We start from the raw sequence: 49,191 nt of genomic DNA on the forward strand, positions 1-49,191 counted from the left end.
CCATCCACGCCAAGCAGCAGATCATCGTCAACGACCAGTTCCCCGAGTACGACATCGAGGGCGAGTTCCGGACGCAGACCGGGCCGGGCATCTGGCCGGCTTTCTGGACCACCGGCACCTGGCCGGAATGGCCGCCGGAGACCGACATCCTGGAATACGTCGGCGTCAACGAGCAGGGCAAGGCCGTCAACTTCTTCAACACGTACTACAAGACAGCCGCCGGAGCGACCTACCAGCGTTCCGAGGTCCCCGTCGACAACCCCGACGGGTTTCACAAATATCGGGTCTGGATGTACAAGAGCGGCGACGACGTCAAGCTCGACTACTACTTCGACGGAAATTACGTGGACACCCACACCGGCTATGGCTGGGCCGGTGTCGCGCAGACGCTCATCATCAACCTGCAGATGGGCTCCTACGCCTCCAACATCGAGGAGGGCGACGCCGGCTGGGCCGACCAGCGGCCCGGTCCCGACGGCGACACCTTCTTCCGCGCCCGCAACGTGTGGTTCGGGCGGACGCGCGCCTGGTGACAGCCGGGCCGCCGCAGGTTTCGGCCGCTGTCAGCGGGAATGTGGGCCGCGAGAGGAGGCTCGCATGAACACGCAGCAAGATGTGATCGAGGTCCTGGTCACCGACCACCGCGAGGTCGAGCGGATGTTCTCCGAGCTCGACCACATGAGAGGTGCGATCGGCGAGGAGCCCAAGACGCTGACCGAGCAGGTGGTCATCGAACTGGTACGGCACTCGGTCGCCGAGGAGCAATACCTGTACCCGGCCGTCCGCGAGCACGTCCCAGGCGGCGCCAAGCTGGCCGATCAGGAGATCTCCGAGCACGCCGACGCCGAGGAGACCATGAAGCGGCTCGAAGGGCTGGAGCCGGGCGACGCCGAGTTCTGGCCCACCACGGACCTGCTGATGAGCCAGATCCGCGCCCACGTCCGCGAAGAGGAGAACGATCTGTTCCCGCGGTTGCGCGAGGCCTGCGCGCCCGAGGAGCTGAGGGAACTCGGGGCCAAGGTGCAGCGGGCCAAGAAGACGGCCCCCACCCGGCCGCACCCGTCGGCGCCCGACACCCCGCCGGCCAACAAGCTGCTGGCGGCGGGGACGGGGCTGGTGGATCGCATCCGCGACGCCCTCACCGGCCGAGGCCGCTCCTGAAGTGAATCCGTCCCCAGGCCCGTCGGCCTGGGGACGGTATCTCGCCAGCGGGAGAGCGGCCCCTGAGCCGGGTCAGCGGTCCTCGGGGAGGAGCGTGCCGAGCGGCCCGAGGTCGAGGTTCAGGTCCGACGGCGACAGGTCGAAGCGCTCGCACAGCTCCGTCATGGCCTCCTCCAGTCGCATCAACGTCACGCCCAGCACCTCGACCTGCTCGTCCGACAGGTCGCCCTGCTCCATCCGCCGCACGCACTGCCGCTCCACCAGCTGGCGCACGAGCTCGACCAGGGTGAGGACGAGGCGCGACAGGTCACGTTCGACCGCTTCCCGGTCGGCTTCGATGCGCAGGCGGCTGGATCGCGCCTCCCGCACCCGGGTGGCCGGCTCATCTCCAGAGCTCGCCATCGACGCCCCCGAAAGTGTCGGATTCGCGCACCGACATGATCAGCGCGCGGACGGAGATGCGTACCAGGTCGATGTCCGCGATGGACAGGACGAGATCCCCGCTCACCACCACGCCGCCGGCCAGCAGCCGGTCCAGCAGGTCGACCAGCGCCACCCGCTCCGCAGGCAGGCGCTCCTCCGCGGCCAGGACGGCGCCGCGCGGTGGCGCGTCGTGGGTCATCGCGGGCCTCCCTCCTCCAGAACCGTGAACGAGTAGGGCGCCCAGGGGCCGGTGAGCTCCAGCTCGATCCCCTGCCCGCGCAGGTCGTCCAGGGTCCGCGCGAACTCCTCGGCGCGCTCCTCGTCGACCAGGTAGGCGCCGTTGAGGACCATCCACTCGTCCCTGCCGGAAAGCTGCGGGTCCTGCGCCCGATGCCGCCGGCTCGCGACCGCGACGCACCTGAGGACGTCATGGATGCGCTCGGCCCGCGCCCCCGCGTCCCGCCACGACTCCTCGCGGGTGCGCAGGCTCGCCTGGCGCCGCTTGAGGTAGGCGGTGCCGGGACTGGCCGGCTCCTGGTCGCTCGTCTCGGGCGCCACCGGGGCGGTCTCGGTCTTCACCACGTACGCCTTCACCCCCCACTCCTGCCGGCCCGCGACGCGGGTGAGCGTGTCGGCGAAGTCGTCGTGCCGTTCCTCCAGCAGGCGGCGGACCTGCTCCTCGCCGCTGTAGACCGTGACGAGGCGTACCGGCGCGACCGGCCCCAGCCGCGCCACCGCCTCCACCACGCGGTGGTGGGCGTGGGCGGTCGCGCCCAGCCAGTCGAGGTCCTCCATGGATCGCCGCAGCGGCTCCTCGCCGAACTGGTCCAGCGGGACGGTGCTCACGTACGCGACCAGGCCGGACTCGGCGATGGCCCGCACGTCCCGGCCGGCCACCCCCTTCAGGCCCTCCGGGCAGGGGTCGGCCACGTCGCTCGCCACGGCGTAGAGGTACGTACCGGCGTCATCCACCGCGCTGTCCCCTTCTGACCGGCCGTTCCTCGACCTCCTCGACCTCGATCTCGCCCTCGATCGGCTCGATGGCGCGGCGCCGCGGCCGGCCCTCCTCCAGGGCCGCGATCCGGTCGCGCAGCCGGCGGTTCTCCTCGACGAGGGCGTTGTCCTTGCCGGTGAGCCAGGGATCGTGCTCCCACCAGTCGATGCCCATCTCCCTGGCGGTGTCGACCGAGGCGATGATCAGCCGCAGCTTGATCGTGAGCAGCTCGATGTCCAGCAGGTTCACGCGGATGTCCCCGGCGATCACCACGCCCCGGTCGAGGACCCGTTCGAGGATGTCGCCCAGGTTGGCCGGTTCGCGACCCGAGGACACCGAGGACGGGTAGGACTGGCGTCCCACGACCCCCGGCCGGTACTGCTCGGTCATCGCGACTCCTCCACGTAGTCGCCGCTGCCACGCCGGTAACGCCGCAGCCTCCGGTAGGAGAGCAGATCGCCCTCCGTGTCCAGCTCGGCCTCGTAGAGTGCGAGGATGTCGCCGGAGGAAGGGACGCGGCGGTCCTCGACGACCTCGACGTTGACCAGCCACCCGTCGTCCTCGGGTTTCACCCGGGTCACGCCCTCCGTCTCCCTGCCGGTCAGGTCCGCGATGTGCTGCAACCCGAACCCGCCCGCGGTCACGGCGGACAGGCCACGAGGGCGGCGCTTCGGCCGTTCGGCGGTGTCGCGGGCGGGGTCTCTCGAACGCGCCGTCGGCGGAACCCCCTCCTCGCGAGACCTTCGCCTCTCAGGCACAGGATCACCTCCCCTCGTCCCGCCGCACCGGCTCGACCGGACCGGGGCCGCCCATCATCCCCTGCAGGACCTCCCGCGTCTCCAGGGCCTCCTCCTCCTCGGAGATCAGGCCGGCGGCCCGGGACTCCTCGATCTCCTCCAGCCGGTGCCTGACCACCGTCGGATCGCGCAGCTCGCGCTCGACCTCTTCCTGGATCAGCTCACCGAGCCGGATCACGCCGTGCAGCGGCGCCAGCGGCCAGCCGAAGACGAGGCTGAGCAGGCCCATCAGCCGCCGCCCTCCCCGGCGCTCACCACGAAGTCGTACGGGGCCAGCGGGCCGTGCAGTTGCAGCTCGATCCGTCCCGCCCACAGCCGGGAGTACTCCTCCACGGCCCCCTCCAGCGTGCCCCGGCGGTCGCTCTCGACCAGGAGCGCCAGGTGGACGGCGTCCCGCTCGTGGGACGGCTCGCGTACGACGGTGAAGACGCTGAGCGGGGCGAGCCGGTCGAGGATGGACTCGGTGTCGGCCTCCCGTTTGGCGCTGACCGCCTGGTTGACGACCTCACCCAGCCGGATGCGCGCCTCCCTGGTCGCGGCCTCGGGCTTGCCCCGGATCTCGTCGCGCAGCTGGGCCGCCTCGACGTTCTCGTTCAGCACCTCCATGAGCACCGCTCGCTCGTCGTAGCGTCCCTTGACGACGAACTCGGCCCGTCCCTCCAGCTCGTCGAGGGCGGCGAGGAACTCGTCGTGATGCGGGGCCAGCAGCTCGTCCACCACCGCTTCCTGGTTCGTCAGCACCGCGCCGAACCGGAGGGGAAGCACGGGGACCTCGGCCGCGGTCGCGTCCAGCAGCTGCTGGTGCGCCACGAGGTCGTCGGGCGTGCCCAGCGGGCCGGCGACCGCCACCTCGCTCACCAGGGCGCCGACCTTGCCGTGCCGTACGAGGCGCACGGGGGCGGCGCCCACGCCGCGCGCGTCGTCGGAGACCTGGACGTCCTCAGGCACGATCCCGTAGACGTAAGTGCTGAGGTCCCGATCCAGGGGTGTGCGCTCCTCCTCGGCCGAGGAGGGAACGGTGTCGACAGACTCGGCCATGGTCAGCCTTCCTCCCTCCGGCTACGCCGGGCGGGCCGGCGTTCGGAGTCCTCGGTGAGGTCGCCGACCAGCTCGTGCAGCTTGTCCCCTGCGGCCTCCAGCACCCCTTGCGTGATGTCCTTGGTCCTGTCGCCGATCTGGCCGCCCTTCATCTCCTGCATGACCTCCGGCAGCCCCTGGCTCTGTTCGGCGAGATCCAGCCGGTTCACGGCCTCGGCGAAGCGCAGGTACGTGTCGACGCTGGCGATCACGATGCGCGCGTCGACGGTCAGAATCTCGATGCCGATCAGTGAGACCCGGACGTAGGCGTCGATCACCAGTCCCTTGTCGAGGATCGTGTCGATCACGTCCGCCAGACCCGTCGGGGTCGGACGTTCCGCCATTCCGCCCGCCGCGGGTTGTACAGTCATTTCCTCGCTCCTCGATCGTCACCCCGCCTGACGGCGGCGTCACCCGCGTCGGGTGGCCACCCTGCGGCGAACCGGCCGCCGGGGCTCTTCCTCCTCTTCCGCGGGACGCCGTCGCACCGGACGCCGGGCGCCCTGGCTCCTGCCGGTCTCGGCGCGGCGACGGGTTCTCTCTTTCTCTTCCTCTTCTTCCGGCTCCTCTTCGTACTCGGCCGCAGGCTCCTCCTCGTATTCTTCTTCGGGCCCCTCTTCCTCCTCGTATTCGCCTTCCGGCTCCTCTTCCCGCTCTTCTTCTTCGGGTTCCCGCTCTTCTTCTTCGGGCTTCTCGGCCTTCTCGAATTCCTCTTCCGGCCGCTCCTCTTCTTCGCCCTGCTCCTCCTCGACGGCGTCCTGGTGCGACTTGACCACCTTGCCGTCGTGGATCACACCACGCCAGCCGTCTTCCTCCACCTCTTCCGGATGCAGCATCGTCTGCGTCATCACGTGCCGCCGGAAGTGCTTGAACTCCAGACGCGCCCGCCTGCCCTGCGCCCGCCAGATGTTGCCGACGCGCTCGAACAGGCCCTGCGGGTGATACTCGAGGACGAGCAGGACGCGGGTGAGGTCGGGAGTGATGGCGTGGAAGGTCACCGCGCCGTCGACGAAGCCCTTGGCCCCCTTCGACCGCCAGATGATCCGCTGGTCGGGCACCTGCTCGACGATGTGCGACTCCCAGTTCCGATGGGACCAGAAGATCTGCGCTTTCCAGTTGACCTTCTGATCGGACTCCTGGTCGACGTTCTCCACCTTTTTCATGTAGCCCGGGAAAGTCTCGAACTGGGTCCACATGTTATAGACGATCCGGATCGGAGCACCCACATCAATCGATTCGACGATGTTGGTGATCCGCGCCTTCCCGGCCTTTTTCCCCTTCTTCCCCAGCCCTTTAACCGTCTCCTTGACGGCTTCTCCCGCCCCGGCCAGCATCGATTTCCCGAGGATTTTCCCGGGACTCAGGCCCGCCGATCCCGTGATGGCGCTCAACAGTCCGGTTCCGCCGCCCTCCGCGACATCGTTGAGCCTGCCCGTCATGCCTTCGAGCCGATCGGTGAGAGACGACAGCGCCCGCTCCACCAGAGCCTGGACCAGCTTCTGCGCGCCCTCCATGAGGAGATCCTTCGGCAGCACTTCCTGGGCCACCTTCTGGACCGGCCCGGCCTTGCTCTCCTGCGCCATCGATCTCACCTCCGCCCTCTGCGCACAGGCGGGACGGACGGCACCCGCCCGGCTCTCGGCCGCCGCACGCGGGGCTTCTCCTCCTCCGGAGGCTCCTCGTCGTACGCTTCCTCGCCGTACTCTTCCTCGCCGTACTCTTCCTCGTCTTCCGGCTCCTCCTCCGCGGCACGCGGGCGCCCCGCCTGCCGCATCGACTCGGCTCGCCCGTGCAGCTTCTCGGTCAGGGAGTCGATCTGCCTGCTCGTCGCGGCGACGGCGGCCGCCTTGCCGACCTCAAGCAGTTCTCCGCGCAGCCTGCCGGTGAGTTGCTCGATCTCCGGGGACGAGCCGAGAATCTTCAGCCCTTGCCCCAGGAGGCCCCCGCCACCATCGCTCTTTCGCATCGCACCGGCCACCCCGGCCGCCGCCAGGGCGGTCGCCCAGCGCAGCTTGCGACGCCGGCCCAAGTAATAACCTGCGGCGAGAGCCAGCGCCACTCGGCACCTGTCCTTCATGACCAGCCCTCCTCACTCGGCTGACCTGATCGGTCCCTCCCTGCCCGTGAAGCGGACACAGAAACACATAAACCCCAAAAATGGACAGAGCTTCGTTCGGCTGGCGACGATTACTCTACGTGAAAATAGAAATACGCAGACGCATCACGCATGGGGGTTCGTGCGATCACGATCAGGGTGGAGGGGGCTTCGGCGCCTGGAGTGACGCGGTTGACGCCCTGCCGGAACACCGCGGGGGCCCGCAGTTCCCGGCAGGGCGTCCGGTCAACCGAGAGCCCTCTCCAGTTGTGCCTTGCTCATCTTGGAGCGGCCCTTGATGTTGCGGCGCCTGGCCTCCTCGTAGAGCTGATCCCGCGTACGGCCGCCCGCTCCGGAGTGCGAGCGCAGCCCTCCGCGCCGGCTCGAGGAGATGTCCTGAGTCGAGGTACGGCTGGCGGTCCGCGACTCACCGGCCCTGGCGCGTTCCTTGTTCACGGTCCGGGCGGCGATCTCCTTGGCCCGCTTGGTGCTTTCGCCCCGCTTCTTGGCGCTGTTCTTGATGTGCTCGTACTGTCGTTCCCGTTTCCGGCTTGATCCGCGAGGCATGTTTCCCCCTTTGCCCGATGTTCGCGGTTGGCGTGTTCGCCATCTACCCAGCTCAAAGCCACGAAACGAACCGGCCGCGCCTCCCGGGCGGGAGGCGCGGCCGCGTGGACTACAGGCCGGGCCGCGTGGGCGGCGGATAGCCGGGGCGCGGCGACGGCGTGCCGGCCCCCGGCAGCGGCGCATCGGGCCGGGGGACCGTGTCCCCGGCGTGCTGGGGCGGCACGCTGCCGCGCCAGGCGCCGGTCTCGCTGCCGCGGGTCTCGATGTAGTCCTTGAAGCGGCGCAGGTCGCCCTGTACGCGCATGCGGACGATCTGGAGCCAGTCGCCGGCGGTCTCGACGAAGCCCTCGGGGTCGTACTCCATCTGGAGAGTGACGCGGGTGGTGGTGTCGTCGAGGCGGTGGAAGGTGACGACGCCGGCGTGGTGGGGCTTGTCGAGCGTGTGCCAGGCGACGCGCTCGTCGGGGTGCTGCTCGGTGATCTCGGTCTCGAACTCGCGCTTCACCCCGGCGATCTCGGCCAGCCAGGTGGCGCGGGTGTCGGTGTGCTGCTTGACCGACTCCACCCCTTCCATGAATTCGGGGAACGTCTCGAACTGCGTCCACTGGTTGTAGGCGACGCGGATCGGGACCTTGACGTCTAGGGAGTACTCGATCGTGCTCATGGCCTCGCCCCCTGCCCGCCCTGGATCGCGGCTAACGTCGGCCGTTCGACGGTCACCGTTCGGCCATGCGGGCCTATGACGTCCAACGGAGAGGTCCCGAACCGTGCAAGCCGTGGTCATCAACCGCACCCTGAAGCCCTCGCCGAGGCCGTCCCGCCGGAGGCCGGTGTCCTGTCCTGGTGGAGGCGCTGCCGGAGTTCGTCCGGGACCCCGCCACGGCACCGTGAACGTTTACCGCGTACACCTCGGGTAGCCGAGTTTTCGACAAAATCAACGTATCGGGATCGGTGAGAACATGATCATCATCGGCATCATCCTGCTGCTCCTAGGATGGCTGCTCGGCATCTCGCTGCTCTACACGATCGGCGCCATCCTGCTCGTCATCGGCGTGATCCTGCTCGTCCTGGGCTCCATCGGGCGTCCGGTCGGCGGCCGGCGATATTGGTTCTGACCGCGGAACGCGCGCCGGCCGGGCGGCTCAGCCCTTGCCACGGGTGAACAGTTCCTGCGCCTTGGTCTTGAGCCCCTTCTTGACCACGCCGATCGCGTCGGGGTCGCCCTTGATGATGGCCTCGGCGACGTCCTTGAACTGCTCGAAGTCGGTGTGCGGCGGGATCGGCGGGATGTCGGGGTCGCAGTGGACATCGAGGACGACGGGCCGGTCGGCGGCCAGGGCGCGGTCCCAGGCCGGGCCGATCGCCTCGGGCTTCTCGACCTCGATGCCCTCCAGGTCCAGCGAGCGGGCGAAGCCGGCATAGGACACATCCGGCAGGGTCTGGGACTCCTCGAACTTGGGCGCGCCGCCCATGGCCCGCAGTTCCCAGGTGACCTGGTTCAGATCGTTGTTGTGCAGGACCGCCACGATCAGGCGCGGATCGGCCCACTGCGCGCAGTACCGCTTGATCGTGATGAGCTCGGCCAGCCCGTTCATCTGCATGGCGCCGTCGCCGACGAAGGCGATGACGGGCCGGTCGGGGTGGCCGAACTTCGCGCCGATCGCGTACGGCACACCCGGCCCCATCGTCGCCAGCGTCCCCGACAGCGAGCCGCGCACGCCTGCGCGGATCTTCAGGTCGCGCGCGTACCAGTTCGCGGCCGAACCGGAGTCGGCGGTCACGATGGCGTTCTGCGGCAGCCGCGAGTTCAGCTCCCAGAACAGCAGCATCGGATTGATCGGGTCGGCCTCCACCCTGGCCTGGCGTTCGACCGTGCTCCACCAGCGCGCGACGTTCCCCTCCACGGTGTCGCGCCAGGACCGGTCCTGTTTACGGTTCAGGCGCGGGATCAGCGCCCGCAGCGTCTCGGCGGCGTCGCCGACGAGGTTGACCTCGGTCGGGTAGCGCATGCCGATCATGCGGCCGTCGAGGTCGATCTGCACGCCCCGCGCCTCGCCGAAGGACGGCAGGAACTGCGTGTACGGGAAGTTGGACCCGACGATCAGCAGCGTGTCGCAGTCGCGCATGAGCTCATAAGAGGGCCGGGTGCCGAGCAGGCCGATGGACCCGGTGACGTACGGCAGATCGTCCGGCAGCACGTCCTTGCCGAGCAGCGCCTTGGCCACCCCGGCCCCGGTCAGCTCGGCGACCTCGACGACCTCCGGGGCGGCCGCGCGGGCCCCCTGGCCGACCAGGATCGCCACCTTCGACCCGGCGTTGAGGACCTCGGCCGCCCGGCCGATCTCCTCCTCCGGCGCGCGGGTCACCGGCGGCGTGTAGCCGGGCGCCGACGACGGCACGTTCTTGAACGCGTGGCCGGGCGGCTCGTAGGGCTCCTCCTGCAGGTCGGAGGGGATGATCACGGCAGTCGGAGCGCGCTCGGCGACGGCGATGCGCAGGGCGCGGTCGATGAGGTTGGGCAGCTGCGCCGGCACGGTCGCCATCTGCACGTACGCGCTCGCGACGTCCTTGAACAGGCTCAGCAGGTCCACCTCCTGCTGGTAGTTGCCACCCATCGCGCTGCGGGCCGTCTGGCCGACGATCGCCACGACCGGGACGTGGTCGAGTTTGGCGTCGTACAGGCCGTTCAGCAGGTGGATCGCGCCGGGCCCGCTGGTCGCCAGGCACACCCCGGGTTTGCCGGTGAACTTGGCGTACCCGACGGCCTGGAACGCGGACATCTCCTCGTGCCGGGACTGGACGAACCGCGGGCGGTCCTCGGCGCGTCCCAGCGCCGCGATGATCCCGTTGATGCCGTCGCCCGGATAGCCGAACAGGTGCTCCACACCCCACTGACGCAGGCGCAGGAGCAGATAATCGGCGACGGTAGGAGCCATGACCAGGCCCTCCCTGCGATAGCGGCTTTCCCCAGGCCCTGCCCGGGCCACAAGATTGAAACCGGGGTGCTGGGTAGTCGGTCCGGCATGTCCGCAACGCTTCAACGTGATCTCGCGGCGCGGGTGGACGGCGAAGTACGGTTCGACGCAGGATCGCGCGCGGCGTACGCCCACGACGCCTCCAACTACCGGCAGGTGCCGATCGGCGTGGTGATCCCGCGCACCATTGACGCGGCGGTGGAGGCGGTGGCCGTGTGCCGCCGGCACGACGTCGCGGTGTTCTCGCGCGGCGGCGGGACGAGCCTGGCCGGGCAGTGCTGCAACACGGGCGTGGTGCTCGACTGGTCCAAGTACTGCCGCCGGCTGGTGCGGGTCGACCCGGAGCGCCGGCGAGCGGTGGTCGAGCCCGGGGCCTGCCTGGACGATCTCAACGCCGAGCTCTCCGGGTATCACCTGATGGTCGGGCCGAAGCCGGCCACGCATGACACTTGCACGATCGGCGGGATGATCGGCAACAACTCCTGCGGCGCGTCCGCCCAGGCGTACGGCAAGATGGCCGACTCGGTGGCGCGCATGGAGGTGCTGACCTACGACGGCACCCGGATGTGGGTCGGACCGACCGACCAGGAGGACTGCGAACGCATCCTCGCCGAGACCGAGGGAGGCCGGCGGGCCGAGATCTACCGGGCGCTGCGCGATCTCATCGACGACAACCTGGCGCTCATCCGCACCCGATACCCGCACATCCCCCGGCGCGTCTCCGGCTACAACCTCGACTCCCTGCTGCCGGAGAACGGCTTCGACCTCGCCCGCGCGCTGGTCGGCAGCGAGTCGACGCTGGTCACCGTGCTGCAGGCGGAGATCGAGCTGGTGCCCGTGCCCAAGTACCAGTCGCTGGTGGTCCTCGGCTTCGAGGACATCGCCGCCGCCGGCGACGCCGTCCCCGCCGTGGCCGAACACGGCCCCCTGGCTCTCGAAGGGCTCGACCACACCCTCATCGACCTGGCCCGCGCCGAGCACGTCGCCAAGCAGAGAGTGCTGCGGGAGCTGCCCAAAGGGTCGGGGTGGCTGATGGTGCGCTTCGGCGGCGACACCCGCGAGCAGGCCGACGAACGCGCCGACCGCCTGCTGGAGGACATCCACCGCTCAGAGCACGACCCCCGCGTCGCCTATCTCGACGACCCGCAGGAGGAGGAGCGGCTGTGGAAGGTCCGCGAGGCCGGGCTCGGCGCGACCGCCTACCCGCCCGGCGGCCCCGACACCCACGAGGGCTGGGAGGACGCCGCAGTCCCGCCGCAGCGACTCGGCGACTATCTGCGTGACTTCCGCGCCCTGCTGGAGGAGTTCGGCTACGGATCGGCGTCGCTGTACGGCCACTTCGGCCAGGGCTGCGTGCACACCCGGATCGGCTTCGACCTGGAGGACCCCGACGGCACGGCCACGTACCGGCGCTTCGTCGAGCGCGCCGCGCGGCTGGTCGCCTCCTACAGCGGGTCACTGTCGGGCGAGCACGGGGACGGCCAGTCCCGTGCCGAGCTGCTGCCGATCATGTTCGGCGAGGAGATCGTCAGGCTGTTCGGCCGCTTCAAGGAGATCTTCGACCCGGGCGACCGGATGAACCCCGGCAAGGTCGCCTCGCCGCTCGAAGCACGCGAACCGTCCGGCACGCCCGGCGTGTACCGGCTGGACGAGAACCTCGACCACCTCGGCTACCACCCCGACGAGCCACGCAAGCACTTCGACTATCCGAACGACCACGGGCGGTTCACGCACGCGGCGGCGCGCTGCGTCGGCATCGGCAGGTGCCGCGCCTCCTCCGGCGGCGTGATGTGCCCGAGCTACCGGGTCACCCACGAGGAGAAGCACACGACGCGGGGCCGGGCCCGCCTGCTGATGGAGATGATGCGCGGCATGCCGGGCGGCGGCGAGGACGCCGTCATCACCGACGGCTGGCGGTCCGAGGACGTCCGAGAGGCCCTCGACCTGTGCCTGGCCTGCAAGGGATGCCGCGGCGACTGCCCGGTGAACGTGGACATGGCGACCTACAAGGCCGAGTTCCTGTCCCACCACTACCATCGCCGCCTGCGCCCGATGTCGCACTACTCCATGGGCTGGCTGCCGCTGTGGGCACGCCTGGCGTCGCTCGCGCCGGGCACGGTCAACGCCGTCGCCCACGCCCCACTCCTCGACCGGCTCGTCAAACGCGCCGGCGGCATCGATCAGCACCGCGAACTGCCCCACTTCGCCCGAAAGCGCCTGACCGACGAGTTCAACGGGTCTCACGTCGACGGACCGCCGGTCCTGTTGTGGCCGGACACCTTCACCAACAACTTCCACCCCGAGATCGGCCGGGCCGCCATCCGCGTCCTGGAGTCGGCCGGGTTCCAGGTCCAGCTGCCACCGATCCCGCTGTGCTGCGGGCTCACCTGGATCTCCACCGGACAGCTCGACATCGCCGAACGCGTGCTGCGCCGCACCCTCCGCGCCCTCGCTCCCCGGCTGCGCGCCGGGATCCCGGTGATCGGGCTGGAGCCGAGCTGCACCGCGGTGTTCCGCGCCGACGCCCCGGAGCTGCTCTCCGGGAACCCGGACGCCGAACGGCTGGCCGGGCAGACCCAGTCGCTGGCCGAGTTCCTGCTCGACCGGGCGCCGCAGGCGATCACCGCGCCACTGCCCGGGACCGGCCGTAAGGCCATCGCCCAGCCGCACTGCCACCAGCACGCCATCTGGGGGTTCGACGCCGACCAGGAGGTGCTGCGACGCGCCGGTGTCCAGGCCGAGGTGCTGGACGTGGGCTGCTGCGGCCTGGCGGGGAACTTCGGCTTCGAACGCGGCCACTACGAGGTCTCCACCGGCGCCGCCGAGCTGGGGCTGTGGCCGGCGGTCCGGGAGGCCGACCCGGGCACGACCGTGCTGGCCGACGGCTTCTCCTGCCGTACCCAGATCGCCTCCGGCACCGGGGTCCAGGCCCGGCACCTGGCCGAACTGCTCGCGGAGCTGCTGCAGCCGACTTCGCCGCGGGCCCCTGGCCGGACCGGCGCGCGGGCCCCTCACGTGGCATGAACGACGAACGCTATCCGGCGCAGGTGCTGCGCGAATACGCGCTCCTCGCCGACGGTGAGCGCGGTGCCGTCGTGGGCCCGCGCGGGGAGTTGTGCTGGATGTGCGCGCCGCACTGGGACAGCGACGCGATCTTCGCCTCGCTGATCGGCGGGGCCGGCGTCTACGCCGTCACGCCGCGGGAGCGCTTCGTGTGGGGCGGCGCCTACGAGCCGGGCTCGCTGATCTGGCGCAGCCGGTGGGTGACGACCACCGGCATCATCGAGTGCCGCGAGGCGCTCGCGTTCCCCGGCGAGCGCGGGCGCGCCGTGCTGCTGCGCCGGATCATCGCCCGGCACGGGGACGCGCGGGTGCAGGTCGTCTGCGACCCGCGACCCGGGTTCGGCGTCTGCCGGCCGCGCTTCCGTGGTGCGTGGGAGGCGGACGGGCAAGATCTGTGGTTCCGCTGGACCGGCGCCGAAGAGGCGAGGCCCGGGCACGGTCTGGAGCTGGAGCTCACCGTACCCGCCGGGGAGCACCACGACCTGGTCCTGGAGATCGCCGACCGCCCGCCGCGCGGCGGGCCGCCCGACGCCGGCCGCGCCTGGCACGCCACCGAGCAGGCGTGGGGCCGCGCGATGCCGCGCCTGCACACCATCGCCGACCGGGACGCCCACCACGCCTACGCCGTCATGCGCGGCCTGACCGGCGCGGACGGCGGAATGGTGGCCGCGGCCACCACCAGCCTGCCCGAACGCAGCGAGGCCGACCGCAACTACGACTACCGGTACGTCTGGATCCGCGACCAGTGCTACGCGGGCCTGGCGTCGGCCGCCGCCGGGGCCTATCCGCTCCTGGACGACGCGGTGCGCTTCGTGGGCGCGCGGCTGCTGGAGGACGGGCCGCATCTCAAACCCGCCTACACCGGAACGGGCGGACCGGTGCCCGAGCAGCGCCGCCTGGACCTGCCCGGCTACCCGGGCGGCTACGACCTGGCCGGCAACCGGGTGACCCACCAGTTCCAGCTGGACTCCTTCGGCGACGCCCTGCTGCTGTTCGCCGCCGCGGACCGGCACGACCGGCTCGACGCCGACGGCCGCCGCGCGCTGCGTACCGCGGTGGCGGCCGTCGAGGAACGCCGGCGGGACCCGGACGCGGGCATCTGGGAGCTGGACGACCGCGCCTGGACGCACAGCCGCCTGAACTGCGCGGCCGGGCTGCGCGCCGTCGGGGAGAACGCGCCGGCCGACACGATCGTCGCCGACACCGCCGCCCATGCCACGCACCCCTCCGGGCGCTGGCAGCGGGCGCCCGACGACCCCCGCATCGACGGCGCGCTGCTCCTGCCCGCGATCCGCGGCGCCGTCCCCGCCGGCGACCCGCGCAGCAAGCGCACGCTGAACGCGTACCTGGCCGCCCTCACCGAAGACGGGTACGCCTACCGGTTCCGGCACGACGACCGGCCGCTCGGGGAGACCGAAGGCGCGTTCCTGCTCTGCGGATTCCTCGTCGCGCTCGCCACCCACCAGCAGGGCGACGTGCCGACCGCGCTGCGCTGGTTCGAGCGCAACCGCGCCGCGTGCGGCCCGGCGGGCCTGCTGGCCGAGGAGTACGACGTGACGCAGCGGCAGATGCGCGGCAACCTCCCGCAGGCCTTCGTCCACGCGCTGCTCCTCGAATGCGCCGCCCGCCTGAACGAGTGAGACGGCCTTTACCTCATCGGGGGTTACCGGATCGGCCGGCGGGCAGCGGACCGGCGAGAGGGGCCGCTGATGAGCGAGGTGTGGTGGATCGTAGGACGCGGGTTGCTCGGCGGCCTGCTCGTGATGGTCTTCGCGGTGATCGGCGAGATGCTGACGCCCAAGCGCTTCGCCGGCATCTTCGCCGCCGCCCCCGCCGTGGCCCTGGCCGGGATGACCATCACCGTGCTGCACGAGGGCGAACAGCAGCTCGACGAGTCCGCGCTCGGCATGATCGCCGGATCGGTCGCGCTGGTGGCCTACTGCGCAGCGGCCGTGCCGCTCGTACGCCGTCTGGGCGCCTTCGCGGGCTCGCTGACGGCACTCGTGGTGTGGGCGGCCGTCGCCGGCGCGGGCTGGGCGCTGATCACATGAACGCGATCCGGCTGCAGCCGGCCAAGCTGCGGGACGCGCCGGTAGGCGGGATGGTGGTGCGCTTCGCCTTCGGGGCGATCGTCTCCGTGGCCGCCGGCCTGGTCGGGCTGCGCTGGGGACCTGTGGCGGGGGGAGTGTTCCTGGCTTTTCCCGCCATTCTGGCGGCCACGCTGACCCTCATCGAGGAGGAGGAGCATCGGCGCGACCCGGCCGCCCAGGACGCCCGCGGCGCGGTGCTGGGCGCGACGGGCATGATCGCCTTCGCCGCCTGCGTGTGGGCGCTGGCGACCTGGCTGCCCGCTCCGCTCGTCCTGGCGGTGGCCACCGTGGCCTGGGCGGTCGTCGCGGGTCTGCTGTACCTGGCGTTCGGCGCCCGCCGCGGCCGATGAGCCGTCAGCCGGACGTGGGAGCGGCCTGGCCGTACGCCGGCCAGGCCGCCCCATGTTCTGCGGGTGTTCAGCGGGTGTTCAGCAGGGCGTCCAGGTGACTTTCAGCTGGCCCTCCAGCGACCCCCACTGGCCCGACTGGCTGCACCCGAACCAGCGCTGTCCGACGAGCGTGTCCCCGGCGTAGTAACTGAGGACCGTGAGGTTGTCGCCCCCCGGTGGAGGCGGCGGAATGGCATGAGCCGGCGTCGAGCCGACGGCGAGCATGGCGGCGATCATCGTCGCCGCGACAATCCCCTGCTTAACTCTCACGAAGGTCCCTCCAGGAGCACGTGAACTTCAAGCAACGCGACCGAACTTTATTCTCTCCGGATCACGTGCCCTGTCAATATCATTGCGCCGGCGTCCCGTACACGCTGACCTCGGTGAGGTGGAACGACAGGTTGGCGGTGTTGTGCGTGCCGATCACCCGTACGTACCGGGCCTTCGCCTCGGTGGTCATCGTGTCCCCGGCGTCGGTCGCGGCCCGGGGGCCGCGGCGTCCTCCGAGGGTGTACCAGGTGACGCCGTCGAGGCTGCCCTCCAGCCGGTACTCGTAGTAGCGCCCGCCCCCGACGTAGTTGCGCACGTTGACGCGCGAGACGTCGTCGACCGTCCCGAGATCGACCTGCCACCAGGTCGTGTCCCAGGTCATCTGGCCGGCGAAGTACGGCGAGTTGGCCCGGCTGCCGTCGTTCGCGTGCTCGGGGCCCCGGTTCGGCTCCCAGCTCAGCGCCGTGACCGGCTTGCGGAGGCTCTGCAGGGTGTCCTGCGCGCCGTCGCGGGCGGTCGACGGGGCCGGCGCGGGATCGGTCAGCACGGCGATGGCCTGCTGACCGGTGTCCCGGTTGGCCGCGCTGGTGAACAGCCCGGCGTCGAGCGTGGCGCCGGCGCCCGGGACGCGAGCCGCCCCGATCACCGCCCAGTTCCTGCCGTCGCCGCTGCACGACCCGGTGAGCCGGTCGCCGGACCTGCCGACGCGCACGTGTACGGGCGGCGCGAACCCGCCCACCTCCGCGTACGAGTCGAGCTGCCCGTTGCCGTCGGAATCCCAGCTGAACACGCAGCCGTGGCCGGGAGTGACGGCGACGTTCGCGTAGCCGGTGGAGCCGGGGGTGGCCAGGTCGTCGCTCACCACCAGCCCGGACCGGGTCCAGTCCGACGCGCCGTCCTGGCGCAGCACCGTGCTGACGAGCTGCTGCCCGTCGGCCAGGGCGTCCGCGCGGTAGGCGGTGGCCAGCTCGTTGGTCTCCCGCCACAGGTCCGCGCCGCCCGCCGCGATCGCGATCCCGTCGCCGGTGGCGGCGAACTCGGCCTGCGTGTTGCTCATCGTCCGGTACGACGGGGGCGCGGCTCCGGCGACCAGCAGGCGGGTCGAGGCCGTGTCCCGCTGTTCGGCGTCGTCGGAGCGCCAGGAGGCGGTGGCGTCCAGCGCCGGGGTACCGCCCGGGGCCTTGCCGGCGGGAACGGTCACCGTCCAGGTCACGGTGAGCTTGTCGCGCGGTGCGACGTGGTCCGCGCGGGTCGGCGAGGTCGCCCGCACCTGGTATCCGCGCGGGGCGCTGAGCTGGAGCGTCACCCGGTCGGTGGGCCGCAGCGCGTTGTCGTTGGTGAACACGGCGGTGACCTGCACGGCCCCGCCCGGCTTGACGCCCTTGCGGTCGGCCCCGACGGTCACCGCGCCGTCGGGCAGCGCGGCCACCCGGCTCGCCTCGGTGTAGGCGTCGCCGCGCGGCTCGGAGGCGAGCTTGGTGCCGGCCTTGGCCCAGTCCTGGGCGGCGGCCATCCAGTCGATCGGCTCGGGATAGTCCTTGCCCGAGCGCAGCGCGGTCTTCAGGCTGTCGAAGAACAGCTGCCACCGCTTGGCGTAGTACTGCCCGACGAGACCGTTCATCTCCCTGCGGGCGTAGTCCTGCAGGCGGGCGCCGGAGGCCCAGAGCGTGACCAGCGACTTGAGGTTGTAGTCGAGGGTCGCCGCCTCGGCCGGGGTGGCGGCCTGCCGTCGGGCCTCCTTCTGCCATGCGCCGAGCAGGAAGTTCTCGTCGGTGCCGAGCAGCCGGTCCATCAGCCGCATCCGGTCCATCCACTGGCCGGTGAGACGCTCGAAGCGGTCGAGGTCCTTGGCGCGGTAGGCGGCGCGGATCTTGGGCAGCTGCAGCCGGCTGTGGTTGGCCAGCACCTGCCTTGCGACGTCGACGAGGTCGTAGCGGTAGGCGCCGGAGCCGCGCAGGCGCCGGTCGACCTGGAGCAGCTCGTCGAGCGCCTTGTCGAAGGCGGCGATGTCGTACTGCAGGGGGTAGCCGGTGTTCGCCAGGCCGGGCTCGTCGTCGTACAGGCCGGTGACGTGCCGGCTGTCGGCGCCGGCGGGCCAGCTGTAGACGGTGTCGAGGAGGATCCGCCAGGCCGCCTTGGCGTGCGGATCGTCGCCGCCGTACCGGGCGGTGGCGTAGTCGTCGAACCACTGCCGCATGTCGACCGGGCCGTCCTGCCACGGCAGGTCGGCGAAGAACGCGACCGCGGCCGGGTTGTTGTCGATGGCCTCCGGCATCAGCGCGATGCCGTTCATCGCCGTGCCGGACTTGCCGCGCCAGGCGTGGAACTTCTGGTTCCACAGCGTCAGGCGGGCGCCGAGGTTGAAGTGGCCGCCGAAGTTCCAGATGGTGCCGAACGCGTACCCGGTGCCGAGGAAGTCCTTGTCCCGGTCGGTGATGCCGGATTCCTCGCTGATGCCGTCGACGATGAACATCTTGGTCCGGTCGATGGCCTGGAGCGTCGCCGGGAGCGGGTTGCTCTGCCAGCCCAGGATCGTCCAGAGCGCGTCGGGGTGGGCGTCGTTCAGCGCCCGCTGCACCGCCTGCGACGCCTGCGCGACGTTGACCGTGCCGGCCGTGCCGCCCTCGTGCAGCAGGTCCATCTTGTACATCGTGCTGGGCCCGAACAGCTCGGTCTGCACCCGGTAGAACGTGGCGGCGACGCGGGCGAAGACCGGATCGGTCGGGTCGAGCCAGTGGGGGCGTTCGAGCTGGTTCCAGGTGCCCTGCGGGACGGTGTTGGCGCCCAGGTTGCGGACCTTGAAGTCGGTCGGCACGGTGCCGAAATAGCCGGGCAGCACGGGGACCATGCCCAGGGAACGCAGGCGGTCGGCCATCTTGCGGCCGAGTTCGATGCGCCGGTCGATGAGTTGCTGGGAGATCGGGCCGTCGGTGCAGCACATGTTCTGCAGCAGCCACCAGGACTGGTGGCCCGGCTGCGGGATCCACTCGCGCATCTGCTGGTCGGAGTAGCCGAACTCCATGAAGGTGCGCTGGTAGACCGCCTCCTGGCCTTCGTAGACGAGCACCTCGTTGATGCCGTGCAGCGCGAGGACGTCGATCCGCCGCTGCCACTCCGGCCAGCTCAGATACGCCCCCGCATAGCCCTGGTTGGTGTCGTTGAGGGCGAAGCGATGGTCCACCGAGGAGTCCTTGGCGATGGGAGCCGCGGGCAGCGGAAGGCGCTGGGGCAGGTCCACCTGGGAGCCGTTGATCGAGATGTCGGCGTGCGCCACCTGGCGCAGGTAGTGGCCGAAGCCGGTCAGCTGCACCGCGGGCGTCGTACCGGCGACGACGAGGCGGCCGTTCTCGGCGTACACCTCGAACCGGTCCCGGCCGGCGCCCTTGTCGATCGCGCGCAGAGTGACCTGCCTGGCGCGCGAGGTCCCGATCAGCCGTTCCAGGGCCTGCGCCGCCGGGCCGTCGAGCCGGGCGGACGCCTCCTGCGCGGGGGTGCCGGCCGCCGCCGCGGGCTGGGCGGCGAACGGGGCGGCGAGCATCGTGAGCAGGACGGCGAGCGCCGCCAGGAGCGGTCGCCGTCGGCGCGGTAACGGGGCGGCGGAGATCTGCGGTGTCATGGGGGGGCGGCCACCTCCGGGAGGGCGAACCTATTATGTAAAGACTTTTCGTAAGGTCTCTGCGAAATATAGTCAGCCGGAGACGACAGAAGGTCAAGAGGGGCGTTGATGACGGAGGAGCGGCCGGCGGGCACACCGGTCCTGCGGAGGATGAACCGGGCGGCGGTGCTCGACGCGGTCCGGCGGCGCGCGCCGGAGCCCGTACGGGTGGCCGAACTCGCCCGGCTGACCGAGCTCACCCGCCCGACGGTCGCCCAGGCGGTGGAGGACCTGCTGGCCGCCGGCTGGCTGCGGCAGGTCGCACCGCAGCAGGCCACGGTGGGCAGACCGGCCACGCGGTTCTCGCTGAACGGCCGGGCGGCGCCCGTGCTCGCCCTGGACGTCGGCCCGCACACCGTGACGGCGGGGATCGCCGACCTGGCCGGCGAGCGCCTCGCGCTGATCCGCCGGCCGGTCGGCCGTCGCGGCGCCCGGCACCTGCTCGAGGCGGTCGACGAGGCGACGGGCGCGGCTCTGGCGGCGGCCGGCCTGGCCGCCGAGCAGATCGCGGCGGTCACCGCGGCGACCCCGGGCATCGTCGAGGTGGCCACCGGCCGGGTGCTGTTCGCCCCGAGCGTGCCGGGCTGGCCGGAGATCGACCTCGCAGGCCGCCTGCGGGCTCGTTTCAGGTGCGCGGTCACGGTGGAGAACGACGCGAACCTGGCCGCGCTGGCGGCCGTCCGGCAGCACACCGGCGCGGGCACCCTGCTCGCGGTTCAGTGGGGCGAGCGGCTCGGAGCCGGGGTCGTCATCGACGGGCGGCTGCACCGGGGCGCGGGCCAGGCCGGCGAGATCGGCTTCATCCGGCCGATCGGCGACCTCCCCGACCCGGCCGGGGACGGCCGCGGGCCGCTGGAGCGGGCGATCGGCGCCGAGGCGATCGTCGATCTCGCCCGCCGCCGCGCCGCGGGCCAGCCGGAGTCCGGGCTCGCCCGCGCGACGGACGCGGCCGCCGTCTTCGCGGCCGCCGCCGACGGCGACCCGATGGCCGTGGAGGTCGTCGACCGGGTCGCCGCCGTCTTCGCCGAGGCGATCGCCCCCGCCGTCCTCGTGCTGTCGCCGCACGCGATCGTCATCGGCGGCGGCATCGCCCGCGCCGGCGCGGTCTTGCTGGACGCCATCGCCCGGCACCTTGAGGACCTGACCCTCACCCCGCCGAGCGTGGAGCTGTCGGAGCTGGCCGAGGGCACCGTGCTCACGGGCGCGATCCAGCTGGCCCTGGACGAGGTGTGGCGCGACACCCTGGCCGGCTGCTGACCTCGCGGTCAGTCGGACAGCGCCGCGCGCACCGCCATGGCGCGTTCCTCGGTGAAGACCCCGGTGTCGAGCAGGTCGAGGATCGACAGGACGCGGCCGCCCGAAGCCCAGCTGCCGTCCTCGATCACCCGGAAGTTCACCCACCACGCCGGGGACGGGGCCGGCAGGCCGCACGCCTCGGCCAGCGCCGCCAGGATGCGTTCGATGGCCTCGGCGCGCACCTCGCGCCGCCAGTCGGCGTCCATGACCGCCACGTCGACGACCATCACGTCCTGCTCGGCGTCGGCGAGCAGGGTGCCGCCGATCGCCATCATGTCGGGTGCGCGCTCCACGAAGTGAACCTGGAAGCCCACCCGGGCGGCCGGCGCGAGCTGCCCGACCTCCGGCACCAGGACCGCGTCGGTCAGCGTCCGGGCCAGCGCGCGGCGCTGCTCGACGCTGAGCCGTCCCTGCGGCGCGGTCACCGTGATCACTGTCATCGTTTCCTCCTGTGACGGTCGTCCTCAAAGGGCGAAATAGGCCCGCAGCCGTTCGACGACGGTTTCCGGCTCGCCGGTGATGGGCGTGGTGCAGGTTGATCATGGTGTGGGCCCGTTTCCGGTCGGGAGCGGGTCGCGGGCCAGGACGAGTTTGGTGGTACGGGCGGCATAGGCCGTGGGGGCGTCGTCCCAGTCCGCGAGCAGGGTGATGACGCGTTCGGCGGGGAAGCCGGTGCGGTGGACGAACTCCAGGAGGTCGGGCAGGGTGGCGCGGGCGTGGGAGACGCCTACCCGGAGGGTGGTGTCGGTGGCGTACATGCGCATGAGGGGGACGCGGGTGCCGGTCGCCAGGTAGTAGCCCACCGCGGTGCACACGCCGCCGGGAGCCGTCGCCGCCAGCGCCCGGCGCAGGCCCGGGGCTCGCGAGGTGGCCTCGACGACGATGTCGTACATGTCACGGACGGGGCCCGACAGTGGACGGGCCTCGGCGCCGAAGGATTCGGCGATCTGGCGCCGCCCGGGGGCGTCGTCGAGGTAGTGGACGGTCGCGGCGCCGTGGGCGACGGCGAGCCCGGCGGCGTACAGACCGATGCTCTTGGCGCCGCCGCCGAGGATGAGCACCTTCGCGCCTTCGCGGCGGGCGAGCGGCGGGACGACCGTCCGCCAGGCGTCGGCGAGGTTGTCGCTCGCCGCGGCGACGCGAAGCGGCGGTACGCCGTCCGGGACGGGGACGAGCATGTGGTCGGCGTGGGGGACGCGGATCCGGTCGGTGACCATGCCGCCCCACGGGCCGCTGGCGGGGCCGAAGCCGTAGGCGGCGAGGGTGCCGCGGGTACCTCGGGTGGTGGTGGCGCATTTGGAGGTGAGCCCGGCCAGGCAGCGGGGGCAGGTGCCGCAGGAGACCGCCCAGGGGACGACGACGGTCTGGCCGATCCGGATCCGCCGCACGCCGGACCCGACGGCGACCACTTCGGCGACGCACTCGTGGCCGATCGGGAAGGGCCCCTGGAAGGGGATCTTCCCGCAGATGGCAGCCACGATCGGGTCCACCAGGCCGAGCGCCATCCCCGCCTGCAGCGCTCGTGAGACCGGCCGGTGGATCGGGAGGGTGTCGCCGTCGCAGCGGCCGGCCAGGAACGGGCGGACGACGGCGTCGCCCGGCTCGGCCGGTCGAGGTGCGGGACGTTCGCGCCAGGCGAGGCGGCCGCTGCGCAGGAAGACGAGTTCGCGCACGCTGCCGGGGGTCATCGCCGCGCTCGCGGACCGACCGCCGCGGCCTCACGCATCCGTGGCGTCCTCGACCAGGCCGCTCTTGCGCCGGTCCGACAGCGCCCCCTCCGGGACGGTGACGTCGACGCGGAAGCGCGGCAGGTCGTCCTCGGCGGTCGTCTGCGCCCGCGCGGGCAGCTCGGTCAGGTAGCTCCACGCCTGGGCGCGGAAGAACGCCGTGTCCGGGGCACCCTCCCAGCGCAGCAGCGCCCGCGCGAGCTCCCGCTGAACCTCTGCCCGGCCCTGGTCGGTCAGCGCCCCGGACGGGGCGGTGAGCTGGATCATCGGCATGAGACACCTCCTGGGAGGAGAAGTTATGACGGTCGTTATAAGCGCTGCTCACGGTAGGCTATAACGCACGTTATAATCAACCTGGGGTACTACATGGCACAGCGGGAACCGCGGTCACGGGAGCGGATCATCTTCGGCGCGGCCGACCTGATCCGGCGGCGCGGCCTGGCCGGGAGCACGGTCCGGGATCTGGCCGCGCACTCCGGCGCGCCCCTCGGCTCCACCTACCACTACTTCCCGCGCGGCAAGCAGCAGCTGGCCGCCGAGGCGGTCCGGTTCGCCGGCGACCTGGTCGCGCGGGTCCTGGAGCGGGAGCTTCAGGCCGGCCCGGCGGCCGGTCTGCGCGCGTTCCTGACCTTGTGGCGGCAGACCGTCCTCGACAGCGACTTCCGCGCCGGCTGCCCCGTCCTGGCCGTCGCGGTCGAAGAACCACCCGCCGACGGCCCTCCCGAGGCGATCGACGCGGCCGCCGAGGTGTTCGGCACGTGGGAACGGATGCTCGCCGCGTCACTGCGCGACCACGGCGCCGGCCAGGCCCAGGCCGCCCAGCTGGCCACCCTGATCGTGGCGGCGACGGAGGGCACGGTGGCGATGTGCCGCGCCCAACGCGACATCCGTCCCCTCGACGACGTCACCGCCCAGCTCGAAGCACTCGTCCGGCACGCGACCGGCGGCCCTTGTCACCCTGGCGAGCGAACGACCTACCGCGAGTGACGATAGTTCTGGGATGCTTCGCCCTGGTACGAGCACGTCGCGGTCACGGTGGAGGCGGACGCATTGCGGCTGAACGGAGACGAAGGACTTGGCGCGCGATTCCGGGTGGAGCGGGGGGCGACCGTCCCCGAGGGCAGGGCCGAGGTGCTGTTCGCCCATGACGAGGAGCTGGACCTCCCCGTCGTGCTCAAGCGCACCCATTCGGGTGAGGCCCGCGCTCTCGCCAAGCTCCTTCATCCCCACATCGTCACCGTCCACGACGTCCTGACCGTGGACGACGGTCCTCGGGCCGGCACCTGGCTGGTCATGGAGCGGGTGCCGGCCGGAAGCCTGTCGGGCAGGAGGTTCTCACCCCAGGAGGCGGCCCGCATCGGCGCGCAGATCGCCGACGCGCTGACGGCGCTGCACCGCAAGGGGCTGATCCATTGCGACGTGAAGCCCGCCAACATCGTCATGGACGCCGAGGGGTTGGCGAAACTGACCGACTTCGACGCCGCGCGGCGGATCGGCGGCGTGGAGACGATCTCGCCCGAGCGCCCGATCTCCTACACGCCCGACTACGCCGGACCCGAGCTCATCGGCGGCCGCCCGGACCCGGCCTCCGACGTGTTCTCGCTCGGCGCCACCGTCTACGCGCTGGTCGCCGGGAATCCCCCTCGCCCCTGGGCCCACGGCGAAGGAGGCGAGCGCGTCCCCCACGACGACCGGCGAATGGCGGGATGGGCGGCACACCACGGCGTCATCGAGATGAGCGCGGACATCGGGCCGCTGCGTCCGGTGCTGACGGCGATGCTCCAGAGCGAGCCGGGCAGGCGGCCGGCCGCGGCCGGAGCCCGCGACGCGCTGCGCGGCATCGCCGACCCGCCCCCGCTGTGGCGGCGGACCCGCGATGCCGCCAGGCGCCGGTGGCCGGCGCTCACCGCGGGGGCGGCCGCCCTGGCGCTGGCCGCGACCGGGACCGCCTGGCTCGCCGACCGCGACGATCGCCCCACCGCTCCCCCGCCGGTCTCGACGCCCGGCTCGCCCCGCGAAAAGGCGGGGATCGTCGTGTCCAAAGGCCCCTCGACGACCTATGGCAGTTGCCGGAAGAACTGCGCCTTCGTCGAGTTCCGGGCCACCGGCCTCAAGCCGAACACGAAGTACGTCTTCCGGCCGTACACCGACAACTGGGGGGCGTTCAACCCTGGAGCGACGCTCACCAGCGACGAGAACGGCGAGCAGCACACCGACGACCGGTTCCCGTGCAGCGCGACCGGCCAGAAGGTGTGGATCGTCGCCGAAGGGCCGGACGGGGAACGAGTCGTGTCGAACAGGTTCACCTGGCCGGCCGGCTGAAGGGCGGCCCGTGAGGTCAGCCCTCCTGCTCGGTGGGGCGCACCAGCAATTCGTTGATCGCGACGCGCCGGGGCCTGGTCACGATGTAGCTGATCGCGTCGGCGATGTCCTCGGCCTGCATGCGCTCCACCGAGGAGAACCGCTGCTTGATCTGCTCCTGGATCTGCGGGCGATTGTGGCCGGTCAGCTCGGTCTCCACCGCTCCGGGCTCGACCAGCGACACCCGGACGTGCCGCCCGGCCAACTCCTGGCGCAGCGACTCGCTGAATGCCCCCACGCCGTGCTTGGTGAGGTTGTAGACCCCGCTGCCGCTGCGCGCCACCCGCCCGGCCACCGAGCTGATGTTCACCATGTCGGCCACCTGGCGGGGGCCGTCGGCGGCGGCCCGTACCAGGTAGGGCAGCGCGGCGTGCGCGCAGTAGAGCACGCCGAGCACGTTGACCTGCACCATGCGCTGCCACTCTTCGAGCGGCGCGTCGGCGGCCGGGCCGAGCAGCATCACCCCCGCGTTGTTGACCAGGGTGTCCAGCCGTCCGAGCTCGGTCGCGGTGCGCTCCACGACCTCCTTGGCCTGCCGTTCGTCGCCGACGTCGGCCACGAGCGTCAGCGCGGTCCCGCCCTGGCCGCGAATCTGGTCGGCCAGCTCCTCCAGGCGGTCGGCCCGCCTGGCCACCAGCGCGACGGTGGCTCCCTGGGCGGCCAGCGCCAGCCCGGTCGCGGCCCCGATGCCGCTCGACGCTCCCGTGATCAGCGCCACGGTGCCGTTCAGCCGATCCGCCATGGAAGCCCCCCGTCAGCCACGTTCGTGATTCACCTCGCAGATTACTCCGCCGCCCGCCGGACCCGATCTCGGGGCGGCGCGGCTCGCGTGAGGCCCCGGACCTGAGACGATGCAGGGCCTCACCCCCGTCAGGACCGGTCGCGCTCCTCGACGAGCTGGAGGGCGACGTCGATGATCATGTCCTCCTGGCCGCCGACGTAGCCGGCCTCGCCGACCCGCTGCAGGATCTCGTGGGCCGGTACGCCGTACCGCTCGGCGGCGCGCTCGGCGTGCAGCAGGAAGCTGGAGTACACCCCCGCGTACCCCTGGGTGATCGCCGAGCGGTCGGCGAACGGCAGGCGGTTCAGGAACGGCTTGACCACGTCCTCGGCGGCGGCCAGCGCGCCCTGCACGTTCACCCCGGTCGGGATGCCGAGCCTTTCGAAGGTGGCGACCAGCACCTCGGTGGGCGAGTTGCCCGCCCCCGCGCCCAGCGCGCACAGCGCGCCGTCGATCTGGCGGGCGCCGTTCTGGGTGGCCAGCACCGAGTTGGCGACGCCGAGCGAGAGGTTCTGGTGGCCGTGGAAGCCGACCTCCGCCTGGTGGCCGATCTCGCCGACCAGCGCACTGACGCGGGCCTGGGCCTCGCCGAGCACGAGGGCGCCGGCCGAGTCGACCACGTAGACGCACTGCGCGCCGCCGTCCACCATGATCCGGGCCTGCGCGGCCAGCTCGGCCGGGCCGATGCGGTGCGACAGCATGAGGAAGCCCACCGTCTCCATGCCCAGCTCGCGGGCGGCCGCGAAGTGCTGCAGCGACACGTCGGCCTCGGTGCAGTGGGTGGCGATCCGCGCCACGGAGGCCCCCGCGCCGTGGGCCTTGCGCAGGTCCTCGACCGTGCCGAGGCCGGGCAGCAGCAGGACGGCGATCTTCGCGCTCTCCGCCTCGTCCACGGCGGCGGCGACGAGCGTGATGTCGTCCTCCAGCGAGAACCCGTAGTTGAACGACGAGCCGCCCAGCCCGTCGCCGTGGGTGACCTCGATGACCTCCACCCCGGCGTCGTCCAGGGCGTGCACGACGCCGCGTACCTGCCCCTCGGTGAAGCGGTGGGCCATCGCGTGGCTGCCGTCGCGCAGGGTGGAGTCGGTGATCCTGATCTTGCCGGTCATGCGCCCACCTTCGCGAGTCGCTCGCCGACGCGGGCGGCCGCGGCGGTCATGATGTCGAGATTGCCGGCCCACGGCGGAAGGTAGTCGCCGTTGCCGCGGACCTCGAGGAAGACGGCGACGCGGGCCATGCCGTTCCAGATGTCGCGCGGCGGGTCGAACTGCGGCTCGGCCCGCAGGGTGTAGCCGGGCACGTACGCGGCCACCTCGGCCGCCATCGCCTCGATCGACGCGCCGATCGCGGTGGTGTCGGCGTCGGCGGGGATCGCGCAGAACACCGTGTCCCGCATGATCATCGGCGGGGTGACGGGGTTGAGGATGATGATCGCCTTGCCCTTGGCGGCGCCGCCGACCGTCTCGATGGCGCGCGCGGTGGTCTGGGTGAACTCGTCGATGTTGGCCCGGGTCCCCGGGCCGGCCGAGCGGGAGGCGATGGAGGCGACGATCTCGGCGTACGCCACCGGGACCACGCGGGAGACGGCGTGCACGATCGGGATCGTCGCCTGCCCGCCGCACGTGATCATGTTGAGGTTGGGCGCGTCCGACAGCGTGTCCAGGTTGACCGGCGGGCACACGAACGGGCCCACGGCGGCGGGGGTGAGGTCGATCGCGGTGATCCCCGCCTCGGCGTAGCGGGGGGCGTTGGCCGCGTGCGCCTTGGCGGAGGTGGCCTCGAAGACCAGGTCGGGCAGGGTGTCCTGGGCCAGCAGCCAGTCCACGCCGCCCGCCGAGGCCTCGACGCCGAGCGAACGGGCCCGGGCCAGGCCGTCCGAGTCCGGATCCACGCCCACCATGGAGTGGACCTCGACGGCCTGGCTGCGCAGCAGCTTGACCAGCAGGTCGGTGCCGATGTTGCCGGGGCCGACGATGGCCGCCGTCAGTCTGCTCACGACGCCTGCCTGAAGTTCGCGGTGACCGTGCCGAGCCCGGCGAAAGTGGCCGTCACGATGTCCCCCTGCTCGACTGGGATGGCCGCGGTGACCGAGCCGGGCAGCACGACGTGCCCGGCCTCCAGCGCCACCTTGCGCTCGCCGAGGACGTTCGCCAGCCACACCAGCGCGTTGAGCGGAGATCCGAGTACGGCGCCGCCGGCGCCCGTCTGGACCAGCTCGCCGTTGCGGTGCAGCAGGCAGCCGGTCAGCGCCAGATCGGCGTCCGCGAGCGGCGTCGGCCGGGTGCCGAGCACGAACCCGCCGCTGGAGGCGTTGTCGGCGATGGTGTCCGCCAGCGTGATCTTCCAGTCCGCGATGCGCGAATCGATGATCTCCAGGGCGGGCAGCACGAAGTCCACCGCGGCCGCCGCCGTCGCGGCCGTGACGCCCGGGCCTGCCAGCGGTCTCTTGAGGACGAAGGCGATCTCCGGCTCGATGCGCGGCTGCAGGAAGCGCGCGGCGTCGATGGGGGCGCCGTCCATGTACGCCATGCCGTCGAGCAGGTGACCGTAGTCGGGCTGGTCCACGCCGAGCTGGCGGCGCATCACCGCCGAGGTCAGGCCGACCTTGTGCCCCACGATCCGGGCGCCGCCCGCCCGCCACGCCTCCACCTGCGCGAGCTGGATCTCGTACGCATCAGAAACCGACATGTCCGCGTATGTCGTGGTGAGCGGCGCGATCGGGGTCCGCGTGGCGTACGCATCCAGCAGCCCGGTCACGGCGTCACCTGTGGAACGAGGGTCCATCGTGATCCTTCCGTTGTTCTCCCGGGCAGACCTTGCTGCTCGAAGGCGACGCCCGGCAAGCGAACCGTCCCGCCAGGCGGGCCGGGGGAACAACGGGCCGCGCGGCTTGTCGCGGCTTATCGTGGCTTGTCGCGGCTTATCGTGGTGCGAGCGCGGTGAAGGCTTCGTCCAGGAGTTCGACGAGGTCGAGCCGGCCGTCGGACGCGGTCCAGTGGTCGACGGCGATGTTCAGGCAGTCGAGAGCGGCGGCCACCCGCACCGACAGGACCAGCTCCGTGGATCGAGGGGCGGCCGTTCGCTCGGCGAGGGCCCGGGCCAGCTCGGGCCACCAGCAGTGCTGCTTCTCCCGGTGGCGCGCGCACAGCGCGGGGGTGTCCATGATGAGGCGGGTCGTCGCGAGGGTGCCGGCGGGGTCCTGGTGATAGAGCTCGATGACGGCGTCCTCCTTGGTGCCGAAGTAGCGCAGGAACGTGCTGCGGGAGACGCCGGCCGCCCATAGCTAACCTGACACTCAGTTTCATCTTCGACGCACTGATTCAACACTGGAGACCTGACACCGTGACTCAGACTCTCGGCCTCATCGGCAGCGGCATGATCGGCGGTACGGTGGCCCGCCTCGCCGTCGCCGCCGGCATCGACGTCGTCCTCAGCAACTCGCGCGGGCCGGAATCTCTCGCCGACCTCGTCGCCGAGCTCGGCGAGCACGCGACCGCGGCCACGCCCGCCGAAGCCGCCCGCGCCGGCGACCTGGTGGTGGCCACCATCCCCTTGCACGCCTACGGCCGGCTCCCGGCCGCGGACCTGGCCGGCAAGACCGTCATCGACACGATGAACTACTATCCCGACCGCGACGGCGACCTCCCGGAGCTGAGCGGCGGGACGCTGACCTCCACCGCCCTGGTGCAGCGGCACCTGGCCGGCGCCCACGTGGTCAAGGCGTTCAACAACATCGACTTCCACCGCCTGCTCACCCTCGCCCGCCCCGCCTGCGCCCCCGACCGCAGCGCCCTGCCGATCGCGGGTGACAACGAAGGCGCCAAGGCGCAGGTGGCGGGGCTCCTGGACGCGCTCGGCTACGACGCGGCGGACATCGGCAGCATCGCCGACAGCTGGCGCGTCCAGCCCGGCACCCCCGTCTACGTCCAGCCGTACTTCCCGTCGCAGCGACCCGAGGGGCTGGACTTCGAAGAGTCGTACCGCTGGTTCGTGGACACCCCCGGAGTTCCGGTGCCCGCCGACCAGGTCAAGAAGCTGGCCGACCAGGCCGTCCGCTAGCGCTTCGTGCTGACGCGCGGCCCGTTGTACTCGGCGTCGGTGACGTGGTCCAGCCAGGCGGCGTCGTCGCCTTCCCACATCGCGAGGTGGATCATGAACCGGTCCGGGGCGGCGCCGTGCCAGTGCTCCTCGCCCGGCGGCGTGTGGACGATGTCGCCGGGATGGGCCTCGATGATCTCGCCGCCACGCGACTGGATCAGCGCGACGCCCTCGACGATGTAGAGCGTCTGGCCGAGGCCGTGCGAGTGCCAGGCGGTACGGGCGCCGGGCGCGAACCTGACCATGTTCGCCCGCCCGCGGGAGGGGTCCTCGCCCCGGTAGATCACGTCGGCCCAGGCGTCGCCGGTGAACCACTCGGCGGGCAGCTTGGCGGTCGGCGGCTGTTTCACGATCTTCATGGATGTCTCCGTCCGCGAGGTGTCAGACAGCCGTCCGGGTCGGCGATGGCCTGCGCGCCTGACGGCTGCGTGTCCTGTGCCATGTGTCGTCGTCCTTTCGGCGGTTCAGCGGGTGGCCGCCGACGGGGAACGCGCCCCGGCAGCGGCTCATCGCCCATGAAACACCTGGTCAGGCACATGTGACAGGACCTGGTGTGACACGTACCCGCAGAACACCCTCTGTCGAGAGGTCAGGAATTCGTGACCTTGCGCAGCTGCTCCAGCGCGTCCGGATCGCTCAGCGCCGATCCCACGGCCACTCCCCTGCAGCCCGCGGCCAGGAAGGCGGCCGCGTTGCCGGCGTCGACACCTCCCGTGGCGACGAAACGGACACCGGGGAACGGCGCGAGCTGCGCCTTTATCCAGTCGGGCCCGAGCTGCGCGGCGGGAAACGCCTTCAGCCAGGTGAACCCGTGACCGAGGGCGGTGGCGATCTCCGTGGAGGTGGCCACGCCCGGCAGGTGCGGCAGCCCGAGCCGCAGCGTCTCCGCCACGACCTCGGGGTGGAGTCCGGGCGCGACGGTGAAGGCGGCGCCCAGGTCGCTGACGGCGGTCAGCTGCTCGGCCGTGGTGACCGTACCCGCTCCGACGCTCTTGCCGTTGGCCCGGGCGGCGTCCAGCGCCGCGCGCAGGGACGGCAGCGCGTCGGGCGTCTGCACGGGCACCTCGATGAGCTCGACCCCGAACGCCCAGGCGCGCTCGCACATGGCCACGGTGGCCACGGGGTCGAGGTGGCGGAAGATGCCCAGAATCGGGCAGCTCCCGAGGTGTGTGTCGAAGAAGTCAGCGGCGTCCATAGCGGTCTCCTCCCCAGCCCAGACTCTTGGAGATCTCGTGGGCCGCGTCGCGCAGGTCGTCGACGTACGCGCGCAGCTGTTCCAGTGGTGCGACCGCCCGCAGAGCGGTGATCGAGATGGCGTGCGTGACCTTGCCCCGGGCGTCGAAGACTGGCAGCGCCACGCAGTTGATGTAGTCCTCGTGCTCGCCGTCGTCCTCGGCCCAGCCCCGTTCCCTGGTCAGGGCGAGCTCGGCCGCGAGCGCCTCGGCGGTGGTGATCGTCGTGGGGGTGAAACGGGTGAACGTGATGCGCTCCATGACCCGCGCCCAGGTCGTGGCGTCCTGGTAGGCGAAGATGACCTTGGCGACCGCGGCGGTGTGCGGCTGGGCGGGCAGCCCGATGCGCGAGCCCATGGCCACGGTGCCCCGGCCGTCGATCTTGTCCACGTAGATGACCTGGTCCCCGGCCAGCTCTCCCAGGTGGACCGTCTGGCCGTAGCGCTCGCTCAGGCCGTGCAGGATCGGGTGCGCGAGCGAGCGGGCCTCGACCTGGTCCAGCGCGAGCTGGCCGAGCGCGATGAGCTGGAAGCCCATGCCGTACATGCCGCCGGGGACCCGCCGTACGAAACCGCCTTCCTCCAGCGTCTGCAGCAGGCGCAGCGCGGTGGACTTGTGCACGCCGAGGTGATCGGCGATCTCGCCGAGCGTGCGGTGACGTACGGAGACGAACCCGACGATGTCAATGGCCCGTGCGACGGTCTGCGACATGCTGGTGCGCTCCTTGTCCGAGCAGCGAGACGATCTCACCGGCGGGAGGAAGATCGGCCATGTCGGCCGGGGACGTCAGGACACGGGAGGCCGCGTAGTGTCCCAGCCGCAGGCGGGTGAGCTCGTCCCGGCCGTCGAGGAACCCGCTCAGCCAGCCGGCCGCGAAGGCGTCCCCCGCGCCGACGGCGTCGAGCACCTCGACCGGCGTCGACGGCGCTCGATGGACGCCCTCCGGGGTGAAGGCGACCGCCTCGATCGCGGCGTCCTTGACGATCAGGTACGGGGGCCGGTCGATGAGCCGGCGCACGCTCTCGGCGTCGGAGGTCCCCCACAGCGCCGCCGCCTCGTCGCGCCCGACGAAGACGATGTCGGCGCGCTGGGCGAGCTCCAGGAGCACGGCCGGGGCGTCGCCGTCCTTCCACAGGCTCGGCCGGTGGTTGACGTCGAAGCTGACCGTGGCCGGTCCGAGCGGCCGGTCGAACACGATGTGCCTGGTCAGCTCCAGGCACTGCGGGGAGATGGCCGCGGTGATGCCGGAGATGTGCGTGATCCTGGACGGCCGGGCGGCCCAGCCCGCGACCTCGGCCACGGTCATGGCCGAGGCGGCCGAGCCGCGCCGGTAGTAGTAGACGCGGGTGCCGGAGGCGGTCGGGTCCTTGAAGTACACGGCGGTGGGCCGCTCGTCGTCGCGGCGGACCAGATCGACGTCCACGCCGTGGCCGCGCAGCGCGTCGAGGACCAGGTCGCCGAGGGGGTCGCGGCCGACGGCGCTCGCCCAGGCCGTGGCGTGGCCGAGCCGGGCCAGCAACGCGGCGACGTTCGACTCCGCGCCGCCGGGGCGCAGGATGAACGCGCTGTCCGCGTCGAGGCGGCCGCCCGCCGTCGGGGTGACCATGACCATGGTCTCGCCGATCGCGAGCACGTCTGCGGGTCTCATCGGCCGCTCACCCTCCGCGGGCGCCGGCGTCCGAGGACCTGCCCGTCCGAGGGTTCCGTGATCGGGCCGTCCTGCTGAGCGATCCGATCCACCGCCGCCCACGTGACCACGCGCATGAGAGCACTCCTTCATTGCAAATACCGCAACGCCTATGCTGCATTTGCAATATAGCGGATAGCCCCCTTCTCGAGCCGGCCGACCGGGCCGGACACCCCTCAAGCGGCGCCGGGGTGGTCGAGCGCCTTGACGGCGGCCCCCTGGAGGTAGGCCCGGTAGGTGTCGAGCAGCGGGTCTCCGGTCCCGGCCATCCACGCGAGCAGGTCCTGCCGCGCCGCGTCGAGGTCCTTCCGGCGATCCGGGTCGCCGGCCAGGTCGGCCAGCGAATGCGGGTCGGCGTGCAGGTCGTAGAGCTCCTCGGGCGCCCGGTGCCGGTAGAAACGGGCGCGCTCGGCGAGCCGCTCGTCGCCGGAGGCGGCGGCGAGCATCGCCGGCCAGGTGCGTCCCATCATGTTCTCGGCCCGGTACTCCCGGGTGCCGTCGGACCACTCGTTCCAGATGTAGCCGAAGCGGTCGTCCTGCCGGCACCGCATCTCGTACCGGCCCTTCGCCGCCGTCTCGTGGAACACCGTGAACACCGCGTCCCTGCCGTCCTGGGGCTCCCCACTCAGCAGCGGGAGCAGGGTCCGCCCGTCCAGCCCGGCCGGTCCGGGCAGGCCCGCCGCCGCGCAGAACGTGGGGAACAGGTCGATCATCGACACGAACGCGGTGTTCTCGCGCCCGCCCGGGCGGGTCACCCCGGGCCAGCGGACGATCAGCGGGGTCCGGCTGCTCTGCAGGTAGCAGTTCGCCTTGGCGAACGGCACGGCGATCCCGTTGTCCGACAGGAACACCACCAGCGTGTCCCCCGCGGCGCCGCTCTCGTCCAGCGCGCGCAGCACCTCGGCGACGACGTCGTCGCAGCGGCGGGACGAGCTCAGGTACTCGCGGTACTCCCGCGCCACCTCCGGCAGGTCGGGGAGGAACCCGGGCACGCCTCCGACGTCGTCCGCCGGCCCGAAGACCTTCGACGGGGCCGGGTAGGAGGCCCTGGCCTCGGCCGGGAACCGATCCAGCTCGTCCTGGCTGCCGGAGTACGGCCGGTGCGGGTCGTGCGCGTTGGCCATGAGGAACCAGGGCCGCCCCTGCGCGGCCGCCTCCTCGATGAACCGCCGCGACGCCTCGCCGTAGGCGCGCGGATCGCGTCCCATCCCCAGCTCGCGCATGCCGCGCGTACAGTCCCAGCCGAACGCCTCCACCGGCTGCAGATGCTCCACCTTGCCGAGGATGCCCGACATGTACCCGGCCTCGCGCAGGACCCGGGTGAGCACCGGCACTCCGTCGGCGATCGGCTCGAAGCCCTGCGCGCCGTTGCGGTGCGGCCAGCGACCGGTCATGATCGCGGACCGGCTGGGCTGGCACACCGCGATGGCCACGTGCGCGCGGCCGAAGGTCATCCCCTCGGCGGCGAGCCGGTCCAGGGCGGGGGTCACCTCCGCCGGGCCGCCGAAGCAGCCCGGGGTGTCGCCGCCCATGTCGTCCGCGGTGATCAGCAGGATGTTCGGTGGCATGTGGTCTCCTCAGCGGCCGTTCACGTCATGGGTGGCGCGGACGGCCATCAGGAGCCCTTGCGGCCGGCCGCGGCGACTCTGCGTTCCCACGCGGCGTGCCGCTCGGGCGTCCAGGCGGCTTCCGTGGCGTGCCACGAGACCGGCGTGGCGCCGGTGGCGGTGGACAGCCGCTCCGCCAGGTCGTCCGCGAGGTGGGCGCGGCCGGTGGCGCGCAGGTGCTCCATGTAGCGGACCGGGTCGTTGTAGTAGGTCGGCCCGACCTGCAGCGTCGCCTGCATGGGGTCGGGCAGCGCGCCCGGCCGGCCCGCGTAGGTGTGCCACCATTCCGACAGGTGCGTACGCATCTGCGCCGCCAGCTCCGGCTCCTTCTCGATCAGGTCGGTGGTGAGGTGCGGGTCGGCGGTGACGTTGAAGAGCTGCTCCCACTCGGCGCGGAAGCTGCCCGGATGGTAGGTCCGCATGTAGAGGTGGTCGCGGGTGCGGACCGCCCGCTGGTAGGTGTGGGCCCCGTGGCCGAGCACCAGGTACGGGCGCGACGGGATCTCGGACCCGCGTACCGCGTCGGCGAACGAGTCGCCCTGCCACCCGCCCGGGGCCGGGATGTCCAGCAGGTCGCAGAGCGTGGGGGCGAGATCGATGTTGTACAGCAGGGCGTCGCAGCGGCGCGCGTCCTCGGGCAGGTCGTCGGTGACGCCCGGCCAGTAGACGACCAGCGGCACCCGGTGGACCGGCTCGTTGGCGTGCCCGTGCTCGGCGTAGGAGCCGTTCTCGCCGAAGGACTCCCCGTGGTCGGCGCTCACGATGATCGCGGTCTCGCCGGCGATGCCGAGCTCCTCCAGCGTGGCCAGCAGCTCCCCGAACAGGCTGTCCCAGTACATGATCGTGCCGTCGAACCCGTTGATGAGGTGTTCGAAGTCGGCTCGGGTGCGGATGGCCTCCGGCATGTTGTGCGGGACCGGGGAGCTGCGCGGCAGGACCGAGTAGTGCAGGTCGAGGGCGCTGCGCGGCCCGTAGACCTCCGCGTGGCCGTCGATGGCCTCCTGGTCGGGCCAGGCCGGGGGCGGCCCGGAGGCGGCCGCCCGCTCGGTCCAGCCCGGCTCGGTCAGGTACGGCGTGTGCGGCTCCCAGTAGGTCAGGTGCAGGTACCAGTCGTCCTCGTGCGCGTGCCGGCGGATCCAGTCCAGACCGACCCGGTTGATGTCGCGCCCGTCCTCGTCGTTGATCTCGTTGCTGGCCCGGATCGATTCGCGGAAGTTGCCCAGGAAGTAGTAGGCCCGGTGCCGCTCGGCGAACATCGACACGGCGGCCGTGTAGTAGCCGTGCTCGCCCAGCCGCTGGCCGAGCAGCGGGCGTTCGGGATGGTTGCCGTGGCCCGAGTCGAGGCGGTACCTGGCGGCCTCGCCGAAGTGCCCGACGACGCCGTTCGTGATGCCGAACTGCCCGCTGGTCAGCGCGGTGCGTGAGGGCAGGCAGGGCGAGTCGGAGCAGTAGTAACGCTCGAACACCACGCCCTTGTCGGCCAGTGCCTGCAGGTTCGGCGTGGTCGGCCGCTGGTAGCCGTAGGGCTGCGTGTGGTCGGCTCGGAGCGTGTCGACGTCGATGTAGATGACGCGCATGGAAACCCTTCGTGTGTCGGTCAGTCGAGATCGCGGGCGCAGCGGAAGCCGGTGTTGCCTCCGGAGGTGTCCGGCGTGTTGTGCGAGCGGGCGGCGACGCGGTAGCGGTTGCAGTAGGAGGCGTGGCAGAGGTACGAGCCGCCGCGCGTCACCCTGTCGGTGCCCGAGGGCGGACCGGCCGGGTTCCGGGCCTGCGCGGGGTGGTCCGTGCCCCACCAGTCGGCGCACCACTCCCAGACGTTGCCCGCCATGTTGTGCAGGCCGAAGTCGTTGGGCGGGAACGCGTGCGCCGGGGCGGTCCCCGCGTAGCCGTCCTCGGCCGTGTTCGTGGCCGGGAAGCGGCCCTGCCAGATGTTGGCCAGGTGCCGGCCCTCGGGGGTGAGCTCGTCGCCCCACGGGTAGCGGCGCTGGTCGTGGCCGCCTCGGGCGGCGTACTCCCACTCCGCCTCGGTCGGCAGCCGCTTGCCGGCCCAGCGGGCGTAGGCGCCGGCGTCGTGCCAGGACACGTGGACGGCCGGATGGTCGCCGCGGTCGTCCAGGCCGCTCCCCGGCCCTTCGGGATGGCGCCAGTCCGCCCCCCGGACGGCCGCCCACCACGGGGTGACCTCGGGCCGCGGCGAGATCCGGCGCAGGTCCCGGTTCAGGAAGCGGACGAAGACGTAGGACCAGCCGATCCGTTCGGCTTCCGTGACGTAGCCCGTCTCGGCCACGAATCCCGAAAAATCGTCATTCGTTACTGCGCAGCGGTCGATGAGGAACGGCGAGAGCTCCACCGAGCGGACCGGGCCCTCACCGTCGGAGGGGAAGCCCTCGGCGTCCTCGCTGCCCATCCGGAACCGCCCGCCGGGCAGCCGCACCATCCCGGCGTCGGAGCCGCGCCCCGCCCGCAGGGGCTGCGCCGCCGCCGGCGCGCCGGACGGCGGGCGGCCCGGGGTACAGCAGGCGCTCATGCCACCGCTCCGGTGGCGGCCAGCTCTCCGGCGAAGTGGCACGCGGCCAGCTGTCCCGTTTCGGTGGGCGTGAGCTCCGGCGCCCGCTCGACGCAGACCGTACGGTCCGGGCGGTTCAGCGGCCCGATCGGGCAGCGGGTGCGGAACCGGCAGCCGGTCGGCGGATTCCTGGGGCTGGGCAGGTCCCCGCCGAGCACGATCCGCTCGCGGGTCCGCCCGGCGGTGTCCGGGACCGGCGACGAGGCCAGCAACGCCGCCGTGTACGGATGTTGCGGCGCGGTGTAGACCGACTCGGCGTCGCCGATCTCGACGAACCGGCCCAGGTACATCACGGCGACCCGGTCGCTGAGGTGCCGCACCACCGCGAGGTCGTGGGCGATGAACAGGTAACCGAGATCGAGCTCGTCACGCAGGGACTCCAGCAGGTTGATGATCTGCGCCTGGATCGACACGTCCAGCGCCGAGACGGGTTCGTCGAGCACCAGCAGCTTCGGCCGGGCCGCGAGGGCGCGGGCGATGCCGATGCGCTGGCGCTGCCCTCCGGAGAAGGCGTGCGGGTAGCGGTCGAGGTGGCGCTCGCTGAGGCCGACGCGCTCCATGAGCGCCACCACCTCGGCGTCCCGCTCGCCCGCCGGCAGGCCGCGCACGGCGAGCGCCTCGTCCAGGGACTGGCGGACGGTGCGGCGCGGGTTCAACGACGCGTACGGGTCCTGGAACACGTACTGCACCGTCTCCCGCAGCTCCTTGGCGCCGGCCCCGACGCGGACCGACCCCGAGGCCGCCGCGTTGATGCCGACGATGGTGCGGGCCAGGGTGGACTTGCCGCAGCCGGACTCGCCCACCAGCCCGACGGTCTCCCCGCTGGACACCGTGAGGCTGACCCCGTCGACGGCGTACACCGGCCGGTGACGCCGGATCAGTCCCGCCCTGTCGGCGGCGACGTCCACCCGCAGGCCGTCGATCTCCAGCAGCGGCACCGGTGTCCGGTCGCGCCGGCCCTCGGCGGCGGCGGTGCGCATCGGCGGGATCGCCGCGCCGCGCCGCGTGACATGGCAGGCGGCCAGGTGCCCGTCGCCGCCGCGCGGCGACAGCTGCGGCACCTCCCGCGCGCAGACATCCTCGCTCAGGCGGCAGCGCGGGTGGAAGGGGCAGCCTTCCGGCAGGCGGGCGGGGTCGGGGGGAGCGCCGGGGATGGAGGGCAGCCGCCGCCCCGCGGAGTGCTCGTCGATGCGGGGCATGGCCGCGAGCAGGTCGGCGGTGTACGGCAGCTCCGGGCGGCCGAAGATGACGTCCACCGGGCCGCGTTCCATGACCCGGCCGCCGTACATCACGACGACCTCGTCGCACATCTCGGCCACCACGCCCATGTCGTGGGTGATCATCAGTACCGCGATGCCCAGCTCGTCGCGGAGCCTGCCGAGCAGCCGCAGGATCTGCGCCTGGACGGTCACGTCCAGCGCGGTCGTCGGCTCGTCGGCGATCAGCAGCGAGGGCGAGCCGGCCAGGGCCACCGCGATCACGACGCGCTGCCGCATGCCGCCGGAGAACTGGTGGGGGTAGTCGCGGATCCGGCGCTCGGCGTCGGGGATGCCGACCTGGACCAGCAGCTCCAGGGCCCGCCGCCGGGCCGCCCGCTTGCCGGTGCCGTGCACGATCAGCGCTTCGGCGATCTGGTCTCCGACGGTCATCGCAGGGTTGAGCGCGGACTGCGGGTCCTGGAACACCATCGCGATCTCCCGGCCGCGCAGCTCCCGCATCCGCTTGTCCGGCAGGGTCAGCAGATCCGTGCCGCGGTAGCGCACCTCCCCCGAGGTGATCCGGCCCGGGGGACGCACCATGCGCAGGATCGAGCGGGCGGCCACGGACTTGCCGGAGCCCGACTCGCCCACGATGCCGACGATCTGCCCGGGGCTGATCGAGAACGTCACGTCGTTGACCGCGTGGACCACGCCGTCCGCCGTGTCGAACTGGGTACGCAGGCCGCGCACCTCCAGCAGGGAGTCGTTCATCGTCGGTTCGCCGCCTGGTTCAGAGCGTCGGACAGGAGGGTGAAGGCCAGCGCGAGCAGCAGCAGGACGAGGCCGGGGCCGAGCACGTAGGAGGGCAGGCTGTCGATGTAGCGGGCGCCCACGTTGAGCATCGCGCCCAGCGACGGGTTCGGCGGGTTGATCCCGAGCCCGACGATGCTCAGCCCGGCCTCGATGAAGATCGCGACCACCATGAACACGGTGGCCTGCACGAGGATCGGGTCGGCCACGTTGGGCAGGATGTGGCGGACCATCACCGTCGAGCGCGGCACGCCGAGCACCCGGGCCGCCAGCACGTACTCCCGCTGCTGCTGGGCGAGCAGGCCCGCGCGGGCGAGCCGGCCGAAGCCGGGCAGACCGGCGATGACGATCGCCGTGAACAGCGCCTTCCAGCCGGCGCCGATCATCATGACGATCATGATGCCGAGGATCAGGCCGGGGAAGCCGAGGATGATGTCCAGCACGCGCTGGGTCACCGAGCCGAGCCTGCGCGACACGTAGCCGGACAGGCCGAGCAGGGTGCCGATCGCCATGCTCACCGGCACCGCGGTGAGGATCAGGCTCAGGTCGGTACGCAGGCCGTACAGCGTCCGCACCACGATGTCGCGGCCGAACTCGTCGGTGCCCAGCGGGTGTCCCATGGACGGCCCGGCGAGCGCGTCCCTGGCCTGCTGGTCGTAGCCACCGGGGGCGAGCACCGGCGCGAGCAGGGCCAGCGCGACCAGCAGCGTCAGCAGGACGGCCCCCGCGAGCCCCTTCGGGGTCCGGAACGCCTGCGCGTAGCGGGCCGGCGCGCCGCCGCGCTCGCGCCGCCGCCGGACCGGCTTCTCCCCCGCCGCGATCACGGGCGCTCTCTTCGCAATCGTCATGTCACTGCCCCAATCGGATGCGGGGGTCGAGGGCGGCCAGGGAGATCTCCGTCAGCAGTTGCGCGATCACGGCGATGAGCACCGTGCCGACGATGAGCACCTGGATGACCGCGTAGTCGGCGCTCTGCGCGGCCGAGACGGCCAGCTGCCCCAGCCCGTTCCTGGCGAAGATCGCCTCGATGACCACCGCGCCGGCCAGCAGGTCGCCGAACCTGATCCCGATCGCCACCACCGCCGGGCCGAGGCTGTTGCGCAGCACGTGCCGGACGCTGATCCGCCGGGTCGGCACGCCCTTGGCCACCGCCAGGTCGACGAAGTCCTCCTGGCGCACGGCCAGCATCGAGGTCTGCACCAGCCGCGCCACCCCGGCCGACATCGGCAGGGCCAGCGCCAGCGAGGGCAGCAGCAGGTACTGCAGCCCGAGGTCCGGGCGCTCCAGCACCGACATCTCCCCGCTGATGGGCAGAAGCCGGATCGCGACCCCGAACGCCAGGATGAGCAGCAGCCCGACCAGGAACGGGGGCGCGGCCAGCAGGCTGGTGTTCGTCGCGTCCGCGAGCGCACGCGACCACCGCGAGCGGGCGGAGCCGGCCAGCACGCCCAGGCCGATCCCGACCACGGCCAGGAACAGCCCGGCCAGCACCGCCAGCTCCACGGTGCTGCCGACCCGGGTCGCGATCAGCTCGGCCACCGGACGGCCGTACTGGAAGGACCGCCCGAGGTCGCCGGTGAACAGGCCGCCCATCCAGCTCAGGTACTGCGACACCAGCGGCTGGTCCAGGCCCAGCTGGGCACGTACGGCGGCGATGGTCTCGGGGGTGGCCTCCGGGCCGACGATCACGGCGGCCGGATCGCCGGGTGTCAGCCGCGGCAGCAGGAACGCGATCACGCTGGTGGCCAGCAGCACCAGGACCACCGACGGGACGCGCTTGACCAGGTAGCGGATCATCGGACCAGGCACGTCTCACGCGAGAGGAGCCCGCCGGAGACCAGGGAGAACCCCTGAACGGCCGTGGACTTGACCGTGATGGCCGGCGTCGTCGCCAGCACGTGCTGGACCGCCTGGTCGAGCATGTACGCGGTGAGCTTCTGCACCGCCTCCGCGCCGGCCTGCCCGCCGCCCGCCTCGATCACCCCGCGCACGAGAGCGGTGTACTCCTTGCTGGTGAAGGTGCGGTGGGCGCCTTGCAGGCGTACGTCCGGATTCGTCTGCGCGACCAGCGACGGGCTGGGCACCTGCCCGCGGAAGGACAGGTAGTTGCCGCCCTTCCCGGCGGCGAGCCGCGACTGGTAGTCCGGCGCGGGCAGGGCGACCAACTTCGGCCGGAGCCCGACGTCGGTGAGGTTGTTGGCGATGATCTGGTACACGGCCTGCAACTGGGGGTTGTTGATGATGGTGATCGGCACCTCGGCCCCGCTCGCGCCGGCTTCCTTGATCAGCTCCCGTGCCCGGGCGGGATCGTGGCGGTAGGCGTTCTCGCGGTCCTTGGGGTACTCCGGTCCGGCCGGCCACACCAGGCCGCCGGTCTCGCCGAGGCCGCTGAAGACCTGCTGCTTGATGCGGTCGCGGTCGATGGCGTACCCGACGGCCTGGCGGGCCTCCTTCTTGGCGAACGCTCCGCTCGCGGTGTCCAGGACGAGGGAGTACAGCACCTGCTGGCCCTCGTAGAGCTGGAACTGACCACCGTTCTGGGTGACGGTGGCGGCGTCCTGCGTCGTCAGGCCGGAGGCCAGCTGCGTCCGCCCGGACCGCAGCGCGGCGAGCTGAGCGGTCGAGTCCGCGATGACCACGTTCTCGATGCGGTCGAGGTGCGGCAGGCCCCGCTGCCAGTAGCGGTCGTTGCGGACCAGCACGAGCTGGGCGCCCGGCTGGTACCGCTCCACCTTGTACGGCCCGGTCCCGACGAACTTCGAGCCGTCGGCGAGGTCCTTGTAGGTCTGCGAGTCCACGATGGGGGTGTCGTCGAGGACGCTCGCCAGCACGGGCGACAGGGGTGTCTCGGACTCGATCGTCACCTCGTGGTCGCCGGTCGCCTTGAGCCGCCAGCCGCCGATGATCTGCTTGTCGTTCGACGGGCTCGCCGGTTCGAGCGCCTGCTTGAAGGTGAACAGCACGTCGGCCGAGGTGAAGGGGCGGCCGGAATGGAAGGTCACGCCCTGGCGCAGGCTGAGCGTGGCGGTCCGGTCGTCGGCGCCGACCTTCCACGCGGTGGCCAGCAACGGGACCGGGTTCGCGATGTCGCCGCCCTTGACGCTCATGAGCGGTTCGAAGACCCCGCGTACCCAGAACAGGTTCGCGGCGCCCTGGGCGAGCACCCGGCCGGGGATGGGCGGCTGGGCGCTGGCGACGACCAGCGTGCCGCCCTCGCGGCAGCTCGCGGTGGACCCGCCGGCGGCTTGTTGCCGCTCCAGCTGGACCGCGGACTGGCAGCCTGCCGTCAACGCGGACGACAGGGCCAACGCCAGCAGGACTCGGAGATTCGGACGGGAGTATGGACGGCTTTGTACGCCTGTGCGCATGGTGGAACTCCTCGTGAAGCCGGGGACGACGCCGCCTGCGCTTGCGCCGTCATGCCGACTGACGCACCGGTCCACGCGGGACCGGCACCGGGGGGTGTTTCTGGAAGGTCAGGCCTTCGTGCTCGGGATCGCTTCGAGCCGCAGCAGACTCGTCTCGAAGAGCCCGCACATGTCGGTCGCGGGGTCGCGGAGCCATTGCAGCTGCAGGCCGTTCATCAGAGAGACCAGTTCGGCGGCCGTGGCGGCCGGATCGAGGGACGGGGACAGCCGTCCCTTCTCCTGGTCGGCGATGATCAGCCGGGCGATCCGGCCGCGGACTCGCTGGTTGCGCTGGTAGAAGAAGTCGTGGGCCGGGTGCGCCGGGTTGAGGCTCTCGGCCGACTGGACGGTGAACAGCCGGACGAGGCCGGGTTGGGTCTCGTTGCGGCGGCAGAACGCCATCAGCCATTCCGTGGTGGTAACCTCCACACCCTGGAACTGCGCTTCGACGTGCTGCTCGTCTTGGAGGTCGCGCTGCTGGAGCACCGCGAGGATGAGGGATTCCTTGCTGTCGAAGTGGTGCAGCAGCCCCGGCTGGGAGACCCCGACCTTCTGGGCCACCTCAGCCAGGCTCGTGCCCCGGAAGCCCGCGACGGCGAACGCGTCCGCGGCGACGGCGAGGATCTGCTCCCGTCGCGCGGCGGCCGGGCGGCGGACCCGGCCACTCTCCGCTCGTGCCATGCGTGCCTCCTCTTCGACGCCGACCGGCTCACTGGTCCGGTTACCACAGTGTGAATTACTCGCAACCTACCGAGTACTCGGTAAGTAAGGAAGCCCTACTCGCCAGTAACTTACGGCGTGGCGGCGACTTCCGTACGCAGTCGCAGCAGCGCGTCGCACGGATCGGCCGGCAGATCCCGCAGCAGGCCGACCAGGAGGCGGATCATCCGGGCCGGCGAGCGGTCGCTCGATACCGCCACAAAGCCGTAATGGCGACCCCCGGAACCGGGGGTCGCCATGGGCCGGGGCTCCTACTTGAGGCTGTCCGGGACGCCGGACTTGTCGCCGAGGCCGACGAGGTAGTCCGCGTACTCCTTCACATTGTCCTTCTTGACGAGCTTGCCCTGCAGCGTCTCGTCGGCCTGCACCTGCTTGCCGCCCAGGACGTCGGAGGCCAGCGAGACCACCTTCTGCCCGAGCGCGAACGGCGACTCGGCGTTCGTGGCGTACATCTCGCCCGCCGCGACGGCGGCCAGCGCGTCGGCGATGCCGTCGTTGCCGACGACCTTGACCTTGCCCACCAGGTTGCGGGCCTTGAGCGCGGACAGCACGCCCATGGCCATCTCGTCGTTGGCCGCGTACACGCCGTCGATGTCGGGGTTGGCCTGCAGCACGTTCGTCATGACGTTCAGGGCCTTGGCCCGGTCGAAGTCGGCCGCCTGCGTGGCGACGACCTTGATGTCCTTGTGCGTGGCGATCTGCTGCTGGAAGCCCTTGCTGCGGTCCTGGGCCACGTTGGTGCCGAGGATGCCCTGGATCTCGACGACCTTGCCCTTGCCGCCGACGGCCTCGGCCAGCGCGTCGGCCGCGTTCTTGCCGGCCTGGACGGCGTCGTAGCCGACGAACGTGGCCAGCTTGCCGCCGGACGGCTTGCGGTCGAAGGCCATCACGGGGATGCTCGCCGAGTTCGCCTGGGTGACGGAGCTGCTGGCCGACTGGCTGCCCACCGGGTCGAGAATGAGGATCCCGGTCTGCTTGGAGATGGCGGTCGTCGCCTGGTTGAGGAAGGTGGCATCGGAGTTGTCGGCGTTCTGCACGTTCAGGGTGATGCCACTCTTGGCGGCCTGGGCCTCGGCGCCGTCCTTCACGCTGATGAAGAACGGGTTGCCGAGCGTGCTCATGATGATCGTGGCGTCCTTCTTGCCGGACGCCTGGGAGGCGCCCGTGGTCGCCTCCTCGCCGCCCCGGCTGCAGGCGGTGAGGGAGACGGCGGCCAGGATCGCGACGGCGACGAGTTTGCGGGGAGTGCGCATGGATCTTTCCTTTAGATGTGCTGGGCGAGTTCTGGGGTACGGACGGGGGATTCGGCCCTGCGTGGCACGAGCCTGCGCAGGATGTCCACGTTGCGGTCGAGGAAGACGGCCAGGAGGATGACCAGGCCCTTCACCACGTCCTGAAGGAACGGGGAGACGTCGAGCAGGTTCATGCCGTTGTCGATGACGCCGAGCACGAGCGCCCCGACGAGGGTGCCGAGCAGGGTGCCGCGACCGCCGGCCAGGCTGGTGCCGCCGATGATGACGGCCGCGATGGCGTCCAGCTCCAGGCCGGCGCCGGCGGTCGGCTGGGCCGTGGACAGCCGGGCGGTGATGATGAACCCGGCCAGGGACGCCAGCACGCCGCTGATGACGAAGGCGAGGATCTTGACGCGGTGCACCCTGATGCCGGACAGCCGGGCGGCCTCGACGTTGTCACCGGTGGCGTAGACGTAGCGGCCGAAGCGGGTGCGGGCCAGGACGTACCCGAAGATCCCGAACGCCACCAGCATGATCCACACCGGCACCGGCACGCCCGCGAACCGAGCCTGCCCGATCCCCTGGAAGTCGTAGTCCGTCACCGGGATCGGGTTGCCCGAGGTGATGTGCAGGGTGAGCCCCGCGAACACCGACATCGTGGCCAGCGTCGCGATGAACGACGGCATCCTGGTCCTGGTCACGAGCAGGCCGTTGACCAGCCCGATGGCCGCGCCGGTCGCCAGGCCCGCGGCCAGCGCGGGGATCAGCCCGTACGGGCCGAGCGTCAGGGCGGTGACGACGGCGGAGAAGCCGAGCGCCGAACCCACGGACAGGTCGATCTCGGCAAGGATGATCACATAGGTCTGCCCGGCCGCGAGCAGCGCGGCCACGGAGGTCGCGAGCGCGACGTTGAGCAGGTTCGTCGGGGTGAGGAAGACCGGCGAGGCCACCGAGAGGACGATCCCTACCAGGAGGAGCATCCACACCGCGCGCAGCCGGCCCGCGACGGTCTTGAGCTTCGAGGTCATGCGGCACCTACCAGTGCGTGCTTGAGGATGGACTGCTCGTCGAGGTCGTCGCCGGTCAGCTCGGCGACGAGCCGTCCCTCGCGCATCACGACCACGCGGTCGGACATGGCGACGAGTTCCGGCAGGTCGGAGCTCACGAGCAGGACGGCGACGCCGTCCGCGGTGAGCTGGTTGATGATCCGGTAGATCTCGGTCTTGGCCCCGACGTCCACGCCGCGGGTCGGCTCGTCCATGAGCAGCACCCGCGGCCGGGTCATCACCCACTTGGCGAACAGGGCCTTCTGCTGGTTGCCGCCGGACAGCGAGCTGACCGCGATCGACGGGGAGGCGGCGCGCACCCGCAGCTCCGAGATGACCGCACCGGTGGCGGCGCGCTCCTTGCCGCGCCGGACGACTCCGCTCCCGGAGCTGAAGTCGCGCAGCGAGGCCAGCGACACGTTCGCCTCGACCGACTGGCCCATGCACAGGCCCTCCGCCTGCCGGTCGGGCGACAGGTAGGCGATCCGGCTGCCGATCGCGTCCTGGACGCTCGCGACGCGTACGCCGGAGCCGTCCACGAGCACGGACCCGCCGGTCATCGGCTGCAGGCCGAACAGCGCGCGCAGCAGGTCGCTGCGCCCGCAGCCGACCACGCCGCCGATGCCGACCACCTCGCCGGCCCTGACCTGGAGGTCGATGTCGTGGAAGCGGGTGCCGCCACCGCCGCGCACCTCCAGCACGACCTCGTCCCCGGCGTTGCGGTCCTTGGGGTAGAAGTCGTCCACGGCGTCGCCGACCATCGCGGTGACGACCTCGGCCGGGGTGAGCCGCTCGGTGGGGGCGTCGAGCGTGACCCGGCCGTCGCGCAGCACGACGATGCGGTCCGACAGGGCGAAGACCTCGTCCAGCCGGTGGCTGATGTAGATCACCGAGACGCCGGCCTCGCGCAGCCGGTTCACCTGGGCGAAGAGCTGCTCGGACTCCTGCTCGTCGAGCGCCGCGGTCGGCTCGTCGAGGATGATCAGCCGCAGCTCGTGCGTCATCGCCTTGGCGATCTCGAGCATCTGCCGCTCGGCCACGCTCAGCTCGCTGACCTGGCGATGCACGTCGATCTCCATGCCGAGGCGGCGCAGCGCCTGCCTGGCCTCGGCGGCCATGCGCTGCTTGGAGACGAACAGGCGGCCGAAGACGCGCTCGCGGTCCAGCACGTACATGTTCTCGGCCACGCTGAGGTGCGGGAACAGGTTCTGCTGGAACTCCTGGTAGATGACCTCGATGCCCTGCGCCATCGCGGCCTGCGGGTCCTTGAGCACCGTCGCGGTCCCGTCGATCAGCAGCCGTCCCGAGTCGGGCTGGTGCGCGCCGGAGATCACCCGGGTGAGCGTGGACTTGCCCGCCCCGTTCTCCCCGACGAGCGCCACGACCTCGCCGGGTCCGACGTCGAAGCTGACGCCGCGCAGAACGCTGTTGTCGCCGAAGGACTTGCGCACGTCGGCCAGCTGGAGATGCATGCCAGGCCCCCGATCAGTACACGACGCCCGCGGTGAGCAGGACGTTGGCGTACGGGGTGAACTCGCCGGAGCGCACGGCCGCCCTGGCTCCGGCGGTGGCCTGCTTGAACTCGGTGTGCGGCAGGAACTCCAGCGTCAGGCCGAGCCGGTCGAAGCGTTCCTCGATCGCGGCCAGCATGTCCGGGCTGTGCTGCTTGATCTCCTCGGACAGCCGCACGCCCTCCACGGCCACCTCGTCGAGCACCGCGTCCAGCAGGTCGAGGAAACGCGGCAGGTTCTCCCTGACGGCCAGGTCCACGCGTTCCACCTCCCTCGGGATGGGCAGTCCCGCGTCGGTGACCACGATCGTGTCCGTGTGGCCGAGCTCGGAGATCACGCGGGCGAGCTGGGCGTTGAGCGTTCCTTGGTTGCGCCTCATCGGGTGGCTCCTTCCATGGAGGTGTTGACCATTGGCTCGACCTCGTCCCTGCCGGGGAGCGAGGGGCTGGCTCCCGCCTTGGTGGTGGCCAGGGCGCCGGCCGCCATGCCGTACTGGATGGCGGTGTCCACGTCGAGGCCGGCGGCGAGGGCGCCGCCGAAGAAGCCGGTGAACGCGTCGCCGGCCGCCGTGGTGTCCACGGGCGTCACGGCGTACGCGGGGAAGTGGCGGGTGCGTTCCTTCGTGACCGACAGGGCGCCGCCCGCGCCGAGGGTGATGATCGCGTGGCTCACGCCGCGCTCCAGGAACCAGGCCGCCGCCCGCTCCGCCGACTCCAGGTCCGTGACCTGGACGCCGGTCAGCACGGTGGCCTCGCTCTCGTTCGGGGTCACGATGTCGAGGTACGGCCACACGTCGTCCGGCAGCTCCTGGGCGGGCGCCGGGTCCAGGACCACGGTCAGCCCGGCCGCCGCGCCCTCCCGCGCCGCGTGGCAGGCGACCTCCGTCCGGATCTCGAGCTGGAGCAGCAGGACTCCGACCCGGTCGCGGACGCGCTCGATGCTCTCCGTGACCATCGCCTCGTCGAGGGAGGCGTTGGCGAGCGGCGTGATGACGATGTCGTTCTCGCCCGAGGCGTCCACGCGGATGTGGGCGACGCCCGTACGGCCCTCGACCGTGCGGACCTCGGTGAGCGTGACGCCGTGCGTCTCCAGGCCGGACAGCACGATGTCGCGGAACGGGTCCTGGCCCACGCAGGCGGCCATCCAGGTCGGCGCGCCCGAGTGGGCCGCGGCCACGGCCTGGTTCGCGCCCTTGCCGCCGAGCACGAGGGTGAAGTCGTCACCGAGCACGGTCTCACCGCGCCGCGGCAGCCGCCGGCTGAACGCCGTGACGTCCGCGGTGATGCTCCCGACGACGAGAACACCGGTGGGTTCCATGGGGGTTCCTCCAGATTCGGGGATGGGTGAGCCGAGGGCACGGCCCATGTGCCGTGTCCTTGCGGGTGCGGGGTCGATCAGATCCCGGCGGGGTGCCAGACCGTCTTGGTCTCCATGAACGTGGTCATGCGTCTCGTCCCGTGGTCCTCCGCCGCGGTGAGCACGCGTTTGAAGTTCTCGGCCGCGGCCTGTTCGCAGGCCTGCTTCAGCTCGGGGGCCGCCACGCCGGTGAGGTCGAGCCCGTTGACGTCCATGTGCGCCGCCAGCCACGGGGCCAGCTCGGCCTGGTGCCCGGTGAGGATGTTCACGACGCCGCCCGGCAGGTCGGAGGTGGCCAGCACTTCGGCGAACGTGATCGCGGGCAGCGGCGCGCGCTCCGAGGCGACCACGACGCAGGTGTTGCCGGTGACGATCACGGGTGCGACGGCGGTGACGAGGCCGAGGAGGGGCTCGGCGGGCGCGATGACCGCGACCACCCCGGCCGGTTCCGGCGAGGACAGGTTGAAGTACGGGCCCGCGACCGGGTTGGCCGTGCCGCGCACCGCGGCGATCTTGTCGGACCACCCCGCGTACCAGACGAGCCGGTCGACGGCGGCGTCCACCTGCTCCAGCGCCTGCTTGCGCGGGCCGCCGAGCTCGTCGGCGAACTGGGCGCGGCGGCCCTCCAGCATCTCGGCGACCCGGTAGAGGATCTGGCCCCGGTTGTAGGCGGTGGCGCCCGACCAGCCGGGGAACGCCTTGCGGGCGGCCACCACGGCGTCGCGGGCGTCCTTGCGCGAGGCCCTGGCGGCGTGCTCCGTTCGCGTCACGGGGTAGGACCTCCCGCTCTCCGAGCGCGGGAACGCTCCACCGATGAAGAGCTTGTACGTTTTGCGCACGGTCACTCGTCGATCAGACATCGAGGTATGCCTCCAATCCGTGCAGACCGCCCTCGCGGCCATAGCCGGACTCCTTGTAACCGCCGAACGGCGAGGCCGGATCGAACTTGTTGAACGTGTTGGCCCACACCACCCCCGCCCGCAACCGGTCAGCCATCCA

The 49,191-nt window shown here is 71.6% G+C and carries 54 protein-coding genes (1 of these 54 cut by a window edge); 11 read left to right on the top strand and 43 right to left on the bottom strand.

The annotated features are described in order from the left end of the window. Nucleotides 1–533, top strand: the 3' portion of a protein-coding gene (locus ABZX61_RS32205) for a family 16 glycosylhydrolase (protein WP_355199892.1). Its footprint begins 310 nt before the window's first position; 533 of the gene's 843 nt are visible here — the last part of the coding sequence; the start codon falls outside the window, past its left edge; its stop codon occupies nucleotides 531–533. Nucleotides 534–597: 64 nt separating this feature from the next. Beyond that, nucleotides 598–1,161, top strand: a complete 564-nt coding sequence (locus ABZX61_RS32210) for a hemerythrin domain-containing protein (protein ID WP_350735707.1) — start codon at nucleotides 598–600, stop codon at nucleotides 1,159–1,161. A gap of 72 nt (nucleotides 1,162–1,233) precedes the next feature. Here the strand turns inward: ABZX61_RS32210 and ABZX61_RS32215 are convergent, their stop codons facing one another. The 12 genes from ABZX61_RS32215 to ABZX61_RS32270 all read right to left on the bottom strand — a co-directional run bounded on the left by ABZX61_RS32215 (nucleotide 1,234) and on the right by ABZX61_RS32270 (nucleotide 7,778). After that, nucleotides 1,234–1,563, bottom strand: a complete 330-nt coding sequence (locus ABZX61_RS32215; protein WP_350735710.1) for a gas vesicle protein K — start codon at nucleotides 1,561–1,563, stop codon at nucleotides 1,234–1,236. After that, the gene (locus ABZX61_RS32220) at nucleotides 1,544–1,783 is read right to left on the bottom strand and encodes a gas vesicle protein (protein ID WP_350735713.1); all 240 of its coding nucleotides are present in this window, start codon (nucleotides 1,781–1,783) and stop codon (nucleotides 1,544–1,546) included. Before ABZX61_RS32220 ends, ABZX61_RS32215 begins: the two co-directional genes overlap by 20 nt. Continuing rightward, nucleotides 1,780–2,556: a GvpL/GvpF family gas vesicle protein gene (locus ABZX61_RS32225; RefSeq protein ID WP_355199893.1), complete on the bottom strand. Its 777-nt coding sequence runs from the start codon at nucleotides 2,554–2,556 to the stop codon at nucleotides 1,780–1,782. Before ABZX61_RS32225 ends, ABZX61_RS32220 begins: the two co-directional genes overlap by 4 nt. Continuing rightward, nucleotides 2,549–2,968, bottom strand: coding sequence for a gas vesicle protein GvpJ (gene gvpJ, locus ABZX61_RS32230; RefSeq protein ID WP_355199894.1), 420 nt, complete (start codon nucleotides 2,966–2,968; stop codon nucleotides 2,549–2,551). The genes ABZX61_RS32225 and gvpJ (ABZX61_RS32230) overlap by 8 nt, the downstream gene beginning before the upstream one ends. Beyond that, nucleotides 2,965–3,336 carry a gas vesicle protein GvpO gene (gvpO, locus tag ABZX61_RS32235; RefSeq protein ID WP_355199895.1) on the bottom strand — a complete coding sequence of 124 codons (372 nt, stop codon included), beginning with the start codon at nucleotides 3,334–3,336 and terminating at the stop codon, nucleotides 2,965–2,967. Before gvpO ends, gvpJ (ABZX61_RS32230) begins: the two co-directional genes overlap by 4 nt. Nucleotides 3,337–3,340: 4 nt before the next feature. Further along, complete coding sequence (locus ABZX61_RS32240; protein ID WP_355199896.1) at nucleotides 3,341–3,604, bottom strand: gas vesicle protein GvpG; 264 nt, start codon at nucleotides 3,602–3,604, stop codon at nucleotides 3,341–3,343. Beyond that, nucleotides 3,604–4,413 carry a GvpL/GvpF family gas vesicle protein gene (locus tag ABZX61_RS32245; protein WP_355199897.1) on the bottom strand — a complete coding sequence of 270 codons (810 nt, stop codon included), beginning with the start codon at nucleotides 4,411–4,413 and terminating at the stop codon, nucleotides 3,604–3,606. The genes ABZX61_RS32240 and ABZX61_RS32245 overlap by 1 nt, the downstream gene beginning before the upstream one ends. Before the next feature lie 2 nt (nucleotides 4,414–4,415). Continuing rightward, nucleotides 4,416–4,796 carry a gas vesicle protein GvpJ gene (gene gvpJ, locus ABZX61_RS32250; RefSeq protein ID WP_355199944.1) on the bottom strand — a complete coding sequence of 127 codons (381 nt, stop codon included), beginning with the start codon at nucleotides 4,794–4,796 and terminating at the stop codon, nucleotides 4,416–4,418. Nucleotides 4,797–4,862: 66 nt separating this feature from the next. Continuing rightward, complete coding sequence (locus tag ABZX61_RS32255) at nucleotides 4,863–6,035, bottom strand: SRPBCC family protein (protein WP_355199898.1); 1,173 nt, start codon at nucleotides 6,033–6,035, stop codon at nucleotides 4,863–4,865. Nucleotides 6,036–6,040: 5 nt separating this feature from the next. Beyond that, a complete protein-coding gene (locus ABZX61_RS32260) occupies nucleotides 6,041–6,529 on the bottom strand; it encodes a hypothetical protein (protein WP_355199899.1) in 489 nt (162 codons plus the stop codon). Nucleotides 6,530–6,793: 264 nt separating this feature from the next. Continuing rightward, complete coding sequence (locus ABZX61_RS32265; RefSeq protein ID WP_355199900.1) at nucleotides 6,794–7,114, bottom strand: plasmid stabilization protein; 321 nt, start codon at nucleotides 7,112–7,114, stop codon at nucleotides 6,794–6,796. A 109-nt stretch (nucleotides 7,115–7,223) separates the two neighbouring features. Continuing rightward, nucleotides 7,224–7,778, bottom strand: a complete 555-nt coding sequence (locus tag ABZX61_RS32270; RefSeq protein ID WP_355199901.1) for an SRPBCC family protein — start codon at nucleotides 7,776–7,778, stop codon at nucleotides 7,224–7,226. A 295-nt stretch (nucleotides 7,779–8,073) separates the two neighbouring features. On the opposite strand from ABZX61_RS32270, the gene ABZX61_RS32275 reads away from it, so the two are divergent. Beyond that, nucleotides 8,074–8,229: a hypothetical protein gene (locus tag ABZX61_RS32275; RefSeq protein ID WP_350735736.1), complete on the top strand. Its 156-nt coding sequence runs from the start codon at nucleotides 8,074–8,076 to the stop codon at nucleotides 8,227–8,229. A 27-nt stretch (nucleotides 8,230–8,256) separates the two neighbouring features. Here ABZX61_RS32275 and ABZX61_RS32280 read toward each other — a convergent pair whose 3' ends face one another. Further along, a complete protein-coding gene (locus ABZX61_RS32280) occupies nucleotides 8,257–10,050 on the bottom strand; it encodes a thiamine pyrophosphate-requiring protein (RefSeq protein ID WP_355199902.1) in 1,794 nt (597 codons plus the stop codon). An 87-nt stretch (nucleotides 10,051–10,137) separates the two neighbouring features. Between ABZX61_RS32280 and ABZX61_RS32285 the strand changes: the two genes are divergently transcribed. The 4 genes from ABZX61_RS32285 to ABZX61_RS32300 all read left to right on the top strand — a co-directional run bounded on the left by ABZX61_RS32285 (nucleotide 10,138) and on the right by ABZX61_RS32300 (nucleotide 15,592). Continuing rightward, the gene (locus ABZX61_RS32285) at nucleotides 10,138–13,113 is read left to right on the top strand and encodes an FAD-linked oxidase C-terminal domain-containing protein (protein ID WP_355199903.1); all 2,976 of its coding nucleotides are present in this window, start codon (nucleotides 10,138–10,140) and stop codon (nucleotides 13,111–13,113) included. Beyond that, nucleotides 13,110–14,792 carry a glycoside hydrolase family 15 protein gene (locus tag ABZX61_RS32290; protein ID WP_355199904.1) on the top strand — a complete coding sequence of 561 codons (1,683 nt, stop codon included), beginning with the start codon at nucleotides 13,110–13,112 and terminating at the stop codon, nucleotides 14,790–14,792. The genes ABZX61_RS32285 and ABZX61_RS32290 overlap by 4 nt, the downstream gene beginning before the upstream one ends. Nucleotides 14,793–14,861: 69 nt before the next feature. Next, entirely contained in the window at nucleotides 14,862–15,203 is a 342-nt protein-coding gene (locus tag ABZX61_RS32295; RefSeq protein ID WP_355199905.1) for a DUF3147 family protein, read from the top strand. Then, complete coding sequence (locus ABZX61_RS32300) at nucleotides 15,200–15,592, top strand: DUF3147 family protein (protein ID WP_355199906.1); 393 nt, start codon at nucleotides 15,200–15,202, stop codon at nucleotides 15,590–15,592. Before ABZX61_RS32295 ends, ABZX61_RS32300 begins: the two co-directional genes overlap by 4 nt. Before the next feature lie 78 nt (nucleotides 15,593–15,670). Here ABZX61_RS32300 and ABZX61_RS32305 read toward each other — a convergent pair whose 3' ends face one another. Both ABZX61_RS32305 and ABZX61_RS32310 read right to left on the bottom strand, forming a co-directional pair. Then, nucleotides 15,671–15,901, bottom strand: coding sequence for a hypothetical protein (locus tag ABZX61_RS32305; RefSeq protein ID WP_350735747.1), 231 nt, complete (start codon nucleotides 15,899–15,901; stop codon nucleotides 15,671–15,673). 79 nt (nucleotides 15,902–15,980) lie between these two features. Then, the gene (locus tag ABZX61_RS32310) at nucleotides 15,981–19,517 is read right to left on the bottom strand and encodes an alpha-N-acetylglucosaminidase TIM-barrel domain-containing protein (RefSeq protein WP_355199907.1); all 3,537 of its coding nucleotides are present in this window, start codon (nucleotides 19,515–19,517) and stop codon (nucleotides 15,981–15,983) included. A gap of 108 nt (nucleotides 19,518–19,625) precedes the next feature. Here ABZX61_RS32310 and ABZX61_RS32315 point away from each other — a divergent pair, with 108 nt between their 5' ends. Next, nucleotides 19,626–20,813 (top strand): ROK family transcriptional regulator, encoded by a 1,188-nt coding sequence (locus ABZX61_RS32315; RefSeq protein WP_355199908.1) that lies wholly within the window; start codon nucleotides 19,626–19,628, stop codon nucleotides 20,811–20,813. Between the two features lie 8 nt (nucleotides 20,814–20,821). Here ABZX61_RS32315 and ABZX61_RS32320 read toward each other — a convergent pair whose 3' ends face one another. The 3 genes from ABZX61_RS32320 to ABZX61_RS32330 all read right to left on the bottom strand — a co-directional run bounded on the left by ABZX61_RS32320 (nucleotide 20,822) and on the right by ABZX61_RS32330 (nucleotide 22,852). Then, on the bottom strand, nucleotides 20,822–21,292 hold the full coding sequence (locus ABZX61_RS32320) for a tautomerase family protein (protein WP_355199909.1): 471 nt from the start codon (nucleotides 21,290–21,292) through the stop codon (nucleotides 20,822–20,824). 99 nt (nucleotides 21,293–21,391) lie between these two features. Further along, on the bottom strand, nucleotides 21,392–22,540 hold the full coding sequence (locus ABZX61_RS32325) for an alcohol dehydrogenase catalytic domain-containing protein (RefSeq protein WP_355199910.1): 1,149 nt from the start codon (nucleotides 22,538–22,540) through the stop codon (nucleotides 21,392–21,394). A 30-nt stretch (nucleotides 22,541–22,570) separates the two neighbouring features. Beyond that, nucleotides 22,571–22,852 (bottom strand): hypothetical protein, encoded by a 282-nt coding sequence (locus ABZX61_RS32330; RefSeq protein ID WP_355199911.1) that lies wholly within the window; start codon nucleotides 22,850–22,852, stop codon nucleotides 22,571–22,573. Nucleotides 22,853–22,945: 93 nt separating this feature from the next. Between ABZX61_RS32330 and ABZX61_RS32335 the strand changes: the two genes are divergently transcribed. Together ABZX61_RS32335 and ABZX61_RS32340 are read left to right on the top strand one after the other, a co-directional pair. Then, nucleotides 22,946–23,566: a TetR/AcrR family transcriptional regulator gene (locus ABZX61_RS32335; protein ID WP_355199912.1), complete on the top strand. Its 621-nt coding sequence runs from the start codon at nucleotides 22,946–22,948 to the stop codon at nucleotides 23,564–23,566. A gap of 63 nt (nucleotides 23,567–23,629) precedes the next feature. Further along, nucleotides 23,630–24,901: a serine/threonine-protein kinase gene (locus ABZX61_RS32340; protein ID WP_355199913.1), complete on the top strand. Its 1,272-nt coding sequence runs from the start codon at nucleotides 23,630–23,632 to the stop codon at nucleotides 24,899–24,901. 16 nt (nucleotides 24,902–24,917) lie between these two features. Here the strand turns inward: ABZX61_RS32340 and ABZX61_RS32345 are convergent, their stop codons facing one another. From ABZX61_RS32345 to ABZX61_RS32365, 5 genes are all read right to left on the bottom strand, one after another. Then, nucleotides 24,918–25,682 carry an SDR family NAD(P)-dependent oxidoreductase gene (locus tag ABZX61_RS32345; protein ID WP_355199914.1) on the bottom strand — a complete coding sequence of 255 codons (765 nt, stop codon included), beginning with the start codon at nucleotides 25,680–25,682 and terminating at the stop codon, nucleotides 24,918–24,920. 128 nt (nucleotides 25,683–25,810) lie between these two features. Continuing rightward, nucleotides 25,811–26,830, bottom strand: coding sequence for a 4-hydroxy-2-oxovalerate aldolase (gene dmpG / locus ABZX61_RS32350; RefSeq protein ID WP_355199915.1), 1,020 nt, complete (start codon nucleotides 26,828–26,830; stop codon nucleotides 25,811–25,813). Then, complete coding sequence (locus tag ABZX61_RS32355) at nucleotides 26,827–27,717, bottom strand: acetaldehyde dehydrogenase (acetylating) (RefSeq protein ID WP_355199916.1); 891 nt, start codon at nucleotides 27,715–27,717, stop codon at nucleotides 26,827–26,829. Before ABZX61_RS32355 ends, dmpG begins: the two co-directional genes overlap by 4 nt. Continuing rightward, nucleotides 27,714–28,505 carry a fumarylacetoacetate hydrolase family protein gene (locus ABZX61_RS32360; protein WP_355199917.1) on the bottom strand — a complete coding sequence of 264 codons (792 nt, stop codon included), beginning with the start codon at nucleotides 28,503–28,505 and terminating at the stop codon, nucleotides 27,714–27,716. The genes ABZX61_RS32355 and ABZX61_RS32360 overlap by 4 nt, the downstream gene beginning before the upstream one ends. Before the next feature lie 136 nt (nucleotides 28,506–28,641). Beyond that, a complete protein-coding gene (locus ABZX61_RS32365; RefSeq protein ID WP_355199945.1) occupies nucleotides 28,642–28,971 on the bottom strand; it encodes a hypothetical protein in 330 nt (109 codons plus the stop codon). Nucleotides 28,972–29,063: 92 nt separating this feature from the next. Between ABZX61_RS32365 and ABZX61_RS32370 the strand changes: the two genes are divergently transcribed. Further along, the gene (locus ABZX61_RS32370; RefSeq protein WP_355199918.1) at nucleotides 29,064–29,780 is read left to right on the top strand and encodes an NAD(P)-binding domain-containing protein; all 717 of its coding nucleotides are present in this window, start codon (nucleotides 29,064–29,066) and stop codon (nucleotides 29,778–29,780) included. On the opposite strand, the gene ABZX61_RS32375 is transcribed toward ABZX61_RS32370, so the two are convergent. From ABZX61_RS32375 to ABZX61_RS32470, 20 genes are all read right to left on the bottom strand, one after another. Continuing rightward, complete coding sequence (locus tag ABZX61_RS32375; RefSeq protein WP_355199919.1) at nucleotides 29,777–30,178, bottom strand: cupin domain-containing protein; 402 nt, start codon at nucleotides 30,176–30,178, stop codon at nucleotides 29,777–29,779. The two genes, ABZX61_RS32370 and ABZX61_RS32375, sit on opposite strands and share 4 nt — an antisense overlap. A gap of 230 nt (nucleotides 30,179–30,408) precedes the next feature. Beyond that, on the bottom strand, nucleotides 30,409–31,014 hold the full coding sequence (locus tag ABZX61_RS32380) for a bifunctional 4-hydroxy-2-oxoglutarate aldolase/2-dehydro-3-deoxy-phosphogluconate aldolase (RefSeq protein WP_355199920.1): 606 nt from the start codon (nucleotides 31,012–31,014) through the stop codon (nucleotides 30,409–30,411). Continuing rightward, complete coding sequence (locus tag ABZX61_RS32385) at nucleotides 31,001–31,762, bottom strand: IclR family transcriptional regulator (protein WP_355199921.1); 762 nt, start codon at nucleotides 31,760–31,762, stop codon at nucleotides 31,001–31,003. Before ABZX61_RS32385 ends, ABZX61_RS32380 begins: the two co-directional genes overlap by 14 nt. Further along, nucleotides 31,734–32,699, bottom strand: a complete 966-nt coding sequence (locus tag ABZX61_RS32390; RefSeq protein WP_350735793.1) for a sugar kinase — start codon at nucleotides 32,697–32,699, stop codon at nucleotides 31,734–31,736. The genes ABZX61_RS32385 and ABZX61_RS32390 overlap by 29 nt, the downstream gene beginning before the upstream one ends. A gap of 215 nt (nucleotides 32,700–32,914) precedes the next feature. Continuing rightward, nucleotides 32,915–34,306 (bottom strand): sulfatase, encoded by a 1,392-nt coding sequence (locus ABZX61_RS32395; RefSeq protein WP_355199922.1) that lies wholly within the window; start codon nucleotides 34,304–34,306, stop codon nucleotides 32,915–32,917. 47 nt (nucleotides 34,307–34,353) lie between these two features. After that, on the bottom strand, nucleotides 34,354–35,922 hold the full coding sequence (locus tag ABZX61_RS32400; protein WP_355199923.1) for a sulfatase: 1,569 nt from the start codon (nucleotides 35,920–35,922) through the stop codon (nucleotides 34,354–34,356). Between the two features lie 20 nt (nucleotides 35,923–35,942). After that, nucleotides 35,943–36,872, bottom strand: a complete 930-nt coding sequence (locus ABZX61_RS32405) for a formylglycine-generating enzyme family protein (protein WP_355199924.1) — start codon at nucleotides 36,870–36,872, stop codon at nucleotides 35,943–35,945. Further along, entirely contained in the window at nucleotides 36,869–38,881 is a 2,013-nt protein-coding gene (locus tag ABZX61_RS32410; RefSeq protein WP_355199925.1) for an ABC transporter ATP-binding protein, read from the bottom strand. Before ABZX61_RS32410 ends, ABZX61_RS32405 begins: the two co-directional genes overlap by 4 nt. Continuing rightward, nucleotides 38,878–39,768 (bottom strand): ABC transporter permease, encoded by an 891-nt coding sequence (locus ABZX61_RS32415; RefSeq protein ID WP_355199926.1) that lies wholly within the window; start codon nucleotides 39,766–39,768, stop codon nucleotides 38,878–38,880. Before ABZX61_RS32415 ends, ABZX61_RS32410 begins: the two co-directional genes overlap by 4 nt. A gap of 1 nt (nucleotide 39,769) precedes the next feature. Then, nucleotides 39,770–40,717, bottom strand: coding sequence for an ABC transporter permease (locus ABZX61_RS32420; protein ID WP_355199927.1), 948 nt, complete (start codon nucleotides 40,715–40,717; stop codon nucleotides 39,770–39,772). After that, entirely contained in the window at nucleotides 40,714–42,288 is a 1,575-nt protein-coding gene (locus tag ABZX61_RS32425) for an ABC transporter substrate-binding protein (protein WP_355199928.1), read from the bottom strand. Before ABZX61_RS32425 ends, ABZX61_RS32420 begins: the two co-directional genes overlap by 4 nt. A 108-nt stretch (nucleotides 42,289–42,396) precedes the next feature. Next, nucleotides 42,397–43,008, bottom strand: a complete 612-nt coding sequence (locus ABZX61_RS32430; protein ID WP_355199929.1) for a TetR/AcrR family transcriptional regulator — start codon at nucleotides 43,006–43,008, stop codon at nucleotides 42,397–42,399. A gap of 110 nt (nucleotides 43,009–43,118) precedes the next feature. Then, on the bottom strand, nucleotides 43,119–43,286 hold the full coding sequence (locus ABZX61_RS32435) for a hypothetical protein (RefSeq protein WP_355199930.1): 168 nt from the start codon (nucleotides 43,284–43,286) through the stop codon (nucleotides 43,119–43,121). Nucleotides 43,287–43,298: 12 nt separating this feature from the next. Further along, a complete protein-coding gene (locus tag ABZX61_RS32440) occupies nucleotides 43,299–44,300 on the bottom strand; it encodes a substrate-binding domain-containing protein (protein WP_355199931.1) in 1,002 nt (333 codons plus the stop codon). An 11-nt stretch (nucleotides 44,301–44,311) separates the two neighbouring features. Beyond that, the gene (locus ABZX61_RS32445) at nucleotides 44,312–45,307 is read right to left on the bottom strand and encodes an ABC transporter permease (protein WP_350735823.1); all 996 of its coding nucleotides are present in this window, start codon (nucleotides 45,305–45,307) and stop codon (nucleotides 44,312–44,314) included. Next, nucleotides 45,304–46,797, bottom strand: coding sequence for a sugar ABC transporter ATP-binding protein (locus ABZX61_RS32450; RefSeq protein WP_355199932.1), 1,494 nt, complete (start codon nucleotides 46,795–46,797; stop codon nucleotides 45,304–45,306). Before ABZX61_RS32450 ends, ABZX61_RS32445 begins: the two co-directional genes overlap by 4 nt. A gap of 13 nt (nucleotides 46,798–46,810) precedes the next feature. After that, entirely contained in the window at nucleotides 46,811–47,215 is a 405-nt protein-coding gene (gene rbsD, locus ABZX61_RS32455; protein ID WP_350735829.1) for a D-ribose pyranase, read from the bottom strand. Beyond that, complete coding sequence (locus ABZX61_RS32460; RefSeq protein WP_350735832.1) at nucleotides 47,212–48,153, bottom strand: ribokinase; 942 nt, start codon at nucleotides 48,151–48,153, stop codon at nucleotides 47,212–47,214. The genes rbsD and ABZX61_RS32460 overlap by 4 nt, the downstream gene beginning before the upstream one ends. A gap of 77 nt (nucleotides 48,154–48,230) precedes the next feature. Continuing rightward, the gene (locus tag ABZX61_RS32465; RefSeq protein WP_355199933.1) at nucleotides 48,231–49,052 is read right to left on the bottom strand and encodes an aldehyde dehydrogenase family protein; all 822 of its coding nucleotides are present in this window, start codon (nucleotides 49,050–49,052) and stop codon (nucleotides 48,231–48,233) included. Next, nucleotides 49,045–49,191 (bottom strand): aldehyde dehydrogenase family protein (locus ABZX61_RS32470; protein ID WP_355199946.1); only part of this gene is annotated, 147 nt, incomplete at its 5' end. The genes ABZX61_RS32465 and ABZX61_RS32470, both read right to left, overlap by 8 nt.

This window comes from Nonomuraea sp. NPDC003709 (assembly GCF_040610775.1).
Classification (GTDB): Bacteria; Actinomycetota; Actinomycetes; order Streptosporangiales; family Streptosporangiaceae; genus Nonomuraea; species Nonomuraea angiospora_A.

What these genes read in the sequence shown, in the direction of transcription:
- ABZX61_RS32275 (WP_350735736.1), top strand. Translation starts at nt 8,074, where the DNA reads ATGATCATCATCGGCATCATCCTGCTGCTCCTAGGATGGCTGCTCGGC.
- ABZX61_RS32300 (WP_355199906.1), top strand. Translation starts at nt 15,200, where the DNA reads ATGAACGCGATCCGGCTGCAGCCGGCCAAGCTGCGGGACGCGCCGGTA.
- ABZX61_RS32295 (WP_355199905.1), top strand. Translation starts at nt 14,862, where the DNA reads ATGAGCGAGGTGTGGTGGATCGTAGGACGCGGGTTGCTCGGCGGCCTG.
- ABZX61_RS32245 (WP_355199897.1), bottom strand. Translation starts at nt 4,413, where the DNA reads ATGGCCGAGTCTGTCGACACCGTTCCCTCCTCGGCCGAGGAGGAGCGC.
- ABZX61_RS32215 (WP_350735710.1), bottom strand. Translation starts at nt 1,563, where the DNA reads ATGGCGAGCTCTGGAGATGAGCCGGCCACCCGGGTGCGGGAGGCGCGA.
- ABZX61_RS32210 (WP_350735707.1), top strand. Translation starts at nt 598, where the DNA reads ATGAACACGCAGCAAGATGTGATCGAGGTCCTGGTCACCGACCACCGC.
- ABZX61_RS32320 (WP_355199909.1), bottom strand. Translation starts at nt 21,292, where the DNA reads ATGACAGTGATCACGGTGACCGCGCCGCAGGGACGGCTCAGCGTCGAG.
- ABZX61_RS32435 (WP_355199930.1), bottom strand. Translation starts at nt 43,286, where the DNA reads ATGGCGACCCCCGGTTCCGGGGGTCGCCATTACGGCTTTGTGGCGGTA.
- ABZX61_RS32400 (WP_355199923.1), bottom strand. Translation starts at nt 35,922, where the DNA reads ATGCGCGTCATCTACATCGACGTCGACACGCTCCGAGCCGACCACACG.
- ABZX61_RS32265 (WP_355199900.1), bottom strand. Translation starts at nt 7,114, where the DNA reads ATGCCTCGCGGATCAAGCCGGAAACGGGAACGACAGTACGAGCACATC.
- gvpJ (WP_355199894.1), bottom strand. Translation starts at nt 2,968, where the DNA reads ATGACCGAGCAGTACCGGCCGGGGGTCGTGGGACGCCAGTCCTACCCG.
- ABZX61_RS32445 (WP_350735823.1), bottom strand. Translation starts at nt 45,307, where the DNA reads ATGACCTCGAAGCTCAAGACCGTCGCGGGCCGGCTGCGCGCGGTGTGG.
- ABZX61_RS32345 (WP_355199914.1), bottom strand. Translation starts at nt 25,682, where the DNA reads ATGGCGGATCGGCTGAACGGCACCGTGGCGCTGATCACGGGAGCGTCG.
- ABZX61_RS32440 (WP_355199931.1), bottom strand. Translation starts at nt 44,300, where the DNA reads ATGCGCACTCCCCGCAAACTCGTCGCCGTCGCGATCCTGGCCGCCGTC.
- ABZX61_RS32260 (WP_355199899.1), bottom strand. Translation starts at nt 6,529, where the DNA reads ATGAAGGACAGGTGCCGAGTGGCGCTGGCTCTCGCCGCAGGTTATTAC.
- ABZX61_RS32255 (WP_355199898.1), bottom strand. Translation starts at nt 6,035, where the DNA reads ATGGCGCAGGAGAGCAAGGCCGGGCCGGTCCAGAAGGTGGCCCAGGAA.
- ABZX61_RS32375 (WP_355199919.1), bottom strand. Translation starts at nt 30,178, where the DNA reads ATGAAGATCGTGAAACAGCCGCCGACCGCCAAGCTGCCCGCCGAGTGG.
- ABZX61_RS32395 (WP_355199922.1), bottom strand. Translation starts at nt 34,306, where the DNA reads ATGCCACCGAACATCCTGCTGATCACCGCGGACGACATGGGCGGCGAC.
- ABZX61_RS32420 (WP_355199927.1), bottom strand. Translation starts at nt 40,717, where the DNA reads ATGATCCGCTACCTGGTCAAGCGCGTCCCGTCGGTGGTCCTGGTGCTG.
- ABZX61_RS32325 (WP_355199910.1), bottom strand. Translation starts at nt 22,540, where the DNA reads ATGACCCCCGGCAGCGTGCGCGAACTCGTCTTCCTGCGCAGCGGCCGC.
- ABZX61_RS32360 (WP_355199917.1), bottom strand. Translation starts at nt 28,505, where the DNA reads ATGGACCCTCGTTCCACAGGTGACGCCGTGACCGGGCTGCTGGATGCG.
- ABZX61_RS32410 (WP_355199925.1), bottom strand. Translation starts at nt 38,881, where the DNA reads ATGAACGACTCCCTGCTGGAGGTGCGCGGCCTGCGTACCCAGTTCGAC.
- ABZX61_RS32450 (WP_355199932.1), bottom strand. Translation starts at nt 46,797, where the DNA reads ATGCATCTCCAGCTGGCCGACGTGCGCAAGTCCTTCGGCGACAACAGC.
- ABZX61_RS32310 (WP_355199907.1), bottom strand. Translation starts at nt 19,517, where the DNA reads ATGACACCGCAGATCTCCGCCGCCCCGTTACCGCGCCGACGGCGACCG.
- ABZX61_RS32430 (WP_355199929.1), bottom strand. Translation starts at nt 43,008, where the DNA reads ATGGCACGAGCGGAGAGTGGCCGGGTCCGCCGCCCGGCCGCCGCGCGA.
- ABZX61_RS32220 (WP_350735713.1), bottom strand. Translation starts at nt 1,783, where the DNA reads ATGACCCACGACGCGCCACCGCGCGGCGCCGTCCTGGCCGCGGAGGAG.
- ABZX61_RS32460 (WP_350735832.1), bottom strand. Translation starts at nt 48,153, where the DNA reads ATGGAACCCACCGGTGTTCTCGTCGTCGGGAGCATCACCGCGGACGTC.
- rbsD (WP_350735829.1), bottom strand. Translation starts at nt 47,215, where the DNA reads ATGAGGCGCAACCAAGGAACGCTCAACGCCCAGCTCGCCCGCGTGATC.
- ABZX61_RS32425 (WP_355199928.1), bottom strand. Translation starts at nt 42,288, where the DNA reads ATGCGCACAGGCGTACAAAGCCGTCCATACTCCCGTCCGAATCTCCGA.
- ABZX61_RS32240 (WP_355199896.1), bottom strand. Translation starts at nt 3,604, where the DNA reads ATGGGCCTGCTCAGCCTCGTCTTCGGCTGGCCGCTGGCGCCGCTGCAC.
- dmpG (WP_355199915.1), bottom strand. Translation starts at nt 26,830, where the DNA reads ATGACCGGCAAGATCAGGATCACCGACTCCACCCTGCGCGACGGCAGC.
- ABZX61_RS32390 (WP_350735793.1), bottom strand. Translation starts at nt 32,699, where the DNA reads ATGAGACCCGCAGACGTGCTCGCGATCGGCGAGACCATGGTCATGGTC.
- ABZX61_RS32290 (WP_355199904.1), top strand. Translation starts at nt 13,110, where the DNA reads ATGAACGACGAACGCTATCCGGCGCAGGTGCTGCGCGAATACGCGCTC.
- ABZX61_RS32380 (WP_355199920.1), bottom strand. Translation starts at nt 31,014, where the DNA reads ATGGACGCCGCTGACTTCTTCGACACACACCTCGGGAGCTGCCCGATT.
- ABZX61_RS32270 (WP_355199901.1), bottom strand. Translation starts at nt 7,778, where the DNA reads ATGAGCACGATCGAGTACTCCCTAGACGTCAAGGTCCCGATCCGCGTC.
- ABZX61_RS32415 (WP_355199926.1), bottom strand. Translation starts at nt 39,768, where the DNA reads ATGACGATTGCGAAGAGAGCGCCCGTGATCGCGGCGGGGGAGAAGCCG.
- ABZX61_RS32405 (WP_355199924.1), bottom strand. Translation starts at nt 36,872, where the DNA reads ATGAGCGCCTGCTGTACCCCGGGCCGCCCGCCGTCCGGCGCGCCGGCG.
- ABZX61_RS32280 (WP_355199902.1), bottom strand. Translation starts at nt 10,050, where the DNA reads ATGGCTCCTACCGTCGCCGATTATCTGCTCCTGCGCCTGCGTCAGTGG.
- gvpJ (WP_355199944.1), bottom strand. Translation starts at nt 4,796, where the DNA reads ATGGCGGAACGTCCGACCCCGACGGGTCTGGCGGACGTGATCGACACG.
- ABZX61_RS32335 (WP_355199912.1), top strand. Translation starts at nt 22,946, where the DNA reads ATGGCACAGCGGGAACCGCGGTCACGGGAGCGGATCATCTTCGGCGCG.
- ABZX61_RS32285 (WP_355199903.1), top strand. Translation starts at nt 10,138, where the DNA reads ATGTCCGCAACGCTTCAACGTGATCTCGCGGCGCGGGTGGACGGCGAA.
- ABZX61_RS32315 (WP_355199908.1), top strand. Translation starts at nt 19,626, where the DNA reads ATGACGGAGGAGCGGCCGGCGGGCACACCGGTCCTGCGGAGGATGAAC.
- ABZX61_RS32330 (WP_355199911.1), bottom strand. Translation starts at nt 22,852, where the DNA reads ATGCCGATGATCCAGCTCACCGCCCCGTCCGGGGCGCTGACCGACCAG.
- ABZX61_RS32465 (WP_355199933.1), bottom strand. Translation starts at nt 49,052, where the DNA reads ATGTCTGATCGACGAGTGACCGTGCGCAAAACGTACAAGCTCTTCATC.
- ABZX61_RS32385 (WP_355199921.1), bottom strand. Translation starts at nt 31,762, where the DNA reads ATGTCGCAGACCGTCGCACGGGCCATTGACATCGTCGGGTTCGTCTCC.